This is a genomic window from Microcoleus sp. Pol12A5, from assembly GCF_036701435.1.
GTDB lineage: Bacteria > Cyanobacteriota > Cyanobacteriia > Cyanobacteriales > Microcoleaceae > Microcoleus.
Genome location: NZ_JAUBQU010000034.1, coordinates 1 through 57,134, shown reverse-complemented (window position 1 = coordinate 57,134; position 57,134 = coordinate 1). Strand labels below are relative to the sequence as shown.

Sequence of the window (57,134 nt, the reverse complement as noted above, 5' to 3'; positions counted from 1 at the left end):
AAGGGGTAAAGCAGGAACACCGACACAAACACGGCGATGGGGCCGGTGAATGCTAGGGCGTTGTAGGGACGGATGCCGACTAAACGGGCGATTTCAATCTGACGCAGGCAAAAGCCGATCAGTGCGAAGGCGCCGTGGAGGGCGACGAATGTCCACAGCCCGCCGAGTTGGAACCAGCGGGTGAAGTCCCACTGTGCTTCGGGGCCCCACAGGAACAGCAGGGAGTGTCCGAGGCTGTTGGCTGGGGTGGAGACTGCTACGGTGAGGAAGTTGGCTCCTTCGAGGTAGGAACTTGCCAAACCGTGGGTGTACCAGGATGTGACGAAGGTGGTGCCTGTTAACCAGCCACCGATGGCTAGGTAGGCGCAGGGGAATAGCAGGATGCCAGACCAGCCTACGAAGACGAAGCGATCGCGTTTGAGCCAGTCGTCGAGGACATCAAATATGCCTCTTTCGGTCTGGGCGCGTCCGACTGCGATTGTCATTTACGCAAATCTCCAAATGGATATAATTACAACGGATTTGTATCTAGTCATGAGTCTTCCACCGTTGCCTCTGCTTAGCAGAAAACGAGTGGGATTATGAACAGACTTTACTTTTCTTTACCGTATTGACGATTATAGAGGTAATTCTTTACAAGAGCAAGTTTTTATTAAAAAATTTCCGACTTGTGACCTTGGACTTCTCCGAAGTCCCCGAAAGCCTCGAAGTCCCCGAAGTCTTTGCCCTACATTGGGGAACTTCTACTATATAGGAGTCTCTGCGCTTTGCGTCAGAAGCCCGGTGGCTTGGGAGATATATCGGCCTCAACCTCTGATTTTTCTAAGAAACTGGGTTTCCGTGGGTAAGTCCTATATATATACTGAGGATAGAGCTCCAAACTTAGGTTTTTAAGACTATATGTTCAGCATTGACATCATTGTGAAGAATACGCCCGTCTCGCTGTCGGTGCAGCGGAAGTTGGAGGAGGACGCTGAGACTGTTTACCAGCAGGTGCTGGCGGCGATTCGCAACTCCCAACCGCAAATTTTGGAACTCACCTGCGAGAAAAATCCTGAGAAAAAGGTGGCTGTACTCAGCAGCGAGATTTCTGGGGTGGTGGTTTCTCAGAAATCGGGGGCGTCATCTACAGGCAGATCCCCTGGCTTTGTCTCGATGACAGCAGAATGAGGGCTGGGGGTGTTGGTGCCGATATGAGCCAGTCAGCCGTTTCTGTGCGGGATTTGGGTTTTTGCTGGCCGTCGGGCGATCGAGTGTTGCAAGGTTGCTCTCTGGATGTACCGAAGGGCGAGTTTTGGATGCTTTTGGGCACTAACGGCAGCGGCAAGTCTACGCTGTTGAGGCTGATGGCTGGGCTGCTGCACCCCCAGTCGGGGGAAATTGACCTCGGCGGGCGGGTGGGTTTTGTGTTCCAAAACCCGGATCACCAATTGGTGATGCCGACGGTTGGTGCGGATGTAGCTTTTGGTTTGGTGGAGGAAAAGCTTTCTAACGTTCAGGTGCGGGAGAGGGTGGCGGAGGCTTTGGAGGCTGTGAATTTGCTGGATTTGCAGCGGCGGCCGATTTATGCTTTGAGTGGCGGTCAGAAGCAGCGAATTGCTCTGGCTGGGGCGATCGCCCGTCACTGCGAAATTCTGCTGTTGGACGAACCGACGGCTTTGTTAGATCCTGATTCTCAGTTGGATTTGGTGGCGGCGGTGCAGCGGTTGGTGAAAAATCGCGGGATTACAGCTTTGTGGGTGACTCACCGTTTGGATGAGTTGAATTACTGCGATGGGGCTTTTTTGTTGGAAAAGGGCGAAGTGGTCGATCGGGGAGATCCGGCGCGTTTGAAGCAGAGGTTGATGCAAAGCCAAGATGTTTAGTCCTCAAGCAATTTGAGACTTAAGTCATTCTGCGAGGGAAATCACTCTGCAAGTCAAACGAAGTCGGCCTCCGCAGACTAAGAAATAAATAGAGTATTGAACAAGATTTGGGCTGCAGCCCAAATTAATCTCGCAATCCTCGATCGCGCAACCAAGCATCTGCCCAAATTGTATCGGTTTCTGACAGCGGTGGTATGACTTCCCAGTTGCGATAATCTATCTTCAGGTCGTAACTTGCTATGTCGTAAATTTGAGTGAATAATTCCTGCAAATTGATTATAGGTTCGGTATCGCCCGATCGCAGCGGTAAAGGAAAGGCAGGCAGCGGGTTTTGCAGGTTAAAAGCATACAAATCTGCTCTGGGACGGCGATTTCCCCGACACACCAAAACGCTATAGTGGCTTTCAATGTCATTGCCAATAACTGGCATTTTTTGACCGCGCCGCAATAAATCTATTTCAATTAAATGAGTGCGACTGAATAAAATTTCTTCTCGCTTTTCTTCGTACATTTGTCGCCCTTTGCCTCTGCGCTTATTAGTAGGCGATAGGATTTCAATAACTGTTATTAATTCTTTGGTTGCCCTTTCTCTAATTTCTAAATAGCCTTCCCGAACCTGGTAGGGCAGGGGAAGAGTTACTGTTATTGGTTGTGTGGGCGGTGCTGCAACTGCTAGGTTTGATGCTGGTGTTTCTGTTGCTATTTGCGACTGTATTATGTTTACATCGGGAATGCCAATTGATAAATCTTCATCAGCAGTTTCATACATTCTCACTTCCACCGACACTAAATACTTAGGACGCAGTTGGGGAGATAAAAACCTGGCAATTTCAATAATTAGCCAGTGGTGTAGGGCGGGCCAGAGTTCGGGATGCTCTAAATACGGGTCCATACCAGGAAAGGGAGATGGCATTGATGTGACTCCTTGACTCAAGTCTATTTATAGTTTAGCAACATTTTTTTGGGGAAATTAGGGTCGATCGCACTTCCTGCCAAATAGAATAATTCCTATTTGTGGAAGGGCGATCGCACTTGTTAACGGTTAAACTTCTATCGGCAATTGTGTTTCAATTGGAACGCTATTTTCATCTAAGACAGACACCGCATTTACGAAAACAATTGTATGCGGGACTGCGGGCATTAAGCGGCGCAGTGCATTTAGGTAAGATTCGGCATCGGGGCGGCGGACGAAACGGGCGACTGTTAACCGCTGACAGTTGGGGAGGTGGCGAATTAGATGCCAAGGTTGAAGTCGATCGCGATATGTCGATTGTTTTGGTATCATAGGAAAATCCTTCCCACTTTTGTGGGTGGTGAATGAAAGGCGATCGCTCTAGATTTCTCAGGTCCGAGGGCGATCGCTATTAATTGTATATTCATTAAATTACGAGTAGTCGTAATTGTCAAGGGCGGAATGGGACGAATTAGACTGCGAGTTCGAGAACTTGCTCAAGAGAAGGGTTGGACTCTTAGGGAAGTCTCCAACAGAACGGGTATTCCATACACTACGATCGCCACCTATGCCAGTTCTCCAGGTATGGCAACTGTTGACTACACAGCTTTGGACAAGATGGCTCGTGCCTTCGATATTGCGATCGAAGATTTAGTCGAGATTTTGGAACAGTAAACTGATTGTGCGTAAACGAGGGCTCTTGCGTTAGCACTTTTTACACGATACTTGCGTATATTGGAATTTTCCGGCTGTAGACTAAAGTCAGGAGTTGTTCAGTCTGCCGGAGTTATATCAATGCCAATTAATCGTCTGTCTGACATAGAAGAAAACTTTGAATTGCTGCAAGAGCAATTAGTGGGCAAGCAGAAGGCTCTAAATTTAGCACCGCAAGAAGAAAAGATCCGAATTAAACAGCAAATCCGACAGCTACGCAAGGAGATTAGGGAGCAGGAAGAGGAGGATTGGCAGGTTGTCGCTCAGCAAACGCAAACGGTGGAAATTCCCGAACATGAGGCTGAGATTATTGTTGCCGAGATTGTCGAAGAAGTTGGACAAATTGAAGTGCAGGGACAGTATTCAGATGAAGGGCTTCAGATTTTGCAGGAGATTCGGGACAAGGTAAACCAACCGGGAGCGACAGCGGCGGCGAAACTTAAAGTCGTAATCTCAAGCATTCCGCCGTTTGTGGGAATTTCCTACGAGGCAGAATTGGATACAGAGAATTTTTTCCAGCAGCATTGCCCAACGTTTCGGAAAACGTTTCGGAAATTGATTAAGGTATTAGCAAAAAAGCCCTAGACCTGGAGAGAAAAACACTTAATCCAGGTTTCACAAGTTTTTACCAACTATACGATATTCCCTCCGAACTCGGTTCAAAAAACTTTGTCGGACGGGATGAGGAGATGCAGCAATTGCACGGATTGTTGCAGGATGGGAGCCGCGTTGCGATTGCCGCTGCGTCGGGAATGGGCGGCATCGGCAAGACAGAATTGGCATGGCAGTATGCAACATTTCACCGCGAACACAACACCTATCCAGCAGGGATTTGGTGGCTGTTTGTGCGGGAAATAGATTTAGCGCCGCAGGTGTTGCAGAAAGCGCTGCGAATGGGAATTCAGCCGCCGGATACTCTCGACAATCTGGAGGAACGGTTGCAATTTTGCTACGAAGAGTGGGCAAAAAAAACCTCTGGCAATGCTCTGCTGGTATTGGATGATGTCAACGATTACCGGGCGGTGCAGCGGTTGCTGCCTAGAAATCCCCGCTTTAAGGTGTTGCTGACTGCGCGAGAGCGACTGGAAGAAAAAACCTTGCAGCGATTGGATTTAAAGAAGCTCAGACCCTTGGATGCTTTTAAGTTACTGTATGAAGTTAGTCAGGCAGAGACTCGCATTGTTCAGGAACAGATTGTTGCTGAGAAATTGTGTGCTTGGTTGGAGTATTTGCCCTTGGGGATTGAACTGGTGGCAACCTTTCTCAAGGTAGAGCCAGATGTGTCGGTAGCAGAGTTATTGACACAGTTGCAGCAAAAGCTGTTGCAGGATGAGGTGCTGACTCCTGTAGCGGCGGCTTTTGAGTTAAGTTGGGTGCAGTTAAATGCTGCCGAACAGCAGTTGGCGGTATTGCTGAGTGTGTTTGCTTTGGCTCCCATGCCTTGGCAGTTGGTCGAGTCAGTGGTCGTAGTTTGTAGAGTAGAAGCGCCAAAGCAAAACTGGCTGAAGAAATTGTTGGTGGTGTGGGGAAAGGTGCAAGCACCCCAGCAGTGGTATTTGCTACTGGACGATCGGGTTTTGAGCCAGAGTCGGCGGCGTTTAGTGGAATTGAGTTTGCTGGGGCGGGTGGAGCAAAAGCAGTATCAACTTCATGCTTTGATTCGGGAATTTTTTGCGGCAAAATTGCCGGGACGCGCTGATGCTGAGAATTTGCGGAGAAGCTTTGCGGTGGTGCTGACAGCGGTGGCGAAGACGATTCCGCAGACTGTGACGCTGGAGGTGCAGGAACGGGTGAAGGAGGCGCTGCCCCATTTGGAGGTGGTGGCGGAGCAATGGTCGCATTTGCTGGAAAATAGCACTGATGCTACGTGGTCTTCCACAGGCTTAGCGCGGGTTGCTCAGGGACAGAGTTTGTGGGCAGAAGCGGAGAAGCGGTTGACAGCTTGCCTCCAGATGACTGAGCAACGCTGCGGAGCCGACCATCCCTCTACGGCAATGAGTTTGAACAATCTGGCAGGGCTGTACGAGTTGACGGGACGCTACGCGGAGGCGGAACCCTTGTTCGTGCGATCGCTCTTAATCATTGAGCAACAGCTCGGAGCCGACCATCCCTCTACGGCAATGAGTTTGAACAATCTGGCAGAGCTGTACAAGTCAACGGGACGCTACGCGGAGGCGGAACCTTTGTTTGTGCGATCGCTCTCAATCAGGGAGCAACAGCTCGGAGCCGACCATCCCGATACCGCAAGTAGTTTGAACAATCTGGCAGGGCTGTACCAGTCAATGCGACGCTACGCGGAGGCGGAACCTTTGTCCGCGCGATCGCTCTCAATCAGGGAGCAACAGCTCGGAGCCGACCATCCCGATACGGCAATGAGTTTGAACAATCTGGCAGTGCTGTATAAGTCAATGGGACGCTACGCGGAGGCGGAACCCTTGTATGTGCGATCGCTTTCAATCTGCGAGCAACAGCTCGGAGCCGACCATCCCCATACGGCTCAGAGTTTGAACAATCTGGCAGCGCTGTACGACGAGTCAATGGGATGCTACGCGGAGGCGGAACCCTTGTATGTGCGATCGCTCTCAATCAGGGAGCAACAGCTCGGAGCCGACCATCCCCATACGGCTGAGAGTTTGAACAATCTGGCACGGCTGTACGACGAGTCAACGGGACGCTACGCGGAGGCGGAACCGCTTTACCTCAGAGCATTAGAAATTTTTTGGAACCGATTGGGAGAAAATCATCCCAACACCCAAACTGCTAGGAGAAATTTCATTGCTTGTCTCCAGAAGGCGATATCAACGGGTCAAGATTCACAACTGTCCCAGCATCCAACAACGCAAGCAATGCTTAAGCGACTTCGGGAGACGGAGTAGCTGTTGCTGCTAGAGCGATTGTTGCCAATTTCCTACAAAACTTACGCATGGGGCCCAGAAACCGGGTTTTTTCCAGAATACTTCGTTACAGGGCAAAGACTCGATATAAAACCCGGTTTCTTTGTCGGAGTGCATGAGTCTCGATCGCATTAACAAGAGGTAAATTGCGATTTTTCGTTGGGTGGGGGCGGGTTTTTGAGATTGTCTATCTGTGTCACAAAGGGTTGGAAAAACCCGCACCTACAGGTCGATCGAGGATGTGCGACATCTCAGATTTTACGGTTGATTCCCCTACTTCATCTCATATCCAAACAAATTAGGATCGACTTCTCCCAAATTCAAATCAGCCAAACCATACTCAGCCCAACGCCTTTCTACCATCGCCGCCACATCCGGATCGGACTCCAAAACTTCCCCCCACTCGTGATCCGTTTCCGGCGGCATCTTCGTAGTAGCATCAATCCCCATTCTGCCTCCCAAACCAATCTTTTCACTGGCAAAATCTAACGTATCAAAGGGCGTATTCGGCAGAATAAATACATCCCGAACCGGATCGACTTTAGAACTAATTGCCCACACTACTTGACGCGGGTCGCGAATGTTGATACTTTTATCGACAACAATCACAAACTTAGTGTAAGTAAACTGCGGTAAAGCACTCCAAAATGCTAAAGCAGCCCGGCGCGCTTGACCGGGATATGCTTTATCAATCGAGATAATTGCCGCCTTATAACTCAGCGCTTCCATCGGTAAGAAGAAATCGACAATTTCCGATACTTGCTGCCGCAAAATAGGCGTATAAATACGGTTAAGCGCGATCGCCATCATTGCTTCTTCTTTCGGCGGCCGCCCGCTAAATGTCGTCAGATAAATCGGGTCTTTGCGGTGCGTCATGCAGTTGAATCGAACCAGCGGCGAATCTTCCACGCCGCCGTAATAACCCATGTGATCCCCGAAGGGCCCGTCGGGCAGAACTTCCCCCGGCGTAATCGTTCCTTCTAACACGATTTCCGAGTCCGCCGGTACTTCTAAATCTACGGTTTTGCACTTGGCCAACTGCACGCCGGAACCGCCGTAAAGTCCCGCAAATAACCATTCCGATAAATCTACAGGAATTGGGGTTGCTGCGGCGAGAATAATCAGGGGATCGACTCCAAGGGCGATCGCAATTTCCAATTTTTTACCAGCCTGCGCCGCTTTCCGCAAGTGTCGCGCGCCCCCCCGCACCGATAACCAATGTACAGTCATCGTATTTTTTGACTGCAACTGCAACCGATAAACCCCCACATTCGGCGTACCCGTTTCGCAATCTTTGGTAATTACCAAACCTAAGGTGATAATTTTGCCCGCATCTCCCGGATAAGGGCGAATCATCGGGATTTTGTTCAAATCCAGCCCTTCTCCCTCAATTACCACTTGCTGACAAGCTGGGAAAAAGTCGCGGCCGGGTTTGGCTTTCACTACGTCAAACAGCACTTTGCCGAATTCTATCGCTTGGGAAATCTTTTTCGGCGGTTTTGGCTGTTGCAGCATTCCCAGTTTTTTGCCGAGCTCTTCTAGTTCGATCGGCTTTTCCATGTTCATCGCCCAGCAAACGCGCTGTTCCGTACCCAACAGGTTGATTGCGACGGGGAAATCTGCCCCTTTGACGTTTTCAAACAGCAGTCCGGGGCCGCCTTTTTGCAGCATTTGATTGGAAATTTCGGCAATTTCGAGGTCGGAATCGACTAAGGCGCTAATCCGGCGCAGTTGTCCCCGTTCTTCGAGCAGTTTTAGGAATCCCCGCAAGTCTCTTGCCATTGTTGTTAAAGAAATGTTAAGTGTCCCTACTATTATGCGGCGATCGGGGGATGGAGTGCGGGGTGGGGGCAATCGGGCGATCGCTAAATAAATTTCTTTTATTATCGTTACGCTAGGACTTGGTATTTATACGGTCGATAACAAATTGACTTTAACTAATTTTTATTTGCAATACTCTTAACCATAATTTAAACAAAGCTTATTCTATTGTTATTTAATCTACTATTAATCAAAATTTAAAAAAAGCTTATTATAAGCTATCCCTTTCTTGGCGGATTTCAGTCTATCCTATGGAGGAGATTTGCAAAGCCTGCTATTAAAGGAGAGGAGGAGTATGAATTTTTTCACTGCACGTTGGCGACGTGGTTTTATAGTGGTACTAGCAGTAGCAGCATTCTCGCTGACTTTGATTAGTTCTGCTGTAGCTGCTGTCACACTAAACGGTTCGGGAGCCACTTTCCCCAAACCTCTTTACGATCGCTACTTCTCTCAGATGAGAAGTGCAAATCAAATTACTGTAAATTACGAAGGAACTGGCAGCGGTGCTGGTATCAAAGCATTAATTTCAGGCACTGTTGATTTCGCAGGCAGCGACGCGCTGATGACGGCAGCGCAAATAGCCGAAGTAAAGCGCGGTGTCATGGCGGTTCCGACTGCTGGCGGCGCTGTTGCAGTTGTCTACAACTTACCCGGAGTGACCAATCTGAGGCTAAATAATGATGCGATGAAAGGCATATTTGAAGGTAAAATTACCCGCTGGAACGATCCTAAAATAGCGGGAATTTCAGGACAAGCTAAAAACTTGCCAAATACTGCGATTCGAGTAGCTGTACGGGCAGACAGCAGCGGTACAACCTTTATTTTTGCTAACCACTTGCAGGCGATCGGCAGCAGCGTCAAAGCAGCCGCTCAGCCGAGTTGGCCTGGAAGCCCTGTCAGCGGTCAAGGAAACCCCGGCGTAGCTGCTTTGGTGAAGAATACAGCGGGTGCGATCGGCTACGTTCAAGATACTTATGCTCGGCAAAACAATCTCCAAACAGCATTTCTTCAAAATAAAGCTGGTAGGTTTGTAGATCCTAGTTTGGCTGAAGCAGAGAAAGCTTTAGCAGGGGAAACATTCCCCGCAGACTTCCGTTTAGTAGAAGGAAATCCTAACGACGGTTATCCGATTGTTGGCTTGACTTGGCTGTTAATTTACAAACAGTATCCTGCTGCGAAAGCAGAGGCTATTAAAAAGATGGTTAATTGGGTGATGACTACAGGTCAAGGTATCAACAAACAGCTAGAGTATACTACAATTCCTTCAGCTACAGCTCAAAAGGTGGTTCAAACAGTTAATCAGAGTGTGGTTGCCAGAGGTTAATTTGGGCGATTGCACGGGGTTATGAGTTGATGAGTTAAATGCAGGACTCAAAACTCATAAATTATCAGGTTGATGTGCGCTAGATTTACTGTGTAAGGTGCGCTGTGCGCACCCTACAAACCAGGTGCGCTGCCATTAGAATTACTTGTTTTCCAGCAAATATTTCACTTTTTACGCAATAATAATTCCGGTATGACCAATCTTTCAAAAAAACTGAAAAAACAGACTCGGCAACCGGCAGAAATAAACACAGAAGTAGATTTGACAGATACTACTGGTGAAGGTTTATGGATGGAGTCAGGATTTACATTATTTGTATGGGGTTTTGCCCTAGCGACAGCGGGTACGTTGTTTTGGATGAGTGCGGTAATTTTTAAAGATGCTTGGCCTGCTATTAGCAAATTTGGACTCTCCTTCTTGTGGAATCCCAAGTGGGATATCGGCGAGTTGCAGTTTGGGGCTTTGCCGTTTATTTACGGTACTGTAATTAGTTCTGCGATCGGCATAATCATCGCACTTCCTTTAGGGCTGTCAGTAGCTATAGTTACTAGCGAGAACTTCTTACCCGTCTGGGTGCGATCGCCCTTAGGATTCATGGTTGAATTAATATCGGCTATTCCCAGCGTAATAGTTGGCCTTTGGGGAATCTTTGTTTTGATTCCCTTTTTGTTGCCTTTGCAGCAGTCATTATTCGATAATTTCAGTTGGTTTCCCCTGTTCAGCAGCGAACCTTTAGGCCCCGGAATGCTGCCCGCTGGAATCCTTTTATCGATTATGATTCTGCCCACCGTAGCCGCCATCAGCCGCGATGTATTGATGTCAGTTCCAGTCGATTTGCGAAGTGCTTCGATGTCCCTTGGTGCCACCCGCTGGGAAACAATATTTAAGCTGTTACTACCAGCAGCTAGTTCAGGAATTATAGGTGCTACAATCTTGGCATTAGGACGCGCTTTAGGGGAAACAATGGCCGTAACAATGGTGATTGGCAACTCGATTCAAATAAACAAATCCCTGCTAGCTCCCAGCTACTCAATTCCTGCGGTTTTGGCAAGTCAATTTCGAGAAGCTCTCGAACCGCTGCACATCGGCGCTTTGATGTATTTAGCCCTAATTCTATTTGTCATCACTCTGTTGGTAAATGCGATCGCAGTATTGTTAGTTCAGCTAATTGGCGTCAAAGGATCTAAGAATTAACACGCTCGAAATTAATTGAGTAACAAGCCTTTTTATGTATTCTTTCCCACGCTCAAGACGGAGAAAGAGAAAAGTATAACATCCTGAGAACAAGCTTGATAAATCGCCGAATCGATCTAAAATCTAACATCTAAAATTCCATGACTCAAGCCCAAAAATTAGACGGTATTCTGGATGCAGAAATTAACAACCCCCTGTCGCTAAGCCGAACTCTTTTCAGCCGAGCAATGACACTTATCGCCTTCGCTCTGACAGCTCTAGCCCTGCTCCCTTTGTTCGCTATTTTGTACAAAATATTGGGGGAAGGACTTACACATTTGAGCTGGGAAGTGCTAGTATCTTTGCCCGCACCCGTCGGAGTTGAAGACCAGCCGAACGGCTTTGCCAATGCGATTATCGGCACTGCTTTAATGGTGGGAATTGCGACCTTAATCAGCGTGCCTATCGGCGTAATGACTGGAATATTTTTGTCTGAGTTTGGTAGAGAAAACAAAGCGATGGCTAATAGTATTCGCTTTATCACCGTCATTCTCAGCAGCGTTCCCTCGATCGTAGTTGGCGTCTTTTCCTACGCCCTAATTGTCGTTACCACCAAAGCATTTTCATCATTAGCAGGCGGTTTTGCCCTCGGCACCATCATGCTTCCAGTTGTTGCTCTGACAACAGAACAAGCATTAAAATTAGTGCCTACTTCTTACCGCCTCGCTTCTGCTGGTTTGGGAGGCGGACGCTTTCAAACTATGTTTCGCATTATCATACCTTCAGCACTTCCCACAATTACCACAGGTATTTTACTAGCTGCTTCGCGGGCAGCCGGTGAAACCGCCCCGCTGATTGTAACGGCTTTGTCGAGTCAATTTTGGCCTCCTTTAGTTGATAAATTGGGCGAGATAATGCAGTCCCCGATAGGTGCAGAAACTATGTCAAAACTAAAAGAAGTTCCCGAAACAATGCTGACTCCGACTCCTTCTATGTCGGTATTAATATATAGCTACGCCAGCTCTCCTTACAAGGAGCAGAACGAATTGGCGTGGACTGCTGCCTCGGTCCTTTTGGGCATGGTTTTGATCGCTAGCGTCGCATCCCGTACAGTAACTCGGAAACGCTTGCAAAACCGATAACTCAATAACTAAAGTGCATCTCTCAGTCAAATATTAACAATATAACCAGCCAAATAATGAAACCTAAAGCTAATTTGAACTCCGAAAACTATACAGCTCAATTCCTAGATGATGCCACCCCGGAAATAGACCCCAATGCAATCCCAGCACTGCGGATTCAGGACTTGAGCTTTTATTACGGAACTCATAAAGTCTTAGAAAATTTATCGATGAATATCCCTCACCCGCAAATTACGGCGATTATTGGTCCTTCAGGTTGCGGCAAATCTACCTTTCTCAAAGCTCTCAACCGGATTGGTGAATTGGAGGGAAAAGTTCAAATTAAAGGAAGAGTAGAGTTTTTTGGACAGGATATTTACAGCCCAAAAGTAAACATTAATAGTTTGCGCCGCCAAATTGGGATGGTGTTTCAAAGACCAAATCCTTTTCCGCTGAGCATATACGATAATATTGCTTACGGGGTGAGAATTTTTGGTCGCAAAAGCAAAGCAGAATTAGATGAAATTGTAGAATCTGCACTTAAAAGTGCGGCGCTTTGGAATGAAGTTAAAGACGATTTGAAGAAATCCGCTCAGGGGATTTCGGGGGGACAGCAGCAGCGGCTTTGTATTGCTCGCGCTTTGGCAGTAAAGCCAAAAATTTTGCTAATGGATGAACCTTGTTCTGCTCTAGATCCGATTTCAACGATGAAGATTGAGGAATTATTTCAGACTCTGCGCCAGCAGTTAACTGTTGTGATTGTGACGCACAATATGCAGCAGGCAGCTCGTGTTTCTGATTACACTGCATTTTTTAATACTGATGAAAGTCGCATCGGCCGGCTGGTGGAATTTGGACCGACAAGTAAGATTTTTACTTCTGCCGGCAATTCGAGTACGAGAGATTACATTCAAGGCCGTTTCGGTTAATACTTACATCTTGAACCTCTTTCAGAACAGGCAAGATGCCTGTTCCACAACAGACTAGACAAATATTTTTGTGGAGCAGGCATCTTGCCTGCTATAGTTAGGGCAACCGCCAAGTTTCTAAAGGTTCCAGTGGACGTTATTAATTGCTGAAACCATTGGGGGGAATTTCTTTCTTCACATCGATTTGTGGCTATATGTCTTTACCTCTTCTGAAGCGAGAGTTAGGTGTTTTCGGCGCAACTCTCATGGGCCTGGGATCAATCCTCGGTACCGGAGTATTTGTGAGTATCGGCATTGCTGCGAAAGTTGCTGGGCCGGGAGTGATTTTGGCTGTAGGTATTGCGGCTTTAGTTGCTGTTTGCAATGGCCTTAGCAGCGCTCAATTAGCGGCCAATCATCCTGTTAGCGGCGGTACTTATGAGTATGGCTACAAATATCTCAATCCTTGGCTGGGTTTTACTGCCGGGTGGATGTTTCTGTTGGCGAAAACGGCTTCTGCGGCTACTGCGGCTTTAGGTTTTGCGGGGTATTTTTTAAATGCAGTTGGTGTAGCCGATCGCACTTACCTGATCCTAACAGCTTTAGTCGCCCTCGCCATTCTCACTTTAATTGTATTGACGGGAATTAGGCGATCGAATATTGCCAATACTGCCATAGTCTCAGTTACACTTTTATCCTTAGCGGTGTTTGTTGCTGTCGGTTTGCCAGAGGTAAGGTGGGAAATGGCCACCGTACAGAATAATAGCTCGATCGGCTCCATCCTCCAAGCCACCGCCCTGATGTTTGTCGCTTATAGCGGTTACGCCCGCATCACCACAATGAGCGAGGAAGTGCGGGAACCGAGGGAAACCATTCCCAAAGCCATAATTTTCACTTTGGTGCTGACAATGCTGCTTTACATCGGGGTAGCAGTAGTTGTCGCGGGCGCGGGGGGAGCCAATAAATTGTCTTTACAACCAGGTGGTACGGTTGCACCCCTGGAAGTCATCGCCCGCAGTTTCCCAATTCCAGGAGTTTCTCAACTGCTAGCCGTCGGCGCAATTACCGCTATGTTGGGAGTTTTGTTGAACTTAATTTTAGGGCTGTCGCGCATCTGGCTGGCTATGGGGCGGCGGTTGGATATGCCGAGAGTCTTGGCGCGGCTGAATCCTTCGGGGACAACTCCCTACGTGGCTGTGGTGGTTGTCGAAGTTACGATCGCACTTTTAATCCTCGTCGGCGATGTCAAAACCACTTGGTCATTTAGCGCTTTTAGCGTTTTGATTTACTACGCTATCACCAACCTCGCCGCGCTGCAACTTTCCCCCGCCGAAAGGCTTTATCCGCAGTGGTTGGCTTGGGTGGGTTTGGGGAATTGTCTGTTTCTGGCTTTCTGGGTGGAGAGGCAAATTTGGCTGACAGGATTGGCATTAATTGCCGCCGGTTTAATTTGGCGGGCGATCGTCCGACTCCCGGCCAGAAACTAGAATTGTGATAAATTGAAACAGCATCCCGCATTGTAGAGGGCCATGCCCGATCGAACCCCCTTGCTGGCGACTCAAGAATCTCTCGCATTCAGCGCCATCAGTCGCTATATAGCTCAAACCCTAATTACCATTCAGGAACAGCATCCCGAATGGATAACTGAAAAATACAGGAAAACCCCCTGGGCCAAACCTGATTTTCAGTCAGTTTTGATTGGAAAATTGACAAAAAGTTTCACAGTAGCCAGCGATACAGATTCCCTGCTGCTGACTGCGAAAAAATACCTACAAATTTTGTTGGTTCCAGAATTCGTTAATTCACCTCAATTCAGCAAATTATCGGTCAAAATTCAGCAGCTAGCCCAATCTCAAACAGCAACGCCTAAATCACAAAACTCAGTTTCGTCACAGCCTCCCACTCCCACCACCCATCAAACAAATTCGCTCCCAATCGGCATTGCTATCTTGCTGCTAGATGTCGAAAACTTGCAACTCACCGTCGAAACCGAAAAATTCCTAGAGGGAATTTGCCACTATCCAATCCAAATCAAAGTTGCCTTTGCCAACTGGCGCAGCATGGGCAAAAAAGATGCCGAATTTCACCAGCGCGGCTATCAACTAATTCACGTCCCGCCCGGCAAAGACAGCGCCGACTTAAAAATGGCTACAGTCGGCGCATCGATTTTCGTACATTATCCCACAGCCAAAGAGATTTTTGTCTGTTCGTCCGATCGCGCCCTCACTCACCTCAGCAATACACTGCAAGCCCACGGACTAACAGTATTTCAAGTCCGCAAACAAATAGATAAAATCATAGTTTTAAACAGCAAAACCGGACAAATGGAAACCCATTCGCTTGTAACCATACCGGAAATTACACCTTTAGAACAATTAGTTATTCAACTAAAAGAATTAATCAAAAAAGAGCAAAAGCGCACCTCAACTCAGTGGATCAAAGTTTCTACTGTTTCAGCTTTATTTAGGGAAAATTACGGCTTAGTCCTCAATCAAGTTGTTGTCAATCATTTGCTAGGTACTAAAACCAGGGATATCTTTCTCAAATATCCTACCGATTTTGTACTCCACAAACCATCAGAAACTTCTCAAACTTATGTCACTCTTTTTGAAGTAAGATTATCTCCCCCACCGCCCATACTTAGCCAAGAAATTACCAACAACCACCAGATAGCACCTGCGACTTTGACAGATATTAATTCTCTGGAAGACTTGGAAAGAGCTCTTGTCAAAATAGTTGGTGACTTAACAGACAACTCTCCTGACAATTCTGTATTTCTCTCCAATGTAGGCAGCGAATTTCACCGACAATACGGCAAACAAATTACCCAAATAATTAAAGATTTTAATCTCGGTAGAAAATTTACTAAGTTTTTGCAATCCTGCGCTTCTCTCCAGCTAAAAAAAGCCGAAAAAGGCTGGCAAGTTTCCCTCCATTAATTAAAAATTAAAATATATCAACCTCCCCATTACTAGCAACTTGAGTTATCATACAATCGGGACGTAAAGAAATGTAAAGGGATATGCAGGACAAAGTAGTGGTTGTGGTGGGTGCAACTGGCGGCATCGGTTCAGCGGTAGCCCGCAAACTCGCTGATGCGGGTGCGAGGCTAGTGCTCGCCGCCAGAGACAGCAGTAAATTAGACGCTTTAGCTAGCGAACTTTCGACAGCAGAGGTACTGTGCGTACCAACAGATATCACCGATTTACCGCAAGTCGAGACGCTGATGCACAAAGCTGAGGGGAATTTCGGACAAATTGATGCCCTCGTAAACGCCGCCGGTGCCGGAATTCTCAAGCAGTGGAACAAGTTAGAACCGGCTGATTTAGATGCAATGCTTGACTTGAACTTAAAAGGCAGTTTTTACACGTCTCAAGCAGCGGCGAATGTGATGAAAGAGCGCAAATCCGGCCACATTTGCAATGTCATCGGGATTTTGGGCAAGCATTCGATGGCGATGGGAACGGCTTATTGCGCTTCAAAGTTTGGGGTAGTTGGTTTCAGCAAGTGCATGGCAGATGAGCTGCGGCGCTACGGTATTAAGTTTACGCTATTCTATTTTGGCGGGGTGGATTCTCCGTTTTGGGATAATGTGAGTTTGAAGGTAGACAGGTCAAAAATGCTGACTACCGACACTGCAGCCAATGCGATTATGTTTGCTCTTTCGGCTGACCCGCAAGCTGTGCCGATGGAGATTAATATTCAGCCAGAAAGTCATTTGTTCTTTTAGCGATTGAGGAGTGATTTTAAGGCAGAAGGCAGCGGAAGCTGAAGGAAAGAAAAATTATGATATTTTTAGGTTTGAGAACTTGTACAGCACTTAATTATGTAGGTGCAGGGGTTCGCGCACCTTACCCATATTAGTAGTGCGTCAAACCATTTTTTTGCCTTAGTCCTATCGGCGATGGTCTAGCGCTCAAAGCTAAGTTATCGCAGACACGGTTTTTTTTTAAGTGCCGGCTTATTTCTGCCTTCAGAGGGAGCTAAGAGATTCAATCTTTAGGTTATTATTAAGTGGGCGCGCAATAAAAAGTATGAAAAATATCCATTACTCAGTCTCTCCCTTGCAATTTCGCCTTGAAAATCAGCAGATTTTCCATTTTTCAGTTTCCATTTTCAATTATTGATTATGGAGTTCGATCGCATTCAATTTTACGTTGAAAACGCTAAAGTATCCCGCGACTGGTTTGTCAGCCAGTTAGGCTTTCAATCAACAGCAGGTTATGCCAACAGCCACACTCACACTGAAGTTGTCAGCAGTGGCAATGTATGTTTTGTTTTATCTTCACCCCTGACACCCGCTAGTCCGGCTGCTAGTTGGTTGAAGTTTCATCCTCCAGGGATTGCCGATGTGGGTTTTCGGGTAAACAATATTGAATTAGCGGTAGCTAGAGCGGCTGCTAAAGGCGCTAAAATCCTGGAACCGATTCAAGAAGACCTAAATGCAGGAGGCTATTTTAAGCGGGCAAAAATCGCGGGTTGGGGAGATTTAAGCCATACGCTCGTGGAGCGAATTGGTAGCCATTCACTGCTATCGGCTTCGGATAAGCTGCAGTTGTTTACCCGGATTGACCACGTAGTGTTAAATGTTGAATCTGGGGATTTATCAAGTGCTGTTAGTTGGTATCAAAAAATATTAGGTTTTCAACCGCAACAAAATTTTGATATTCAGACTGAGAAATCGGCTTTGCGGAGCCAAGTTATGGTACACACTGAAGGTGGGGTGCAATTCCCGATTAATGAACCGGCATCAGCTAATTCTCAAATTCAAGAGTTTTTGAGCGCAAATCGGGGGCCGGGAATTCAGCACATGGCTTTGCAAACTAATAATATTGTGGGTGTTGTTGCCGATTTGCGATCGTGCGGTTTGCCTTTTCTGCCGGTTCCTCCAACATACTACTCCCAATTGCAGCAGCGGCAAAACTATTTGCCTGCTGATTGGCAAGAAATTGCAGCTTGTCAAGTTTTAGCCGATTGGCAAGAAGATACTCCCGCCGCGATGCTGCTGCAAATCTTTACCCAGCCAATTTTTGCAGAACCGACTTTCTTTTTCGAGATTATTGAACGCCGAGTTAGTTTAGTGAACGGCAAACAGGTGCAAGCTGGAGGTTTTGGGGCGGGGAATTTTCGAGCTTTGTTTGAGGCAATTGAACGCGAACAAATGAATAGGGGAAGTTTGATAGATGATTGACAAAACTTCCAGTTTTTAAGTCATACAGACTTGTTAATCAGCCATGCGATATCTTTCCACCCGTAGGCAATTTCTTTAAGTGCAACTCCGGCTCTACTTGTTTGCTGTTCGTCTACTTTTTCACCTCCTAAAAATTCATAAAATTTATAGGCTGAATTGTCTCCTAGTACCCAAACCAGCATCGAGTTCAAACTTAATTCTGCCAATTTTGTTGCAACTGTTCTCACGAGTTGCCGTCCAATTCCTTGACGCTGATATTCCTCCAAAATATAGATGGCAAATAATTCTCCTTTATATACATATTTGCCCGTCCGCTCGTCACCAGCTGCCGCAAAACCCACAATTTGTCCGGAGTCATTCTCAGCAACGCAGACAAATACCCCAGTATTTTTGACGTTTGCCAGGATTTCTTGCCAGCGGCTTTCTGCTTTTTCATAGGACAGTTGCGCGAAGTAATCTGTGGGTACAATTTTTCGGTAAGCTGTCCGCCAAGTATCTAGATTAACCCGTGCGATTGCAGGTGCGTCAGCGATTTTAGCTTCTCTCACAATCATCAGAAAATACTCCTTTCGGGCCCTGAAATTCTCTTTTCAACTCTAGGCAAACTATACGATCGCGCCCTTCTAGTTTAGCTCGATACAGGGCTCGATCGGCCTGTCCAATTAACTCCTCGATCGATAAACCAGCAGCAGGTACCGTAGTAGCGATACCCATACTAAGAGTTATTAACTTACTTACCTGGGAAGCAGCATGAAAAATTGCAGCAGCTTTCAAATCGCTGCGAATTGATTCAGCTACCCGCATTGCTCCTTGCATATCAGTTCGCGACAAAATTACCGCAAATTCTTCGCCGCCGTAGCGGGCGGCTAAATCTCCTGCCCGTTGAGCGTTGCTAGCTAAAATCTGGGCCACTTGTGTTAAACATTCGTCACCTCCTTGATGCCCGTAACGATCGTTGTAAAGTTTGAAAAAATCGATATCGCACAAAATTAAAGACAGCGACTCTTGTTCTCGCTCCATCCACTGCCATTCTAACTCTAATTTTTTGTCAAAACAGCGGCGGTTGGGAATTTGAGTCAATCCGTCCACAGAAGCGAGCCGCTGCAATTCCCTGTTAGCTCCTTCTAATTCTAATTTTGCTTGTTCTAAAGCTAAATTTTGCCGAGCTAATTCTTCACTTTGGCGTTTTTCTTCTTCGTACAAAAATCTGATTGAAGCTTGAGCTTCTTGCAATTCTTGCTCCGCATATTTGCGCTTGACAAATTCCCCTAATTGAGAACCTACAACAGCTATTATCTGAAGTAAATCTTTATCCGGCGGCAGTTCTTCCCGGCAAAAAAAAGTCATTACTCCTACAACTTGACCCCTAGCGTGAATGGGAAAACCGAATCCCGATCGCAGTCCGGCTTCCTCGGCCAAGCGCGATCGCACGAAATTGCGATCGCCCACAATATCAGTAATCCACTGCGGAGAACCGCTACTGGAAACCGCTCCCGGTAAACCCTCACCCGCAGCAAAAGTAATCTGCTGGTGGTTTTCGGCAAACTCGCTAACTTCCTCCGCCGCCTGCCAAACAACCACCCGCCGCCAACCAGGAGTTTCTTCGATCGGACAGCAAAGTGGCAGGCACAAAAGCGGCTGTTTTTCGCGTTTTATTTCCGCACCAAATCTAGTTTCTTTCTCCCCCTCTATGGGCGTCCAAAGTTCGCCAATATCCCAGCCAAAACTTTGGCAAATAGCTTGCAAAATTCTCGGAGTTGCGCTATCTAGAGAAGTTGATTCTGACAGAATATGAGTAACAGCATACTGTGCTTCTTGACAATTTTTTATGCGCTGTTGCTTGGTAATATCTTTGCCGATATAAACAAAATTTTGTATAACCTCGCTATCTCCATACTTGCTTCCTGTGCTTGTCTCGAAAGTAGAGCATGAAAACGCCACAATCACCTTTAAACCTATTTTCGTTTTGCAAGCTACTTTTACTTGAGGCCAATATTCGCTTTTAAGTGCAGGAGGTAGCTGGCTGACTTTGCGTAACAATTCCTCCTCCGCGGTAATCATGGATATGGATTGGCCGATTAATTCCGATTCGGTATATCCAAATAATTGCTGTGCAGCTTGATTCACTTTTTTAATTTTTCCCGACTTTGCTGTTACTAACAAAACATCGCCTAGGGAATTAATAATTTTGTCAATATAATCGCCAGCCGCAGCTAAGTAATCGACTTTAATACTGTTTTCGTTGGCAGCCTGAACCATTCTTTGCTGAGCTGCAATGCTGTCGGTAACATCTTCGCATAAAATAATCAATCTGTCAGCATTGGCTTCTCCATGATAACCAAAGATGTACAAATCTAGATATAAATAAGAGCCGTCTTTGAGAACTCTGGTAATTGATTTTAACTGAAAGTCTTGCTCTCGTTGTTCAATAATACCTTCAAGGATTTCTTCAATTCCAATCAGTTCGGGAAAACTATCGCGCACGTCTTTTCCTTCGCCTACTTCCTCATGAATGTCGGCAAACTCTTGCAGTTTCAAAGATATTTCTTGAATCTTAAGTTCTCGATCGACTGTGAGGTATTCAATCCTGCGTAAGGATAACAGCTTATAAAGAAGAATATTAATACTTCTTGGGCTGCTCTCTACAGTTAATATTGGAAGCATCTCGTTATTGTAGAGCATCAATCTCAAAAATTAGCAGGTAAAGTTAGTTGTTTTTTGGCTGCTATTTCTCATATAAATTTTTATACTGGCAGATGTCACCATCTGGTACCGCTGGCTAATTTATGCAAACAGTACACTTTGGATTCTCCAAGCAGTTTTTTGCTTATTTTAAAAATGAGGCAAAATATTAATTTTGCCAATTTTTTTTTGAGAAAGCGCAGTCACAATCATCCTCTATTGAGGTTGAGATTTATGAACAATACGTAGCGGTTTGCACTATTTGTGCGGCATATTTTAATTTTAAATTCCGCGATATGGCTGACAACCGCTAAAGTTAAGAAGTAGCACAGTTTAATTCAAATGTTTCCTTTAATTAGCACCATTCCTATAGACCTTACCTCCCCTGGGTATTTGTGTCAATTTTTGTAAAGAAAGTGTTACTTTAAGTGATATAGTATCGAAGAATTTGTATAAAAGCTTAAAAATACTCTGCTAAATGCTGAGACTTATTACCGACTTTGACGGCCCGATCATGGACGTGTCCGATCGCTACTACCGAGTTTACCAGTATTGTCTCGCCGAGACTAAGCGTTCGGACCAACCAGTGCGCGAACTCCCCAAAGCCGAGTTTTGGGACATGAAGCGCGCGCGGGTTCCCGAAACCGAAATTGGCATCCTCTCAGGATTAGATGCAGATCAAGCCCGCGATTTTGCTCAGAAACGCCGTCAAACAGTCCACACCCTACCCTACATGGTTTACGATCGACCAGCGCCCGGCGCTCTGGAAACCCTCCAAAAGGTGCAGCGCGCTGGAGTAGACTTAGCGGTGATGACCATGCGCCGCGTTAGGGAACTAGATGAAGCCTTCAACCGCTGCAATTTAGGGCAATTTTTCCCAGAAAACCGCCGCTATTGCCTCCCCAACGATTACGTTAAAACCGGGGATGTCAAAGATAAGCCGCTGTTGATGGCAAAAGCTCTCGCCGAACTGCCGCCGACTTCTGACACTTGGATGGTTGGCGATACGGAGGCGGATATTATCGCAGCAAAAACGCACGGTGTCAAGGTAATTGGTGTTTTGTGCGGAATTCGCGATCGTACCCAACTAGAAATGCACCAACCGGATTTAATTGCCAACAATTTGAGCGAAGCAGTCGAGATTATTTTAGGTCGCAAAAATTAGTCATTAGTCATTAGTCATTAGTTATTAGTTATTAATTGTTAGCTGAGGTTATTTGTCGGAGGTCTTGATCCCACAGTTATTAGTGGTTGGCGGCTGACTAATAACTGCTGACTAATAACTGCTGACTAATGACTGCTGACTATCGCAGAAAACCGCTGACCAGCCACAGAATTAAAAACGTAAACAAAGCGATAAATTTCTCTGTTGTTATAAATGCCGGACTGACCAAAGAACCCAAAAAGCCTCCCAGCAACAAGCCTATAACCAAGCCAGCCACAGTCAGCAGCACAGCCCGACCAAATTTTTGTTCCTTGCGATTAACAAAATAAAGACAAGAGCCGACCCCAAGAGCCAGAGTCAACTGTAGTAAACCATCATTAGCCGCCGGATAAATACTCAGTCCGCCTAACCCCACATATACCCCAGCCGGCCACAAAATGTCCGATTTACTAGGAGTATCGATTAGCCGCTGCAACCAAGCTGGGCTGCCACTAGGAGGAGAGGGAGTAAAGCTTGGAGGTGGCGGAGTCAGCCGTTCGGGAAAGCGGATGCGTTCGGGTACTTTAATTTTACCTTCCTGTCGCTGCCGCAGGCGATCCATGAGGATCGCGTCGTAAGCTGCTTCGATCAATTCCAAACGTTTCTTGTCACCGCTGTACTGCTCACCTAGGCGCGTGCGGGCCTCTTGCACTTCATCAAAGGAAGCATCTTCATCGACTTCAAGCAGTTGATAGGGAGTTGGCTCACTCATGGTAATAACCCGCTGAAGACTCTCGTTATAGAGCAATCTTAACAAGAGAGGAAAGCGGGGCGGGGGCTTGGGCCGCTTTCCCAAAAGTTTTGCTGCTAGTTTTTGGTGGTTTAAAACAGGAACCAGCAAACCTTACGAAAATAGAAACTAGAAGGCATTTGGCATTCGTAAATAAAAAATAATGAATCCAAAGATTTTTATTTTTATCTTGGCCGTCTAAAATTTTACCTTCTGCCAAATGCCCTCAGAAGGGACTTTTCCCGCAGGCACTCACAATTCCCGACCACTGGACTTTTTTAAGTCGATCGCGGCGGTAGGAAAAAAAGCGAGCCGAGTCAGAATAAGTACAGAAAGGAGCGATCGCCACTTGAGAAAGATCGATTCCCAACTGCTGCAATTGCAGAGCATTGCAGAGGCGAACATCCAAGCGTACTTTTCCCGGTTCTGGATCCGCTAATACAGGCGTTTCCGGGAGTTGGTGCAAAAACTCTAGAATGCCGTCGGCTGTCGCACTAACGGCACTCTTAGGAGCAATGGTGGCTCCCAGTTCCGCTGCTACTTCCACAGATACCTGGTAAACCTCTCCAGCGATCGCCGGCCCCATAGCAATTTTCAGATTTTCTAGTTGACTGCCTTGTGCCACAAGTTGAGCGATCGCCTCTGGTAATATCTTAGCAGCAGTCCCGCGCCAACCCGCGTGAACTGCTGCAACGAGTCCCGTGCGATCGTCAGCAATCAGCACCGGCACGCAGTCAGCCGAGCAAACCCACAGCGCCTCCAATTCTCGATCGGCAACCAAGCCATCAGCCTCAGCATAGCTTGGGGCAGCGGTTTCCGGGGCCGGAGCCACAACCGGGGACAAATCACTCGTTTTGATTACCGCATTGCCGTGTACCTGTTGGAGTCGGTAAACTTTAGCTCCCGGTTCGAGAACTGCCGTCAGATCGATCGGCCCCAGGGGCGAGAAATCGCGCGTAAAAAAGCCGTGAGACCAGCGAGAAAGCAAGCTGCAAGTCAGATAAGGCAAGCCTTCAGAACTCTGCCAGTCCCAACTGATACCGTCAGGTCCTCCGGCACATTCAGACTCAGGAAAATTTGTCAAGCGATCGCCAGCTACAGTCATGAAACCTATCCTTACCCAAGCGCATCATTTAGCTTGTATTCTAAACAATCAAAAATTTTGTCCGCGAAGTTTAAAAGCCGGGCTAGCTTTTAGGAAAAAATCGCGCTCGGTCTGCGGTTTGAGGACGACCGACAGCGCACAAATTTTGCAAAACCCCAGAAATATAGGCAACTAATTAACATAGACGAACGCCAAAGCGCTATCATCAGTGTGGCCGTCACAGACTTCTAGGCAAGTGCCATCGGGATCAAAAAAACCGGATATCGATCGCGAGTGAATGCGTAAGGCATTTGAGCTTGTTCTATGTGCAAAAAAAATTGCCTCAAGCCCGGTAAAATCAGTTAGGCCTGTATATAAAGACAAGGATTGCCATACATTCGATCCTGACTTCGAGATCCTTGTGCCCCCTGTTGAGTTGGGAAAAAAAATCGTGAAACCAGTTCCAGACAAGCAAATAACAGCCCCTTTGAACACCAAACAGCAAAAAAAGAACCCTACAGGCACCCGAACTCGATCGCGCCTTTTGTCCGATCGCTCACTGCTGGTGGGACTGGGTTGCCTTGCCAGTCTGGGACTGCTCAGCAAAGGCCTAGTTTGGGCTCAAGCCGAAACTCCGCCAGCAGAACAAGCCGTCCCCGGCGCAGCAGACCTCCAGCCATTATTTGAAGCTCCTCTCCCGCCCCCGGAACCCGAATACAGCCAAGAGTCGCCCGAACCATACCCTGAACCGCAGGCAGAAGTTCCGCCGTCCGAGCCTTTCGATGCCGCACCGCCCAGTGAGCCGGAGTACGCCAGCGAACCACCTCCCACCCAATATTATCTGCCAGAACCCGCGCTGATTCCCCTGCCAGAAGCGACGGCCCAGGAGCCGCCTTTTGAAGCGCCAGTTAACCCAGCCCACGCTGAAATCGACCAAACAGACTACAGTGTTGGTGCTACCAACGAGTACGAAGCTCCAACCAGAATAGAGTTTGCAGAACGATCGACTGGCTGCGAAGGAGGTGGCGATTTGTGCGCGCCTCCTCCTGTTTCCGAGCCGGTGACGGCAGATGCAGGAGAACCAAGCTACAGCAGGGAAACTCCGAGCGCAGGCAACGGCTATATTGCAGCCCCTCCTCCTCGAAATCTGCCAGAAAGCCTTCCGGCCGATGTTCGGGAAACTGTGGCAGGAAATAGTAGCGGAAATCCTGTCAGTAAAATCGGTCAAGCCGTTCAACAAATAGGCAGCCAGGTTTGGGGGAGTTCCAACCCGCCGGAATCTGCTTACGCACCCCCGCGCTACTCGGCTAACCCTGGATACTCCGCAGACGCAGCATATTCCGCAGACACTGGATACTCTGCTAACATCGGCTACTCGGCTAACCCTGGATACTCCGCAGACGCTGGGTATTATGCCGGATCTGCATCTTACGGCGGCGGCCCTCCAGCGCCCAGCATGGGACTCGGGCCGGTTCAAGTCGGTGCCGTTAGTGTCAGCAGCGGCAGCAATACCGGTTTTGCTTACTACAATCTCACGCCGCGTCCCGCAGGCCTCCCCGGAAATGGCAACACCAGCTTGCTGTTTCCGCTATCTATTGCTTCGGCAATTACTTCGCCCTTTGGGTGGCGGACTCATCCGGTTATGGGCTACGGCAGGTTTCACACCGGAACTGACTTGGGAGCCCCGATGGGAACGCCCGTACTGGCGGCCTATGCGGGTCAAGTGGCGATCGCCGATTGGTTGGGCGGCTACGGTTTGACAGTGGTTCTCAACCACAGCAAAAAGTCTCAGGAAACTCTCTACGGCCACCTTTCGGAACTGTTTGTGAAACCGGGAGAGTGGGTGAAACAGGGAGAGACTATCGGCCGCGTCGGCAGTACGGGAATGTCTACAGGGCCTCACCTCCACTTCGAGGTTCGGCAAATGACTGACCAGGGTTGGGTGGCGATCGATCCGGGTTCTCAGCTAGAATTCGCTCTGGCAAAAATGATCGGCAGTTTGGAAACCGCCAAAGTACCGCAAATGCCGAAAATGGTGGAAATACAAACCGCTAGCGGACTCAAGGATTTGGAAAACGATCTGCCCCAGCTTCCACCTCTGCCGCTGGGAATGGACATCGAAGTTCACAATCTCCAGCCGCCATTCCCCGAACTTTTAAAAGCTGACATTTCTAAGCCCAAAGATACTGAAGCAGTCAAACCCAAACCTCAGAAGCAAGCTAACAGGTAAAAATTAGGGATTGCCTAAATTAATTTTCTTGTGGAACGGTCGAAAAGCCCAGCCCACAAGAAAATTTATGTTTGGTGCAACGAACAGGCGAACTCGTTGCTTTTCCTCGTTACCAGGCTCTTTCGGGTAAGGAGGAAAAACTGATAAAAAATGGTAACTTGGAGCTTATGCTAATAGCGCAGCATTTGTGGGAATTAATTTTATTTCTGATTATTCTAGTCGGGCCGATTCCCTTAAGCTTGTCTCTGGCCTTTGAGAATCAGAAAGAAAACAATAACTATTCATTTCCCCATTTTCTCCTTGTACTCCTGACGGGATGGAGTATTGCACAAGTTTGTATCGGCTTGATTTTAGGAAGTGCCGATCGCCTAAATATTGCTGCGGTGATTATAGCAGAAATTTTGATGGGTGCGATCGGCTTCATCCTGATTTATACAAAAAATCACAAAACTTTTACCTTCTCCGAGTGGCCGATTCCCCAGCTCAAGCAACCTCTGGCAAAATCCGAACGCCTAATTATTTTTGCCACCGCTATTGCAGGATTTTTGCTGTTACAAATTCTCGCAACCAAACCCACAACCAATTATGATTCATTGTGGTTTCACCTACCTGCGATCGCCAGATGGTATCAAACCCATTCATTTACCTTATTAGATGCGGCCGGAAATTGGATTTTTGAACAAGAACAAGCCCGAGTATATCCTTACAATTGGCACGTTTTATCTGCTTTGTGTGTACTCCCATTCCGAGAAGATTTTCTCGCAGCTTTTCCCCTGCTAATTGCGTGGGTACTTGAGGGAATTGCCGTTTATCTATTAAGCGTAAAATTTGGAGCAACCCGAATTCACGGTATGGCAGCAGCATCTTTAGTATTGACAGTACCGATGGTGCTCAACCAAGTTAACACTATTCACCCAGACTTACCGCTAGCTGCAATATTTACAGTAGGTTTGTATCTTGGTTTATCCTATCACAGCAGCCGATCGCACTCGGAACTCTCCCTATTTTTGGCAGCCACAGGAATGCTAGCCGGAATAAAAATCACTGGAATAGTCTATGCAGCATCACTTTTAGGAGGATTAGCAATATTAGAAATTAAAAGATTCGCGGTTAATAAAAAATCTACACCTGCTAATTTTAGGATTCGCCACTTTCTCAAACCAGTCTTGCTGTGCGGCGTAGCTTGTTGCTTGCTTTTAGGAGGTTTTTGGTATGCGAGAAACTTGCTGCAAATCAATTATCCTGTCAGCGAAGTCGGGGATATTAAAATTCCTTTAGAGCCTGTTCCCTTACCGCCTTCCGTACCTGGGCCAACACCTCCGGTACAGCAGCCGCCCGCTTCGCCACTTCTAAAGATTTGGCAAAGCACTTTAGCAGCTCAATTTAATCCCAGCAATTTTTCCCACTGGCAAACTGTCGGCTTACAAATTATCATTAGATTGCAACTGCCCTTTCTGGCGATCGCACTTCAGGTATTGGCAGCACCTCTTGCATTTATTCAGGGTAAAAGTAGAATAATTAATCAAAATAATATTATTTTAATTATACTTCTCGCCAGCACAGCAGTTCTGTATTTAATTACACCTTACACCTCCGGGACTGTCGGAGAGTCGATCGGTAAACTCAGCCCTATACTCGGTTTTAACCTCAGATACGGATTTCCCTTTTTAAGCGTACTCGCCATCGCCGCAGCAGCTACAGCAACTCTCTTGAAAACTCAAAACCAAGTTGTTCTGGCAGTGGTTTGGATTAGCGGTTTTTGCGGAATTATTAGCAACAAAATTTTTGATTATATTAAAAATGCTTCTTTCACCGGAGATAGTATTATTTGGGGGAGTTTGTTGATTGATAATTTTAAGTCTAATCCAGTAGAAGCTATTAATAGTATCTGGAAAATATTAGCTCCGAGTTGGCAAGATATATTGCTAGATCCGATATTTTATATTGTGTCACTGACTCTGGCTGCGAGCTTGTTGAAAATAAATCCAAGCTTCGGATGGCTGAATCAACTATTTCCAAGTCGCAAAAAATCAATTTATATAGTAATAATTGCTGTGTGCATAGGATTGATAGTAATTGGTCATTGGAGGGAGAAGCGAGATTTTGCACGCACCGAACTGTATCGCGGTATTTACGAATATATTGATAAAAATACACTACCAGATGAAAGAATAGGCTTCTTTTTAAGTTCGCGCAGCTACCTGTTTTACGGGAGAAATTTGGACAGACAAGTTTTATATGTACCATTTAGAGCCGATCGACTTTCGGCATGGATTGACAACCTGCGGCAAAATAAAATTAGGACTGTGGGATTCGGGCCCCTGACTGAGACAAACGCAGCTACCAGAAAAGCTTTATCTTGGCTGACAAGTGCTCAGGGCCCGCTGCAACCAGTTTTCGGTAAAGATTTTAATACTGAGTCGGTGCTATATCGCTTGAAAAATTAAAAGTTATTAGTTACCATGAACCAAGCTAAAACTCTATTTTCAATTATTGTTCCGACCTACAATCGCCCCGATAAATTAGCGGCGTGTATTCAGTCTTTTGTTGAAATTGAATATCCGCGCGATAAATTTCAAGTTATCGTGGTCAACGATAGCACCGAAATCTCTGTAGAAAATACAATTTTGCCTTTTAAAAATCAGCTAAATATCACACTTCTGACACAACCAAACTCCGGCCCTGCAACGGCGCGAAATACTGGCTCTTTTGCAGCCGAAGGCACATTTTTAGTGTTTACAGACGATGACTGTACTGTGGGGGTAGATTGGCTGCAAAATCTGGAAAAGCGATTTGTGGAAACACCAGATTGCTTAATCGGAGGTCGAACAGTAAACGCGCTGCCGGATAACATCTATTCTACTGCCAGCCAGCAACTGATCGATTACCTTTACAGTTACTATAATGCTATTGGCGATCGCGCGCAATTTTTCACTTCTAACAATTTTGCCCTTCCCGCTGAGGCTTTCCAAAAAATCGGTGGCTTTGACACGACTTTTTCTCTAGCGGCTGGAGAAGACCGCGAATTTTGCGATCGGTGGTTGCATTCGGGCAATGCCGCCATTTACGCTCCCGAAGTTATAGTCTATCACTCCCATGCACTAACTCTTCGCAAATTTTGGAAACAGCAATTCAATTATGGTAGAGGTGCTTTTTTGTTTCAGCAAATTATCTCGAAACGCGGGGCTAATGGGAAACTACAACATCGATCATTTTATCTGAATTTGCTAACTTATCCATTTTTCCACGCACCGGGCTTTAAAAAGCTATTAATTGCTGCATTGTTTTTAGTTTCTCAGGCAGGAATTGCTGCGGGATTGTTTTGGGAGAAAAACAATTTTGTTGAGGAATAGATTTTTATTAATGAACAGCAGAGAGCGCAGAGAGCGCAGAGAGCGCAGAGAGAGTTAGTGGAGTGCGTCTGCTTTGAACAGTCAATTATTGATATAATTCATTCGCTCCTGATGTCTTCTACAACTCAAAAACAGGCTCACCTGCCTGTTCCACAAAGAGTGAGTTTTCTTGTGAGTTGGGCAGGATAACCCGGGCGTAAAAGGCTTATTGAGGATGTTGTAATATCTCAGATATTAGCAAGGTGCGCGGTGCGTACCCACAGGTTAGATAAATCCGTGTTCTGCTAAGAATTCTGGTGTAATTGTTCCAAAACTGTTGATTGTGGGGGTTTCTTCCCACGGTTCGGGATGGGATTTTGAGCCGCTGCGGAGAAATTTGGCGACATATTTACCCAGAATATCTGCTTCTAAATTAACTAAACTTCCTGGTTGCAAATAGCTGAGGTTTGTCTCACCAAAACTGTGGGGAATGACAGCAACTTCAAACCAATTGCCGTCAGCATCGCAATCTGCCACGGTTAAGCTGATGCCGTTGACGGCGATACTGCCCTTGGAAACGATGTAAGGTGCGATTTGACGTTGCCATCCCGAATTTGCTGCCGGTGGGGCAGTAAACCGCATCTCCCAAGCGTTGGCGGTTTGGGTTGAGGTTGCTAAAGTGCCGATCGCATCTACGTGCCCGGTTACAAAATGTCCCCCCAATTTGCTACCGGCGCGCAGGGAGGTTTCTAAGTTGACCCAAGCATCGGGGAATGCTCCCAAAGTAGTACGGCGCAGGGTTTCCGGGGAAGCGACGGCGACAAAACCTTGGGGCAGAACTTCCACCACGGTCAAACAGACTCCATCCACGGCTACGCTGTCCCCAATGGCTAAATCTTGTAAAATCTGGTAGGAGTTGTTTGATGTGCAGGAAATTTGGAAATAATCGTTGCCTAGCGACTTCAGCTTTCCGAGAGATTGAATTAGTCCTGTAAACATAAGTATTTTTCCGTAGTCGATCGCTTACTTACATCAAATCACAGGGACAAACCAGAGACAGGAGGTTTTGCCGTCTCCCTGTCCCCCGGAGTCAATCTAAAATCTAAAATCGACAGTCCCCGATCAGTTGCTGATTCAGGCGAAGATCAAGTCATACTGGATTTAGGTGATCTTTATGTCCAAGTTCTCTACTGCCTTACAGTTTCTTAATTCTATGAGGCCGATCGAATGATTGAAATGAAAGTCGCTGGAATTGCCTTAGATGCAGCCACGCGCAGTCCTATTGTCCTATTGAGAGATGCTACTGAGCGACGGGCTTTGCCTATTTATATCGGTCAGGAGCAAGCAAAGGCTATTATTAGCGCGATCGAAGGCCACAAGCCTCCTCGGCCCTTAACTCACGATCTGATGGTCAATTTTTTAGAGGCATGGAGTCTTACCTTGGAGCGCATAGTTATTCACTCGCTGCAAGATAACACCTTCTATGCCGTCCTGATCGTCCGTCAGGGAGAAGTTAAAAAAGAGATCGATGCCCGACCTAGCGACGCGATCGCCTTAGCCCTGCGAACGAACTGCCCCATCTGGGTGATGGAAGAAGTCGTCGCCGATGCTTCGATACCTGTCGATCGAGATGCTGATGAGGCCGAACGCCGGGCCTTCCGGGAATTTATCTCAAACCTCCGTCCAGAGGATTTGATTAAGAGAAGCGGCTTGGGCCCGGGCGAAACTTCCTAAACTTTATGCGCTATCGACGGTTTGGCAAAACGGAGTTGCACCTGTCGGTATTTTCCTTGGGAACCATGCGCTATTTGGCTTCTGAGGAAACTGCCTGTCAGACTGTACAACAGGCGTTGTCTCAGGGAATCAATCACCTGGAAACGGCTGCAGGTTACGGTTGCAGTGAGGAATATCTTGGCGCGGCCCTTTCGGCTGGTTTGTCGGTCGATCGATCGCGCCTTCACGTCACTACAAAAATTTCCCCAACGGAGGATGCAGCAGCTATGGAACGCTGCATCGACGCATCCCTCAAACGCCTGAATTTAGACTATATCGATTGTCTGGCAATTCACGGTTTGAATACTTGGGAACATTTGGCGATTGTGCGATCGACCACAGGCTGCATGGAAGCTGTACGCAAAGCCCTGGCCGATCGCCGAATTCGGCACGTCGGCTTTTCGACTCACGGGCCTCTGGATCTGATTTTGGATGCAATAAATACAGATTTGTTTGAATTTGTCAACCTGCATTACTACTATTTTTTTCAGCGCAACGCCCCGGCAATTGAACTCGCCAAAGACAAAGATATGGGCGTTTTCATCATTTCCCCAGCCGATAAAGGAGGGCAACTCTACACGCCCCCGGAAACTCTCGCACAATTGTGCTCGCCTTTCTCGCCCTTAGAGTTAAATTATCGGTTTTTACTTAGCGATACTAGGATTGGGACTTTGAGTGTGGGGGCGGCAAATGCGACAGAATTAGAGCAACCCCTGCAATATTGCGATCGCGACTTTCCCCTCACCAACGTCGAAATCGCTGCGTTCGATCGGCTAGAATCGGCTATTGCAGACACTTTGAAAACCGACAAATGCAGCCAGTGCTATGCCTGTTTGCCTTGCCCGGAAAACATCAACATTCCCGAAGTATTGCGACTCCGCAATCTCGCCGTCGGGTGCGACATGACTGACTTTGGCAAATACCGCTACGCCATGTTTGAAAATGCCGGACACTGGTTTCCCGGCAGCAAAGGCAACCGCTGCACCGATTGCGGCGAATGTTTACCTCGGTGTCCCGAAGAGTTAGACATCCCAACCTTGCTCAAAGATACTCACCAGCGACTTGGGGGCAAAGCAGGCAGGCGGTTGTGGGATTGAAAAAAAGGTGATGAAGGCAAAAGGCGATCGAGCTTATCTAAAGTTTTGCAATAATTAGGCTAAACTTTGGTTTAAGTAAATTTACGATACAGTCGCTCGAAAAATTACTTAGTCTGGCGACTGTCTGGTGGAGCATCCCGATTTTGCAAAAAGCGTTTTCACAGAAGTGCGATCGTCCTGCACAGCCAAGCCTACATCTAAGCGCGAACACTCCTGTGGAAGGACCCATTTGGATTCTCGCAACACACTTTAAATAGATGCGACAGTATATGTAAAAACAACTCAATAAAAAAATCTGATTTAACAGCGAGAAACTGATTTTTTGGAAAATACCCCTGTCATTTTCTTACTCTGTTATACCTGACGATAGCGAAGAATTTTATGAAGATTGATTAACCGAACTCTATCTAAAATCTTAACTCTAAAATTGATTGTTTTCCAAATTAATTTATCGCCTGTTATCTACTACCGATTCATCTACTACTATGGCTCCAACTCAGTTAAAGGGCAGCAAGCCAAATTGTTCGCAGCCAACTAAAGTTGCCACTTCCGAAAGAAGAGTGAAAGCAGCTTTCAAGCCGTGCACCTATAACTTATCTGTTACCAGAAAACAGCTAATTGGACTGCTGGCGTTACAAACAATCTTGCCAGTCGGACTAACGGGAGCAGCACTTTGGCTAACATCGGCAGTTGGAAACAACGAACTGCAAAATCAAGCTAAATCAGAACTGAGCCTTAGTAAAATTAACTACAATTTCAAACTAGATCGCGCCGCCGACCGTTTGCAAAACTCCTCTGACAGCAAAACGATCGCCCAAACAGCCTTAGCTTACAACAGCGGAAAAAAAATATCAGATTTGCAAAAATCTGTCAAGCAAATTCTAGAAAATCAAGTCAAGACAGGGGAAATAGACAGCGCGGTCTTAGTTGGAAAAAACAGACAGATAGTTGTTAGCGTGAACCCCAACCAGAAGGAAAAAAGTTTTAACCTGCCAAAAATAGTCGATCGAGCATTTGGTGCAAAAAAACCCATTACAGCTACCGAAATCATTGCCAAATCCGAAGTTCAGGAACAATTGGGATCTTTGTCGCCCGGAAAGGTCGATCGCCCTGTGCTCGTCCGCTACGCAGCAATTCCCGTAAAAGATCCCAAAAATCAGACAGTGATTGCTGCTTTAGTCTTAAGAAAAATTATCAGCCAAACGTCGGCAGTCGCTAACAGCGAAACCCTCAATTTACAGGGTGGCGGATATCACGCTATCTACATACCCCTGGCTGACGGCAAATTTGTCTTGGCAGGTTCGCAAGCAGTTACAAAAAACCAACAGTTGCCAGACTTAAATTCAATAGACAAATCTCTCCTAAAATCTGCACTCGCCGCCGACGGCAAATTAGTCGCCGGAAACGTACACACAGGCAGTCAAACTCATGCAGTAGCTGCCAAGTCCCTCGGCAATTTAGCCGGAAAACCCGCAGCAATTTTAGTGCGATTCATCCCCACAACCTCGATCGAAACCTGGTGGGGCAACAACTGGCTGCTGGCACTGTCTGCTGCTGCCGTTGTCCCCTTCGCTTTGGCAGTTGCTGTCACCCGCCGGATTGCCAAACCCGGTAACTCGGATTTATCAACAGCAGAGGGGAATTGGGCCTTTAACTCCTCTGCCGAACCGCAGCAGCGAGCCCGGAATTTGGATTTAATTTATGACAATTTAAATTTAGGCGAATTTCCAGATTTATTCCCTAAAAAATCGAGTTTAAACGGTAAATTAGCGGTCGATTTTCGATATAAAAAAAATCCGGGCGCTCTCCCGATCGCAAATCCCCAGACCCCGCTCGCTTTCCAACCCCTAGAATTGGCAGAAAACTCCGTCTCAAATCAGTCGCGGCACGTAAATACAGAACTAGAAAAAAGTGCGATCGCCTTAAATCTAGTCCAGGAAGCTTGGCAAGACTTAAATCGCCTCAACTTGGAATTGCAGCCAGAAATACTGGATCGCCAAAACACTCAAAAAGCCCTGCGAAAGAGCGAAGCACTGCTGCAAGCGATTTTAGACAACTCAACAGCAGTAATTTACATCAAGGATGTTGAGGGAAAATACCTGCTCACCAACCGCCATTTTGACAATTTGTTCGACATCGCCAAAGAGCAAATAACAGGCAAAACCGATGGCGATATTTTTCCCCAAGACAAAGCAGCAGCCTTGCGAGAAAATGACCTGAAAGTTCTCGAATCCTCCTCGCCCCTGACCCTCGAAGAAATCATCCCTCAAGACGACGGCCCGCACACTTATATTTCTCTGAAATTTCCCCTCTGCAACTCCGAAGGTAAAGCTTATGCAGTCGGTACAATTTCTACAGATGTGAGCGATCGCAAACTGGCCGAACTCACCCTAGAAAAGGCCAAAGCAGAACTAGAAAGAGAAGTCGAACAGCGCACCCTATTCCTCCAACAAACCAACGAACTTTTGCAGTTTGAACTCGCCGCCAAAGTCCGGGGGGCGATCGCTGTCAGACAAATGAGTGCTCAGGTAGCCCGACACGCCAGAACAGTTGACGGGATTCTCGGCGCTTCTCTTGACCTAATTTTTCTAGTGGATCGATCGGGAAAATACACCTATGTCAGTCGCACCGCCGCTCAAGCTGCCGGCATGAACCCCAGAGAAATGATTGGCAAAACCTGGCAGGAATTAGGCTGGTCGCCAACAATTATGCAGCGAGTTCACCAAGAATGCCACGGCATATTTGCCACAGCCGAGCCCAAGAAAGGCGAAGTAATTGTCCCCACCGCAAGCTGGGGAACCCGCGACTACGAGTACATTCTCAGCCCGGTTTGTGCGACAGACGGCAGCGTCGAAGCGGTGGTGGCGACACTGCGAGATATCACCGAACGCAAAGACGCTGAGGAAGCGTGGCAGTTGGCCAAAGAAGCCGCAGAACTCGCCAACCGCGCCAAGAGTGCTTTTCTGGCAAACATGAGCCACGAGTTGCGAACTCCCCTGAATGCGATTATCGGCTACAGCGATATGCTGGTGGAAGATGCCGAAGAGTTAGGCAACTTACAGGTTGTCTCGGATTTAGACAAAATTCGCACTGCTGGCAAACACTTGCTGCGGCTAATTGACGACATTCTCGACATCTCCAAAATTGAAGCTGACAAGATGGAGATTTACCTCGAAAGCTTCGATGTTGGAGGCTTAATCGATGAGGTGTTAACAACTATCAAACCGCTCATGGATAAAAACGGCAATACTTTGCAAGTATTGACTTCTGACAATATCGGCGCGATGCACGGCGATTTGATGAAAGTGCGGCAGGTAATGCTGAATTTGCTCAGCAATGCTGCTAAATTTTCTGCGAATGGGACGATCGTGCTTACTGTCGAAAGAATTACCAGTGAAGAATTAAAAAATAAATATCAACCGAGAGTTGCTCAACTGTTAATTTTGGATGCAGAATTTTTAATTTTCCGAGTGACGGATACGGGCATCGGCATGACAAAAGAGCAGCAAGAGCGACTGTTTCAACCTTTTACTCAAGCCGACAATTCAACTACTCGCAAGTACGGCGGTACTGGTTTGGGACTGACTATCAGTCAGCGTTTTTGTCAGATGATGGGCGGCGATATTGAAGTTACTAGCGATTTAGATTGCGGTTCTACTTTTACTGTTTGTCTGCCTGCTTCATTGTTTAGGCGATCGGAATTTTAACATGACTTCAGGGGCGGGCTTTACCAATAATAAAAGCAAAAACAAACAATCTTATAAACCCGCAGCCACACAACACAAAATTGCCATGTACATCTTTTGCATATAATAAAATGTAAGGTTGATGTAGATTATATCCTATGCGGGGACGGGTTTTCTAGATGGCGATTTTCCTATATGAATGATTGGTAAAACCTGCACCTATAGAAAATATATAAAAAAGCAAACAATAATTATGAAATACGATGCTGATACCCGCAAGAATTGCATTTTGACAAAAAGTTTATTTTTGTTCCTGATTGCCGGTTCTGCGTGCTTCGGAGCCTTGCTGTGGCGACAATCTGCCGCATATTCCCAGCAGCCGAGCTGCCCGACTGGCAACGCTGCTAATTTGCCGTCGCCCCCGCTTTCGCAAACCGAAAAAAGTGTGCCGAGTCTGTGGTTAGCTCAAAAACTCTATGGCGGGAAATTGCTCGATCGCTGGTTTGTAGATCCAGGCAATACTTGGGTAATTATCATAGTTAACCGCCAACTTTGGAGTTTGCTCGATTATATGGAACGCTATCAGTTTGTCAACCGCTTTGGCACTGTTGCCAGCGAATACGGTTACAATGTGCGAGTTTGCAACCGTCAAGGCACGGCTTTGGCAGTTTATTCGTGCAAGGGCGATCGGCGCTTCTGTCGGATTGATTTAGAATCTCTCTCAAATCCAGGTATTCGAGGAAGGGTGAAAGGATTTTAGTAGGGTGCACCAGCAGCGAGTAATTTGATGAATAATGGATAAATCAAAAGCTGACGCACCCTACATTTTAACTTCTCACTACTTGCCTAGTTTCTTGCCAGAGCGATCGATATTGGGCAATCCCCGCATCCCCAAACGGCAGCATAAAGTCGCTAGCAGCAAGAATCTTAGCATCCGGCAACAACACAGAATTAGTGCGAACAGCTTCCGGCAAATCCTCCGGTTTCATGCCGACAATTATCGGCGAACTAGCCTTAGCCAGCAAAGATAATTGAGGAGCAACCCGAGGCTGCAAGCAAAAATCAATCCATTTTTCCACTAAAGAAACTGGATTGCCTGATGCTGGTTGTACCCACAAATCTGTCCAAAGTGCAGTTCCCGAAACTGGAATTACTAAAGCAATATCCTTTTGAGTTTGCAGCAGTGGGAGCAAGTCTCCAGATGAACCTACTGCCAACCAAGTATCGCCTAAAATTAATGGTTGCAGGTAAGCGTCAGAACTATAAAATTTAACTTGTTTGTGCAGATTTGCGAGTTCTTTTTTAAGATTTGGGACTCGATCTAATTGCTGCGTATTGTAAGATTTTCCGACTTTTTTTAATGTTAAACCGATAACTTCTCTGGCACTGTCCGGCAGAGAAATTCGATCGCGCAATTCCTCTCGCCACAAATCTTTCCAATCTGTCGGAGTCCAGCCCAAAGCCTTAAATTTGTCGGTTCGATAGGCAATTACCGTACTTCCCCAGCGGTAAGGTGCAGCCCACACTTTACCTTCAGGATCTAATTTACCCTCATCGTTGCGCCTGACGAGTTTTTGCCATCTTTCTGGCAATTGTGGCCAATTAGCAAACTTAGCAGGATCGATCGGCTTAATCAATTTTTGCGTAATTGCCAAAGTCAGCCAGTAATCTCCCAACATCACCAAGTTAGCTTGATTTTTTGATTGGGGAACCCGTTTCCACTCCTGCAACAGGGCGAATAATTCTTTTAATTGTCCTTCTTGCGTTACCTGCAAAAGCGGAGACGGTTGTACATCGCGGCTAAATTTGCTTACCAGTTGGGCCGGAATACCGTTTTTGAGCGATCGAATTTTGAGAATCGGCTTCGAGTCGCACCCTGCCGCCAATTGACTTAAAGTTAGGGTGGCGGCCCCCAATAGCAAAGACCTTCGTTTCACCTGTGAATCCGCTTTTCTAAATATTGACCGATCGTTTTGTGTTCTACAGCCCGGGAAATAATTGTTTGTCGAGTCCGGTAGTTGGCGCCGATTTGTCTTATTTCTTCCTCAAACACAGAGCCATTGTACTCGGTTCTGCTGCCAAAAGAGTCTGTTTTGCTCTTGCCCTGATTTTACCTTCTAGCTTGTCGATCGACCTTCCGATGCCGAAAATTCTGTCAACTTAACGGCTAATTTCTCTGTTCCAAGTTCCTTTGAGCCAGTTGTGTTCGCCAGCGGGGTCGATCGACTGTATCTGTGTTACATTTTTTAATATAACGAAATAAAGAGAGCGCTGCCATTTGCAGTTGGATGACGCTTTTTACACAACCGAAGTGAAAAATCCTTTTTAAGTCGGCGACAGCTTAATAACTAAAAAAACTAAAAATCCATTCATCTGAATCCTGAAAGCACTGGCGAGAGCGAAGTCAATCTAATAGGACGCTCTGCAATCCCACTCTCAGAAACCAGACGTTTTAACTCTGATTGAAGGCTTGAACGAAGTATAGGGGTTAACCAACTCGGTTCCTGTGTCCAAGACTATGTAAAACCTAAAATCTACAATCTACAATCGACTCACGAATGGCGATCGATTATCTTCAAGCTGGCTCCCTAAATCTACCGTCAGGATTGGGAACACAACAATTACGTCAAAAATTAAATAATTTAGTGATAAATCCAAGTTATGTAAAGATTTACCTAAAATATAAAGATATAAGTTACGAGCCAAAGGATGATTGTATGGAAGCGCTCCGCCAGCAAGTTACAGTATTGAGCCAACAAGTCGAGGCCCTCTACAAACTCATAGAAAACCTTAATGAAAAGCTCTTGGCGTCTGCCACGGAGACGAAGCTGACCCAGCAACAGAGAAACGATCGCTCTGGAACGGTAGGAAATGACAAAACCTCGTCCTATCCAAGCTACAGCAGTCTCGACGGCCTCCTCGAACACAAGGACATACTGTTAGATGACAGCTATTTCGACAAGAATTCTCAAAGCTTAGAAAAAGAGCTGAGTGCAGAGATTCAAATCCAGCGCTTAACTGCTCAGCTAACAGCAGCTTACAATCGAATTGCAGCCTTGGAAGAACAATTGCTCTCCAAAAGAATGCACTCGCAACATCTAGGCGGGCCTAATTAAATATTGCTAGCAGGGATCGGGTACTAATCAAAAAAAATACAAGTTGCGTTGCTTTATGCTCGTCTACTTATAGATTCATTGCATAGAGTTTTTTATCTCCCGAAAGTAGCAGGGGGGATACTGCATCAAAGCCAGATATTGTGTAGAAAACTATGTAAATCTGAGAGCATAAATGCTACAGAAAATGATATAATTATTCAGCCAAAAGGAAGCTGGGTGAGCAGCACAACCATGTTCGCAGCTAGAGTTCCGCATCTGAATTTTTAATGTTTAATTCCTAAGATTCGTGGACGCCCAGAAAACTAAAAATCCGGTTTGCGAGTGTATTCGTCCCTGCAAAACCCCAATATTTTCAGTAAAAACCAGGTTTTTTGCCTCCAGGACTCTCTAATGTTTAATTTCACACCGCGAGGCTAAAGCTTCAACAGCTTGGAGGAGTTGAGGAGGAGTCCAATTTGCAGTCAGGCCACTGGCGATCGCACAGGCTCCCGCACCGACACCTTCTTTAACATAGCCGCGATCGTAAGCTTGCAGTTGCCCGTAGCGAGATCCAGCAAAACTTAGCTGCGCGGCCAACAGAGGCACACCGCCGATATCTTTAGCGAGTCCTAAAGTGTCTCCTGTAGGGTCTTCTGCCACCCAGCGCGTAGTCCCTACCGCGACTTGTTCGGGACTCCATAGCAGAGCATATTCACGGGCTAAAGCTTGCATCAAAGCGTACACTGCCAGCATTTGCGTGCCCCCGGCCAGAAGCACCCCGCAAGTCCGACTCGCGGCGATCGCCATTGCCGCCACCACTATTTGCATCGGATCGCCCACCGCTGCTACCAATTCCAGGGGAGTGCTGTTTTTTCCGTTAATTTCCCACTCAGCATTATTGAGTCCCGCTGTCACCGCAGCCAATTTTTGAGCGTGATTGCAGCGAGGATGAGAACTGTTAACTTTGCCCGCCGCTGCAATACCCAAACCCATTAACACGCCCAAAGCAGTAGTCGTTCCCCCAACTACGCACTCTCCTAAAATTAAATAGCTGCCATTAGTTTGAGCAGCCAATTTAGCTCCCCAAATTAATCCTTGTTCGAGCAAATGTTTGACAGTTTCGAGTTCTAAAGCATTTCCAGAAATCACACACTTTGCCGGAGTGCCGCCCAAATCAATTGCAGGTACGGGAGGTGGGAGGGGCAAACCAGAATTAAATAGGTAAAGGGGAAGTTCCAAAGCTTCGACTACAGCGCGAGATATCAGTACCGGCGATGCACCCGCTTCTAGGGGCGGCAAAGGATATTGGGGCGAGGGTTGGGGGCCGTTATACAAAAATTCTGCATCGGCTAAACAAGTAAATTGTCGATCGTGCGGAGTTGCTCCTGCTGCTGAAATCCCCGGAATTAAGCCAGTAGCGGTAAATCCTAACACGCAGGCAAATATCGGTTTTCGTCCCCCATAGCGATCGAGCCACCGCTGGGCCTGTTCAATTTCTGTATAAATACCAATCATAGTTAGTCATTAGTTATTAGTCATCATTTATCCGTCAACAGTCAACAGTCAACAGTCAACAATTCCCAATAACTACTCTTCATAATCAATCAAAACTTGCACCCAGCTTGGCGGCCGCGGAATTGGATTTCCCAAACGATCTAATAGCAGCAAAGCTACTAAATGCACTACAAATAAATAGACAATATTGTTAACCAAAATCATCCCGGCGGCGATCGCCCCAATTGTGTTCAAACTCGGTACATTAAGCCAGCCCAGCTTCACAAACACCCATTCCACCATCTCTGTTACCTGGGCGGTTACGTAAACCCATAGATCTTGACCCACCAACGCTGACAGCAGCCAAAACCGAAAAAAGAAGCCGACAGTACCAATTAGCGCGCCCACACTAATAGAGAGCGACCAACTCGCTTTGCGCCTCCAAAGTCCTCCCAGCGCAACTCCCATAATTCCAAAAGGCATCACGTATAAAATGCTCCGCGTCGGGCCCATCAGTACCGATAGCAGCAAACCCGATACCAAAGATGCCATCCAAGCTGCTCGGTTGCCCCAACGCAAGTAAACTAGGGCGATGGGTATGGGGAAAAAAACCCGCAGCAAAGGCCCTAGCGGAAAGTAATAATTTACCAGCCAAATTAAGCTAGCGGTACTTGCCAAAAAAGCCGTTTCTACCAGCCTTAAAGGCGCTTCCCCAGAGGTGCGCTTCTCCCGATCGGGATTGGTGCGATCGCCAGCCATTGCTGAAATATCGGCGGTTTGTGGCTCGTTATTTGTATTGGGTGAACTACCCGAATTAGAGGCAGCATCTGCTGACAAAAAATCACTCATCCGATTTTAGATTTTAGATTTTAGATTTTACGGGACTTGCGCTCAATACGGCTGATTCCCGATGTTAGATTTTAGATTTTAGATTTTAGATTTTACGGGACTTGCGCCCGATACGGCTGATTCCCGGTTTCAGTGTTTGGATGCCTCGCCACCAAATTTAATATTGCTCGCAGAAACCCGGTTTAGGTAGGAACGCAAGTCTTATGTTAGATGGATTTTCTCAGCCAAAATTTTCAGCAGGATTATTTATTTTTCGATTTTGACTTCCTGGATTACCAAAACCGAACAAGATGCGTGGTGAACTACATAATTACTGACGCTGCCGAGGAAAGCTTCTGCGAACCCCGTGCGGCCGCGCCTCCCCAACACTATTAAATCTGCGCCCCAATTTTCGGCGGATTCACAGATACAATGCCCCGGATCTCCGTCCATTTTGCAGTCAAATTCCACCTGCAATCCTTTTTTTGCTGCGGCGTCGCAGTAATTTTTTAGCAAACCCGAAGCGTGTTTTACATCGCTTTCCAACCGCAAACGTTGAGCTTGATAAGCTTGATCCATTAACTCGACATTCATTCCCAAATCTACTGGAATTGGTACTGCCGTCTGACCCACCGTGCTCACAGTAACGCAGTTAAATAGCATTACCTGGGCGCTATCGCTCAGAGCTAATTCTAAAGCTTGAGTGAAGACGCGGTGGCCCAGTTCAGAATCATCTAAGGCGGCGAAAATTTTCTTAAAACTCACAGCTTTACCTCCTGCGTGAAATCATTAATATCAGTTAGTTAACAGAGAGTGCTTTTGAATTAGAAGCAATAAAAGCAAACTCTGATACTTCTAGACTAACAGACGCTCTAAGGCGTGCAGGTCGGGAATGCACAAAACGTCACGTTCGCGCTGAATAGTTCCTTTTTTTTCCAGCTTGCTCAGCACTCGCGTTACTGTTTCGCGAGCCAGCCCGCTGAGGCTGCTTAATTCTCTGTGTGGCAGGTTCGGTATTTCTGTACCTCCTGTTTCCAAGATTTTTTTGCCTTGCCCCTCGGCCAAAAATAAGAGAATATCTGCTACTCGCGAGGTACTGTCGGACTCTCGCAAACGCAGGCGGCGGTTGACTTGTCGCAGGCGCCTGGCCATTAGTTGAGCTAGCCGAATACCTGCTAGCGGCTCGGTATGAATAAGCTGCACAAAATCCTGAGATGGCATATTACCGATCAGTGTCGGGGCTAGGGTGATCACATCTGTCGAGCGCGGTGCTTCTTCGATCGCGGCCATTTCCCCGAATAATTCTCCTTTCCCTAAAATATTCAGTGTTACTTCTTTTCCGTCTAGGTTGTAGGTGCGAATTTTCACCCAACCATCCAATATAAAATACACTGATGTTCCCCAGTCATTTTCGAGTAAAATCACTTGATTTGACGGATGACTGCGGGTAACGATGTGGACAGTTGCTCTCTCGATTACAGAATCGGGTAATCCTGCAAAAAAAGGAGTAGAAACTATCAATTGATTTATATTAGAATTCGGATCTCGGGTGTTAAAGCGGTCTTCCATGAGGCCATCATTTTAATTTATGCGCTTGAGCTGCGCTGGGCAGTTACAAATAGCTTGCAGCCGAGTCATTGGATTTGAGATTCAAGATTTGAGAAACAAGGATCTAAAATCAAGGATCTAAAATCGGAAATTTTACCTCTAAAGTTTTGCGGTCAAAGGCTCAATATGGGAATTAATAGCCTCAAGCTCTGATTGGGAACTAGAAACTAAAAAATATACCATAATTTTTTAGATATATACCACTGAGCAAATTTTATTAACAAAATTTTAGCAATGTGGCAAACCACTGAGCCGATCGAATTACCTTTGAAAGCACTTCGCGAAGACAAGCTTAACACTGCTGAGAGATTTGTTGTCACTAGGCCCTGCTGTCGAGAAGGTAGAATCCACGAGTACAAGCCTGCAAGCAAGGTAGAGAGCTACCAAATCCGAGCAACTACCTAGAACCTGGCAAATGTCAGCACGATCGGCAAAATCCACAGCCATTGCGAGCCTAAAGACTGGCGCTCTTGGCGAGCTAAACCCACCCACTTCCCAGCAAACTTTTCTGCTACCCCAAAATTATTGTACCATTAGTATCTAGCCATGAATATAGATAAAAGGCTATGATAAAAGGTTACTCAAACCCAGTCTACGGGTACAATCCCCAATCTCGGTATCCCAAAGCCCAAATTGTTTGAGGTTTTTTCCAAGTCGGTGAAAAATGAACAGACACTGGCGCGCCACCATGCTAATGAAACTCGCGGTGACAGTGTGCGGCCCGCCGTTCAAGCAGGTGAAGGCAAAAGTTCGTCGGGCTCGCAGCTATTCCGAGCAGGAATCAGCCTTCGGGCAGGGAAACTCGGCCCTGAGTCGCAGAATTTGAAAGCACTTGGAATTGATAGAAGCGGGCATTTGGTGCGGAAGTACCGACTAACCTATCATAGGCAATAGAAGCGCTCCGAAGGCAAAAGGTTAATTAACAGTTGTCAGAAAATATTAGTAAATTATTGACGGACTCGCATTCAGATTATTCTATCTATTGGCATCGCTGCCGCCTGACTTCAGTCTTTTGTCGGTAAAGTTTCTCCCAAGCCGCATTCCCAGAGGTTCCGCCCTTGAATTCTCAGAAGTACAAAATTCAAGCACTGATTGCTGAGATAGACGAGGTACTCAGCAAGCCCGCACCCCGCTTGCCTTGGACGGGTTCGATAGATACTGTCCACCAGCGCCAACTTTTAGAGCGAGTGCGCGCTTATCTGGTTTCCTCAGACTCAAAGCTAACAGTCCCAAAGGCCCCCGCCCGCCCAAATGTGCCCCCGCAACCAGTTCCAGTGCCCAAAGTGCCTCTGCCCGCCTCTCGCCCCTCAGCTGCAGAGCAAATCATGCTTGCCGTAACCGGAGAAATCAGCCATCTGCGTTCAAGCCTGACAGGGCCGCTCCAAGAAGACATAGAAGCTTTGCGGCAAGAGCAGCAAGCTCTAATTCAAGAAATCAAACAGCTAGAAGCAAAACGGCAGCAGCAACAATCCCTAGCTCAACAACAAGCCAACCAACAGCAAATCATTGCTGAATTCTTGCAGGTACTAACTGCCCGCTTGGAAGAAACCTTGACTAGCAATTTCTCCCAAATTCTAAGTTCGCTAGAAAATCAGTTATTGCAAAGCAGCGCAGCACCATACTCTTTGGGCAGTGCGCCTGATGAACAGTCGGCTATTGATGTCACACTGAACCGACAAACCTCAGAAGAACACCCGCTGCTGACGCCGGCTCAGAGATTGGAGCAAATGCAACTGTTCCAATCTCGTGCTGACAGTCTGCTGATGAGTCTCGATTCTAGGATGGCTATCGTGTTCGAGGCTTTGCAAGCAAATCTGCAAAGCTATCAAGCTTCCTTGAGACAAGAACTCGAAAATATGTACGGTTTGAGCCAGCAGAGCGAGGCGATGTTCGCAGCTTTGGTCAACCATTTGGCTTCACAGTTGGGGCGAGAAGCATCTTCCTACGTTCAACAGCCGATCGATTTAGCAAATAATCTCGAAACCGTCACCCCAACCGCAGCCGATCGATCTCCTATCGCTCCCGCCCTTTCAAATACTCCAGAGACTCTGGCGGGAGAATCGGTGCAGGAAATTCGGACCGGCGAATTCGGAGACCAAGACAGATTTCCCTATGCCGGTACAGAAATTTCTCCGCAATTCAGAAAGTTGAGGCGCGACCGCGACCGCATTCAATCCCCAAGTTTGCTCCCGGATGGGGAAGATAATGTGTTGGGTGATACACCCGAAATATCTCGAAATGCAACTCGGTTTACTGGCGGTGAATTGGATAACAGGGTAACAGAAACAGACGAAGAAGTTGATGACTTGTATGCAAGCTTGTTCGCTGGAGAAGCGGTTCCTGAAGTAGAATTACAAATAGAAACTTTTCCGGTAGAAAATAATGTAATTGAGACAAAAAGAGAACGCTTAGAATATCAAGCAGCGACGGATAATGAAAATGCAGAATCGATAAAATTGACTGAAGATTTGTTTGTAAATCTACTGGATGAAAGCGAATCTCTGGAAGAGATTTTAGTAGAGGAAAATTCAGAATTTGTAATGCGGAATTCTGTAGAGCGTCTAACTTTAGATAGTGCAGATTTATTTCAACCGCAAGAGGCAACAGTACCTCCAGTTTCAGAAGCATCACCCTCAACTGCTGAGGTGCAAATTGACGCGGACGATCGAGAAAATATAGAAACGGGTCAAAACATCAGCGAGCAGTTCGGCGCTACAGTGCCTCAATCAACAGCTTCGCCGTTGACAACGCCTGTAGAAATTAGCCCTCGCCGACCCAGTGCCACGCCCGCTGTACCAAGTGTCGGTGACTCGCAAACTGGCGAGTTCGACTCATCCTCGCAGCGGCTAGATGATGGGTACATCCAAGCTTCGCCGGACGAGGATTTGCTGCCGGTGGAGACATTAGAAGATGACCTCGATCGAGATCTAAATCTGGACAACAATACTCTCGAACTTTTGGAGGCAGACCTCTACAATCTGGAGGGATTGGAAAATACTAGCTCCCGGCGATCGAATTTCTCAGCCGCTAACAGCTTGGATTTATCGGCGAGTTCTCCCGATGACATTGCAAAAAATCCCTTTGCCGAGGCCGCAGATGAAGAACTCGGAACGCTGGAGGATTTGTTCTCCGATGTGTTGGAACTTTCATCTGATGATGAACCCTTTGTTTTGGAAAACGAACTTGAGGATGATTTGTTTGCGGAGGAAGACGAGTCGAATTTGACGCTAGACGAGATTTTGGCTAGTTTGACCGAGACCGATCGCCCTTCGACTGATTCTTCCCCTCCAGAAACTGCCGAAACTAACGAACTGCGATCGAGTCCTCCAGAAAGTCAAAAAAAAAAACTAATTTCGATAGAGAGTAAAGCAGGAGTTGTTGAGGGGAAAACCGATTTTAGCGAGTTTGCCGGGATACAGCAGCAAGACTCGGCTGGGTATTCTGCAGCAGATGCGATCGCCCCATCCCGAAAAGGCCGGAATTCTAGCTGGTATTTGGGCATTGATTTTGGTTCCAGCGGCCTGTCTGCAGCTTTGCTCGATCGCACCAGCGGCCAGTTGCACCCAATTTACTGGGAAGCGTCGCAGGTTGAGCCTTGGGCAGCAGACGCCAGCTTTCGGGTTCCCTCGGCTGCAGTGCTGGCGGAAACAGCCCCAGGAAGCCCAGGGTCAGAGGTGACAGTCAAGTCGGTGGGATTCCGACCTCAGCCTTTGGCTGCAGGAGAATTTTTACTGGAAAATTTTAAATTGCCTTTAAAGGTGGGCATTCCTTATCAGCGGAAGGCTGCTGGGATGTACGAACCGCTGTTGCAGTGGTTGCCCTTGCAGGCTTTTTCGATCGCCTTGCCGCTGCAAAGTGTGCGGGCACTGCTGGCTACTTTGAATCCGAGTTTGCGGGGAGAAAAATTTGACGGATCGGGGGAAGTTTTGGATTCTGCACCAAGGGAGATTTTTGCAGGATTGCCAGTTTCCAATTTAATCTCTAGGGCTTCGGGACTAACGCCAGAAACTCTCGATGCGGCGCTTTTAGACTTGCAGGGTGTCATTTTGGGGACTCCAGCGGGCTGGTCGGATGTTTATATGTTTAATCTGCGGGAGGCGGTTTTGGGCGCGTCTTTGGTGGCTTCGGGTTCGCAAATTTTTGTGGTGGAAGATGCGATCGCCACTTTGCTGGCTGCTGTAACTCCTGTGAACAATGGCATGGAAGTCGAGTCGTCAGCCGTGGATTCTGCTAATGACTCAGAAGAAGCTGCACCGCTGAGTGTGAATGCTTCATCTTTTAGCGGGGGAACTTTGATTTTGAATGCGGGGGCGGCGACGGTGGAATTAGCTTTAGTTGAGTTGCCGTCGAATCTTCAAGATTTAACTCGTGCTGATTTTACTTGCCAGAGTTTTAGTTTTGCTGGCGATGCTTTCGATCAGGATATTATCTGTCAGTTGTTGGCTAAAAATGAAACTTGGGGAATGTCGATCGATTTGCCACGTCCTGGCCACCCTGATTTGCCGAGTCGCTATCAATTGCAGCAGCGGTTACAAGGTTCTGCTTTTGGCCTGCAATTGTTAGAAGCAGCAAGGCAAATAAAAGTTATTTTGCAACATCAAAAAAGTTTTGCTTTGGATATTGACCAGCAGCATTGGGATGTGAAGCGCAAAGATTTGGAAAGTCTGGTTTTAGTGCCTTTTGTGCAGCAGTTAAACCGCGAATTGAATGCTTTGCTCAGCCGCGCGGGAATGTCGCCGGCGGGGATTAATCAGGCGATTTGTGCGGGTGGTATGGGTGCTTGGCCTGCGATCGCCCGCTGGTTGCGGCAGAAGCTGCCGAATGCGATCGTAGTTCAAGACCACGAATTGCAGTTCGATCGAGATATTTTTGAGATTCACAATTCTGCATTAAATTCTGTATCTCAAAGTACCAATTTTTCTAAAAAATTTGGTCGAGTTGCCTGCGGGTTGGCGAGTTTGGCTCTATATCCTCACATTTTGGATGTGTCGCAGCAGCAGTACAGCGACTTTTTTCTGCTGTGGGAATTAATGCAGGTTTTGGGTGAGGAAACTTTGAGCTTTCAGGAAATTTTGCAGTTGTTGGAACGTCAGGGCGTGAATACCCGCACCTGCGAACCCCGGATTTTGCGGATTTTGGAAGGAAATTTGCCGGCGGGACTTGTGCCTGCGGAGGAAGATTTCATGCTGTTGGCCGAGGAGTCTAGACAAAATCCTGATTGGGAAGCAATTTTGGCTGAGCCGCTGTTCTTTGAAGATGTCTCGCGGGGTTATCGTTTAAATCTCGAACACGCCTCTGTTGTCCGCGAATATTTAGGCAAACTCGCCTCTAGCAGCCAGCAAAAATTGTTAGAGCCGCTAACACTTGCTTGGGATGTTGGCACCGATATTTATCGCTAAACGGCAACAAACCCGGTTTCTCAGTAGAATCCTCCCTGTCTTTTGGGAAGAGTCCTAGTCGAAACCAGGTTTTTTTTGCGTCCAGGAGTAACTTTTTTCTGTAAATTTACGTAACTTTATATAAACTTTATACGTTCTTATAAAAAACACATAGAAACTTTATACATTTTTAAAGATTGTGCAAACCTCAGCATTTCAGGCTCTGCAGATTTGGGATGGCTAATAAGATGGAGGTAAGAGATCGTTAAAGTTGAGACAAATCATATGAAATTTCCGATGGGTGCCTCGTGGAAATCATCATTATCAGAAATGCTGTCCTTATTTTTTCAAGAATTTACTTACAGAGTCTGTGTATCAAAAAAACAGCATCACCGATCCGTAACTAGCAAGGTAAAACGGTTAATCGATATTTTGGGCTCGCTGCTGGGACTGGCAATTGCTGCTGCGGTGGCGGTGCCGGTGGCAGTGGCGATGCTATTGGACAATCCGGGTCCGCTGCTTTACAGTCAAGTCCGCTGCGGCTTCAAAGGGCGGCTTTTCAGAATGTGGAAATTTCGATCGATGGTTGTCGGTGCAGAAAACCTCAAACATTTAGTTAGGAACCAAGCCAATGGTCACATTTTTAAGAATGAAAATGACCCGCGAATTACCCGCGTCGGCCGCTTCTTGCGGTGCACGAGTTTGGACGAGTTGCCTCAATTCTGGAACGTGTTAGTCGGTGACATGAGTTTGGTGGGAACTAGGCCGCCAACTCCTGATGAAGTTGCTGCCTATGACGATTTTCACTGGCAACGTTTAAATGTCAAACCCGGTATGACTGGGGAGTGGCAAGTCAACGGACGGTCTGGAGTTAAAGACTTTGACGAGATTGTACTCATGGATCTCGACTATCAGCGCAAGTGGTCTGTTGTTTACGACATCACTCTGATTTGCCAAACAATTTGGGTTGTCTTCAGTAAAAACGGTGCGTGTTAATAGACTTGCTGTTTCGGGGTGTTTTTGGATTTTAAATTTTAGGCCAAACCGGGGATGAAATAGTTGGAAACTGATTAAATATATGTTAATAGAATTAGCGCTTGGTGATGCTTACGGTGCGGGTTTTGAATTTGTTGACCAGCAGACGATCGAAATGTACAACAATCTCAACGGCTACATCAAGCATCCCCGTCACGATATCCAGCCTGGATGTTACACGGACGATACGCAGATGAGTTTAGCCGTCGCAGAAGCTATCGTCAGCCGAGAACCTTGGACACCGGAACTTTTAGCCAGCAAATTTGTTGCAGCTTTTCACCGCGATCGGCGATTTGGTTATGCTGGTAAATTTTACAATTTTTTGCTACAAGTTCAAGACGGAAAAGAATTCTTAAAAAAAATTCACTCCGCTAGCGATAAAAGCGGATCTGCGATGCGAGCAGGTCCTATTGGCATTTTTCCTACTATTGAAAAAGTCATCGAAAATGCTACCGTTCAAGCTGCAATTACTCACAACACTCCTGATGGCATTAATGCAGCTATAGCAGCAGCCTTGATGTCCCATTACTTTATTTATCAGCTAGGTTTAAAGAAGAATTTGGGAAACTTTCTAGAAAAGCACGTAGCTGGTGAGTGGTCGATACCTTGGCAAGGAGAAGTCAGCGTTAAAGGTTTGGTCTGTGTTAAAGCAGCTATTACTGCGGTCATGCGAAACGATAGTATGAGCAAACTTCTCCAAGATTGCATTGCCTTTTCGGGAGATGTCGATACAGTAGCAACTATTGCTTTAGCTGCTGGTTCCTGTAGCAGTGAAATTGCCCAAGACCTGCCAGAAAATTTGGTACAAGGATTAGAAAATCAATCTTACGGCAGAGATTATATCATAGAACTGGATCGACAGTTAATGAATTGCGCGATCGACTTCTGACTTCTTCCTGAGATAGGTTACATTCGTTAAATACCTTACACTGTTTCGTTGGCTAAATTCTTTATATGAAGATTAAGATCAACTGTCACAAATAGCGTTAAATTTTATGTAGGTAGTTGCGCTTGAGGGTTCTTTCCTAAACTAAGAGCGCTAAAGCCCAACTACATACCTTTGTTTAATTTTCCAGTTTGCCTTAGTCCTATCTATTATGAATTTGCCTAATCTGATTACTTTTTCTCGCTTGCTGGGAGTACCTTTCCTGCTCTACGGTTTGTACGACCCAAGCGCTCAAAGCCGCTGGATTTGCACCGCGATTTTTGTGGTAGCTGCGGCTACTGATTGGCTGGACGGCTATTTGGCTAGGAAGCTGAATCAAATTACCGATTTGGGTAAGTTTCTCGATCCTTTGGTGGATAAATTATTGATTCTCGCGCCGCTTTTAGTGTTGATTGAGTTGGGTAGAGTCCCGGCTTGGGGAGTGTTTTTGATTTTGGGAAGAGAGTTGACAATTGCGGGGTGGCGTGTTAATAAAACTACGATTTCGGGAGCTAATATTTGGGGGAAGTTGAAGACGGTGAGTCAGATTGTGGCGATCGCACTTTTAATTGCTCCTCTGTCTGAAGCGTGGAATTTTCCCGCAGTAATTGCTTTTTGGGTTTCTGTGGCTTTAACTTTGATTTCTGGCGCTATTTATCTGTGGCCGGAAAAGAATGCTGAGCTTGACAAAGCCTAGTTCGTCGTTATTCCTTATTCTGTTGAATATAAAATCTAAAATCCAATGAACTTAGGGATTCGGGCTAAATTATTGGCTAGCTTTGGAGCTTTGATAGCCTTACTCGCAGGTGTGGGGTTTGTTGGTTGGCGAAACACAGTTGAACTAGCCGAAGATGCGGAGAAATTGTACACATATCAAGTTAAGGGGACAGTTGCTTTAGCCAACGCCGAGTCGGCTTTGTGGAAGCTTCGTTACGGCTTCCCCCAGTTTATAGTTCAACCAGAAAAGCGATCGGAAATTTTGGCGCAAGAGCCACAGTTATACAAAATAATTGACGATAGCCTGCGAGAATATGCTAAAGGTGAACTCACAGCGGAAGAGCAAGCAGCTTTCAAAAAAGTGCAAGATATTTATCAAAGGTATGTTGCAGCTAGACCTAAGTGGTTTGAGTTGCAGCAAGCAGGCAAAGTTAAGGAAGCAGCAGAGTATCGCGCAGCTACGACAACTCCCTTCGGTGCCGAAACAGTTAATAACTTTTCAGCACTAATCGACCTTCAGCGAAAAGTCGGCGCAACAAAACACGATCAAATTGAAGCGAAGATTGGGCATTTGACCGTCCTGCTACTGCTTACTCTCATCTTCGCTTTGTTGTCCGCAGCATCCCTGACTGCGATCGTCAGCAGTGAGATTGTTAACCCAATAGTACAATCTGTGAGGAAGATTGTCTCTTCTTCAACGCAAATCGCCGCCGCCGTGGCTCAGCAGGAACACACTGTGTCTCAACAAGCTAATGCTGTGAATCAAACGACTGCGACGATGAATGAGTTAGGTGTTGCTTCGGGACTTTCAGCCAAGCAAGCAGAAGCATCAGCAGTCTCGGCTCATCAAGCGCTAACACTAGCTGATTCCGGTAATAAATCCGTAGAAAATACCATGAAGGGGATAGTAACTATTCAAGAAAAAGTAGGAGCGATCACCAAACAGATTACCTATTTGAGCGACAATGCTGTTAAAATTGGTGGAATTTCTGACCTAGTAGCCGATATCGCTAACCAAACCAATATGCTGGCTCTCAATGCCACAGTCGAAGCAGTCCGTGCTGGCGAAAATGGTAAGGGTTTTGCTGTAGTTGCGACAGAAATTCGCCGACTAGCTGAGGAAAGCAAAAAATCAGCCGAGAAAATTAATACTCTGGTGACAGAAATTAAAGTGGCGATCGACCATACGGTGATAGTAACGAATGAAGGAGCAAAAACAGCGGAGCAAGGTATTAAACAAGCTCAAGGGACAACAGAAATTTTTGCGGGTGTAGCAGATGCGATCGACACAGTATTTTTGAACAACAAACAGATTTCTCTGAATGCTAACCAACAGGCGGTCGCAATTAAACAAGTGCTTGAGGCGATGAACAATGTTAATTTAGGAGCAACAGAAACTGGGAGTAGTCTTGCTCAAGTTAAACTCAGTACGCAACTCCTCAACGAAACCGCAGAAGAACTTAAAAAGCTATCTTAGCATCAGGAATAATGCGCTTCGGCTGCGCGAGCAGTCAAGTCTCGGTTCCTGAGCGAAGTAGAAGGTCAGGGTAAAAAGAAATAAGAGGGGGTACGAGGGTACCGCCCTACAACAACAGGTTTCTGCGAGATTGTTTCGATTTAATAATGACTCCCAGATTTCCGGTAGTGCACCGCTGTAACCCCGTCATTTTTCAGCAAATGACCGTTTTCAACCGCCGCATAAACTACCCAGTGATCGCCACATTCCATCCGACTTATCACTTCGCATTCCAGATAAGCTAGAGCATCAGTCAAAACTGGACAGCCGTTGCTAGCTTCCATTGTTTCGACTCCCGCAAATCTGTCTTCTCCCGGAGCAAAGTTTTTCATGAAATACTTCCGCAACTGTCGCCCTTCGGCTAAGATATTCAGCACAAACTTATCTCCGGCGTACATCAAAGCTTCGATCGATCGATCTTTTGCCACCGCAATCGTCACACCGGGCGGATTAAACGTTGCTTGCGACACCCAGGAAGCAAGCATCGCACTGCTAACCTCCCCCCGCTTCGCCGAGAGTACGCACAGCGAACCAACCAATCTCCCTACTGCTTGTTCAGTGCGATCGCTCCCTGCTGCTAACTGCGGTTTCGGTGCCCGCAATTTTTGCGATCGAATCAAAGCTTGAGCAAAATCTGTTCCCGCTTCTTTGCACTCGTGAATCGTCGCCGCCGTCGGCTTGAATTTGGCTCGAATCGGCTCAAATCCAATTCGATAGCCAGCATCTTTCAGCTTGTTTTCCACTAAATCGATCGCCTCTCCACTCCAGCCAAAAGAACCGAAAACCCCCGCTAATTTGCTCTTAGTTGCGGTAGATAAAACAATTCCCAAAGCTGTTTGAATTTGCGTCGGAGCGTGTCCTGCTAGGGTGGGAGTTCCGATGATAAATCCCGCGCATTTTTCGATCGCCTCTTTAATTTCTCCCGGTTCGGCAAATTCGCAGTTGATACTTTCCACCGCAACGCCGGCTTTAGTAATTCCTTTGGCGATCGCCTGCGCTAAAGTAGCCGTATTTCCGTAAGCCGAAGCATAAATCAAAGCAACTGTCAAGTCTTTTGAATTTTGTTGCTGGCTCCATTCCCGATACAAATTGCTCAGTTCATTAAGGCCGTAACGGACGATCGGGCCGTGACCGGGAGCATAAAATGCTGTTGGTAAATCGGCTAATTTATCCATTGCGGCCAGCACTTGTTTTGCCTGAGATGCGTGCAGGGAATCGTAATAATAGCGCCGATCTTCGCTGTAAACGCTCCACCCTTCATCGAATACTTGGTCGCCGCAAACGTGAGCTCCAAATAGTTTGTCTGTGAACACAACTCGAGTTTGCGGATCGTAGGTGCAAAGTTCATCAGGCCAGCGAGGAGTCGGAGTCGCGATGAATTTTAAGGCGTGACCTTTTCCTAAGTTGAGAGTTTCTTCTCCCCGAACGATCAGAATGTTTAATTCTTGGTCGGGAAAAGCGGCTCGTAAACTAATTGCGGCGGGATTGGTGCAAACCAAAGCTACTTGAGGAGCTAATTCTAACAGAGCTTTAATTGTGACTGACCTGTTAGCATTGAAATGCCCCAAAATTATGTAATCCAGCTTGGTCAAGTCCACCCGTTTCTGCAAAAATTCCAGGTAATTTTGAGTAAAAGATTCCCCGGGCGGGTCGAACAAAGCTGTTTTGTCAGCTTGAATAATATAGCTATTGGCTGTCGTACCCTTTTGCAGCGAATACTCGACTTCAAATTTGAGTCGATCCCAAGTGCGCGATCGCACAATAAAAGTATCGAGTGCGATCGGGATAAACTGCACGTCGCGGGGTTTGGTATCAGAAGCCAGTCTTGGAGTCAAAGTGTTAGTCATTAATTGCACCTATGAGAAACTGAACTACAGAACTTCTTTTGATTTCGTGCCAAAACTTGGTATCTATAATGTCAAACCTTGCACCTCTACCCTGTAAATTGGTATCCAGGTCAGTCAGAAATTCCCTGGTTTTCAAATCATCCCCAATTTGGATAAAGCTGACTCCAATTTCTTCATCTTTCTCTATTTTATTTGCCGCACTTACAAGAATTTCAGCGACTGCAGCGGTATTTTCTGGTTTTTGATCTAGGACTGCAACAATTATTGCTCCTTTCTTCCCTTTGCCATCTGTTTTGTTGGCGAAATAATCGCTAAAACTTGCTTTAAGAGCTTCTTCCAAATTAATTGCAGTCGGCTTTGCTGAATCCGGTTCCGTATTTTGTCGCTGCAAAATTTCAGCTAACCGGGCAACATTGGAATTTTTATACTTCCACATAGGAGTAGAAGCTTCGTAAAGAGTGATGCCGTCGGTGTCAAATTCCTGACATTTTTTTGCTAAGTCTATCAGAGATGCCTGTGCTTCTACCCATTCCTCGTACCAAGGATGTTGGGCGTCTCGGCTGGCATCGCTTCTGGCAATAATAATTGTGTAATCTCGGTCTTCTAAAAGATTGGCAGGCATTGGCAATTCCCCTAGTTAAAATGCAGTCAAAATGACAACGGTTTGCCCGGTAAGGTGCTTAGATTGCACCCTACTTTGAGAGCCTGGTAAGGTGCTGAGGTTGCACCTTACTTTGAGAGTCGCTGCGTAAAATAAATCACGTTTCTTCCCTGAGAAAGAGTCCGTTAAATCCGTTCAACCCCCCGTACACCGATCGTTGCCGAACTTGCTTCCTAATAGTGATTTCCGACCTTGCGGTGGTGAACGGCAGGCAGTGCATCGGGATTGGAGACGCGGCCGCTATCGACGATCGCATATACGATATGATGATCCGAAAGTTCCATCCGGCTGACAACTTCGCACTCCATGTAAGCCAAAGCCTCTGTCAAAATCGGAGAACCGTTGGTTGCAGGTTGAGTTTTAACTCCGGCAAATCGATCGGCACCAGGAGCAAAACGCTTTAAAAAGTGCCTCATCAAAGTTTGATAATTGCCTTCTTCCAGCACGTTGAGAACAAATTTATCTCCCGCGTGCATCATCGATTCAATCGCCCGATCCTTCGCAACTGCTATTGTTAAACCCAGCGGTTTAAAGCTAGCTTGAGTTACCCAAGAAGCTAGCATCGCACCGCTAACCTCGCCTTTTTGAGCGGTAATGATGTACAGTCCGCCGCTGATTCGTCCCAAAGCTTTATCGAGGTCGCTGTCGAGGGATTTCATCTGTTTGACTGCTTTGTCCCGCGTCAGCCACTGTCCTAAGTCAGTGCCGGCTTCGTCGCAAAGTTGATAACTCGCTTCAGTCGGTGATTCTTTAATTAAAATGTTGGGAAATGCTTCTTTTAAACCCAACTCTTTGAACTTGTTTCTCAGCGGGTAAATAGATACGTCATCGCCACCGCCGGATTCGCACAAACCGAAAGATTGTTTGTTGTTAGCAGCAACTAAAACTGTGTTGATGGCAGCTTCGGCATTCGCAGCAGCAGTACCGCTACTCGGCGGCGAACAAATTACGATACCGGCAGCATTACCGACAAGTTCCGCAACTTCTTGCAAGTCGGCGATTCTCAAATCCATCATTTCCACGGCGACACCGGTTTTGGTGATACCGTGGGCGATCGCTTGGCTGAGTCGATCGCTAAATCCGTAGTCGGAGGTGTAAAATACCGCTACAGTAGTTTCTGCCTTAGCTTGTGCTTGGCTCCACTTTTTGTAGCGTCCCGTAAGTTCCACAACATTGTGCCGCAGCAAGGGCCCGTGACCGGTCGCAACTGTACCGATTTCTCCCAACTCTGCCATCCGCTTCATCGCAGCGAGTACCGATCGAGCGTTGGGAGCCATCAAACACTCATAATAAAAGTGGTAATCTTCCTCAACTGCTGCTAAATCGTCATCGAAGGTGCTGTCGGAACAGTAGTGCATCCCGAAAGCATCGCAGGTAAACAGCACTTGAGTTTTGCTGTCGTAGCTGAAAATAGTATCAGGCCAGTGCAAGTTCGGGGCCGATACAAATTCGATAATGTGGCCGTTTCCTAAATCTAGTTTGTCCCCATTTTTGACTACCAATCTTTCAAATGGTTGGTGTACAAGATTTTCTAAAAATTGAATTGCTACTTTCGCCCCCACTACAATCGCTTGGGGTGCCAGCGCCAACACGTCTTTGACTAAACCGCTGTGGTCTGGTTCGGTGTGGCTGATAATTAGATAGTCAATCTCTTTGGGGTCAATTTCGCCCGTCAGAGTTTCCATGTACTGCTGGCGAAACTTCTCGTGCGAGGTATCGACGAGGGCGGTTTTGTCACCGCGAATGATGAATGAGTTGTAAGTTGTACCGTTTTTGAGTCCGAATTCGATGTCAAAGCGGTCTCTATCCCAGTCCAGGCATCGAATTGCCGTTGTGTCAGGGGCAATTTCGACTTTTTCCACCGTCAATCTGCGTTGGACTCGTTCAGTCAGCGCTACCATCAGTGCCTCCTTGTCTTTTACCCATTACCTTATTCTTTTCATTCTGACACGTTTCTTTTGTAAATATTTATAAAATTTCTTATGAGGCTGTTAAGTATCCCAAAATTTATGGCGTAAGGCAGTTCGGCAACAAAGCACTGTACGGGATGTAACGGATTTGAGGAAGAAGGAAAATTCAATAAAATCAATTTTGGGTCTACAAACAGTTGACAATAAACTTGTCTCTGTGGTAATAAAACTGAGTTCAAGTGGTTCGGCGATATTAAAGTCAGCGACACTCTCACGAGCGCCGCCGCTCTCCAAAACCGTGCGTGAAAATTTCTCTTCACACGGCTCCTCAGTGACTCG

Annotated in this window: 47 protein-coding genes and 1 pseudogene; 29 read left to right on the top strand and 19 right to left on the bottom strand. The window is 46.6% G+C overall.

What is annotated here, in order from left to right; all coding sequences use genetic code 11:
• Positions 1 to 485, bottom strand: a pseudogene (locus QUA45_RS12065) (photosystem II D2 protein (photosystem q(a) protein)); the annotation flags it as partial.
• Between the two features lie 415 nt (positions 486 to 900).
• Here QUA45_RS12065 and QUA45_RS12060 point away from each other — a divergent pair.
• Together QUA45_RS12060 and QUA45_RS12055 are read left to right on the top strand one after the other, a co-directional pair.
• Positions 901 to 1,170, top strand: coding sequence for a hypothetical protein (locus QUA45_RS12060; protein ID WP_190663726.1), 270 nt, complete (start codon positions 901 to 903; stop codon positions 1,168 to 1,170).
• Positions 1,171 to 1,193: 23 nt separating this feature from the next.
• On the top strand, positions 1,194 to 1,865 hold the full coding sequence (locus QUA45_RS12055) for an ABC transporter ATP-binding protein (protein ID WP_333099399.1): 672 nt from the start codon (positions 1,194 to 1,196) through the stop codon (positions 1,863 to 1,865).
• A gap of 124 nt (positions 1,866 to 1,989) precedes the next feature.
• Here the strand turns inward: QUA45_RS12055 and QUA45_RS12050 are convergent, their stop codons facing one another.
• A complete protein-coding gene (locus tag QUA45_RS12050) occupies positions 1,990 to 2,778 on the bottom strand; it encodes a DUF4058 family protein (RefSeq protein WP_333099400.1) in 789 nt (262 codons plus the stop codon).
• Positions 2,779 to 2,907: 129 nt separating this feature from the next.
• Positions 2,908 to 3,150 carry a hypothetical protein gene (locus QUA45_RS12045; protein ID WP_333099401.1) on the bottom strand — a complete coding sequence of 81 codons (243 nt, stop codon included), beginning with the start codon at positions 3,148 to 3,150 and terminating at the stop codon, positions 2,908 to 2,910.
• 129 nt (positions 3,151 to 3,279) lie between these two features.
• Between QUA45_RS12045 and QUA45_RS12040 the strand changes: the two genes are divergently transcribed.
• From QUA45_RS12040 to QUA45_RS12030, 3 genes are all read left to right on the top strand, one after another.
• Entirely contained in the window at positions 3,280 to 3,492 is a 213-nt protein-coding gene (locus QUA45_RS12040) for a helix-turn-helix domain-containing protein (protein WP_172192515.1), read from the top strand.
• Between the two features lie 120 nt (positions 3,493 to 3,612).
• Positions 3,613 to 4,116, top strand: a complete 504-nt coding sequence (locus QUA45_RS12035) for a hypothetical protein (protein WP_333099403.1) — start codon at positions 3,613 to 3,615, stop codon at positions 4,114 to 4,116.
• Positions 4,117 to 4,220: 104 nt separating this feature from the next.
• Positions 4,221 to 6,407, top strand: coding sequence for a tetratricopeptide repeat protein (locus QUA45_RS12030; protein ID WP_333220852.1), 2,187 nt, complete (start codon positions 4,221 to 4,223; stop codon positions 6,405 to 6,407).
• A 291-nt stretch (positions 6,408 to 6,698) separates the two neighbouring features.
• On the opposite strand, the gene QUA45_RS12025 is transcribed toward QUA45_RS12030, so the two are convergent.
• Positions 6,699 to 8,207 carry a UbiD family decarboxylase gene (locus QUA45_RS12025; protein ID WP_333220856.1) on the bottom strand — a complete coding sequence of 503 codons (1,509 nt, stop codon included), beginning with the start codon at positions 8,205 to 8,207 and terminating at the stop codon, positions 6,699 to 6,701.
• Between the two features lie 334 nt (positions 8,208 to 8,541).
• Between QUA45_RS12025 and pstS the strand changes: the two genes are divergently transcribed.
• The 8 genes from pstS (at position 8,542) to hppD (ending at position 17,963) form a co-directional block, all read left to right on the top strand.
• Positions 8,542 to 9,570 carry a phosphate ABC transporter substrate-binding protein PstS gene (gene pstS / locus QUA45_RS12020; protein WP_333220850.1) on the top strand — a complete coding sequence of 343 codons (1,029 nt, stop codon included), beginning with the start codon at positions 8,542 to 8,544 and terminating at the stop codon, positions 9,568 to 9,570.
• A gap of 192 nt (positions 9,571 to 9,762) precedes the next feature.
• Positions 9,763 to 10,764, top strand: a complete 1,002-nt coding sequence (gene pstC, locus QUA45_RS12015; RefSeq protein ID WP_333220849.1) for a phosphate ABC transporter permease subunit PstC — start codon at positions 9,763 to 9,765, stop codon at positions 10,762 to 10,764.
• Between the two features lie 140 nt (positions 10,765 to 10,904).
• Positions 10,905 to 11,885, top strand: coding sequence for a phosphate ABC transporter permease PstA (pstA, locus tag QUA45_RS12010; RefSeq protein ID WP_333220847.1), 981 nt, complete (start codon positions 10,905 to 10,907; stop codon positions 11,883 to 11,885).
• Between the two features lie 56 nt (positions 11,886 to 11,941).
• Positions 11,942 to 12,793 carry a phosphate ABC transporter ATP-binding protein PstB gene (gene pstB / locus QUA45_RS12005; RefSeq protein ID WP_333220845.1) on the top strand — a complete coding sequence of 284 codons (852 nt, stop codon included), beginning with the start codon at positions 11,942 to 11,944 and terminating at the stop codon, positions 12,791 to 12,793.
• A 194-nt stretch (positions 12,794 to 12,987) separates the two neighbouring features.
• Positions 12,988 to 14,259 carry an APC family permease gene (locus tag QUA45_RS12000; RefSeq protein WP_333220843.1) on the top strand — a complete coding sequence of 424 codons (1,272 nt, stop codon included), beginning with the start codon at positions 12,988 to 12,990 and terminating at the stop codon, positions 14,257 to 14,259.
• Positions 14,260 to 14,301: 42 nt separating this feature from the next.
• Positions 14,302 to 15,711 carry an NYN domain-containing protein gene (locus tag QUA45_RS11995; RefSeq protein ID WP_333099411.1) on the top strand — a complete coding sequence of 470 codons (1,410 nt, stop codon included), beginning with the start codon at positions 14,302 to 14,304 and terminating at the stop codon, positions 15,709 to 15,711.
• A gap of 83 nt (positions 15,712 to 15,794) precedes the next feature.
• Complete coding sequence (locus tag QUA45_RS11990; protein WP_333099413.1) at positions 15,795 to 16,502, top strand: SDR family oxidoreductase; 708 nt, start codon at positions 15,795 to 15,797, stop codon at positions 16,500 to 16,502.
• Positions 16,503 to 16,901: 399 nt separating this feature from the next.
• Entirely contained in the window at positions 16,902 to 17,963 is a 1,062-nt protein-coding gene (hppD, locus tag QUA45_RS11985; RefSeq protein WP_333099414.1) for a 4-hydroxyphenylpyruvate dioxygenase, read from the top strand.
• Positions 17,964 to 17,983: 20 nt separating this feature from the next.
• Here hppD and QUA45_RS11980 read toward each other — a convergent pair whose 3' ends face one another.
• On the bottom strand, positions 17,984 to 18,517 hold the full coding sequence (locus QUA45_RS11980) for a GNAT family N-acetyltransferase (protein ID WP_333220842.1): 534 nt from the start codon (positions 18,515 to 18,517) through the stop codon (positions 17,984 to 17,986).
• The gene (locus tag QUA45_RS11975) at positions 18,498 to 20,627 is read right to left on the bottom strand and encodes a diguanylate cyclase domain-containing protein (protein ID WP_333099417.1); all 2,130 of its coding nucleotides are present in this window, start codon (positions 20,625 to 20,627) and stop codon (positions 18,498 to 18,500) included. The genes QUA45_RS11980 and QUA45_RS11975 overlap by 20 nt, the downstream gene beginning before the upstream one ends.
• 496 nt (positions 20,628 to 21,123) lie before the next feature.
• On the opposite strand from QUA45_RS11975, the gene QUA45_RS11970 reads away from it, so the two are divergent.
• On the top strand, positions 21,124 to 21,810 hold the full coding sequence (locus tag QUA45_RS11970) for an HAD family hydrolase (RefSeq protein ID WP_333099418.1): 687 nt from the start codon (positions 21,124 to 21,126) through the stop codon (positions 21,808 to 21,810).
• 139 nt (positions 21,811 to 21,949) lie between these two features.
• Here QUA45_RS11970 and QUA45_RS11965 read toward each other — a convergent pair whose 3' ends face one another.
• The gene (locus QUA45_RS11965; protein ID WP_333067066.1) at positions 21,950 to 22,561 is read right to left on the bottom strand and encodes a CPP1-like family protein; all 612 of its coding nucleotides are present in this window, start codon (positions 22,559 to 22,561) and stop codon (positions 21,950 to 21,952) included.
• Between the two features lie 244 nt (positions 22,562 to 22,805).
• Complete coding sequence (gene pgeF, locus QUA45_RS11960) at positions 22,806 to 23,684, bottom strand: peptidoglycan editing factor PgeF (protein WP_333099420.1); 879 nt, start codon at positions 23,682 to 23,684, stop codon at positions 22,806 to 22,808.
• Positions 23,685 to 24,114: 430 nt separating this feature from the next.
• Between pgeF and QUA45_RS11955 the strand changes: the two genes are divergently transcribed.
• The 3 genes from QUA45_RS11955 to QUA45_RS11945 all read left to right on the top strand — a co-directional run bounded on the left by QUA45_RS11955 (position 24,115) and on the right by QUA45_RS11945 (position 29,246).
• The gene (locus QUA45_RS11955) at positions 24,115 to 25,893 is read left to right on the top strand and encodes a peptidoglycan DD-metalloendopeptidase family protein (protein ID WP_333220840.1); all 1,779 of its coding nucleotides are present in this window, start codon (positions 24,115 to 24,117) and stop codon (positions 25,891 to 25,893) included.
• Positions 25,894 to 25,967: 74 nt separating this feature from the next.
• Positions 25,968 to 28,340, top strand: a complete 2,373-nt coding sequence (locus QUA45_RS11950) for a hypothetical protein (protein ID WP_333220854.1) — start codon at positions 25,968 to 25,970, stop codon at positions 28,338 to 28,340.
• Between the two features lie 15 nt (positions 28,341 to 28,355).
• Positions 28,356 to 29,246 (top strand): glycosyltransferase, encoded by an 891-nt coding sequence (locus QUA45_RS11945; RefSeq protein ID WP_333220838.1) that lies wholly within the window; start codon positions 28,356 to 28,358, stop codon positions 29,244 to 29,246.
• Positions 29,247 to 29,510: 264 nt separating this feature from the next.
• Here the strand turns inward: QUA45_RS11945 and ribE are convergent, their stop codons facing one another.
• Positions 29,511 to 30,224 carry a riboflavin synthase gene (ribE, locus tag QUA45_RS11940; RefSeq protein WP_333220836.1) on the bottom strand — a complete coding sequence of 238 codons (714 nt, stop codon included), beginning with the start codon at positions 30,222 to 30,224 and terminating at the stop codon, positions 29,511 to 29,513.
• A 228-nt stretch (positions 30,225 to 30,452) separates the two neighbouring features.
• On the opposite strand from ribE, the gene QUA45_RS11935 reads away from it, so the two are divergent.
• The 4 genes from QUA45_RS11935 (at position 30,453) to QUA45_RS11920 (ending at position 36,541) form a co-directional block, all read left to right on the top strand.
• On the top strand, positions 30,453 to 30,959 hold the full coding sequence (locus QUA45_RS11935) for a bifunctional nuclease family protein (protein WP_015176672.1): 507 nt from the start codon (positions 30,453 to 30,455) through the stop codon (positions 30,957 to 30,959).
• A 5-nt stretch (positions 30,960 to 30,964) separates the two neighbouring features.
• Positions 30,965 to 32,095 carry an aldo/keto reductase gene (locus QUA45_RS11930; protein WP_333099425.1) on the top strand — a complete coding sequence of 377 codons (1,131 nt, stop codon included), beginning with the start codon at positions 30,965 to 30,967 and terminating at the stop codon, positions 32,093 to 32,095.
• A 431-nt stretch (positions 32,096 to 32,526) separates the two neighbouring features.
• Positions 32,527 to 35,802 carry a PAS domain-containing protein gene (locus tag QUA45_RS11925; protein WP_333220834.1) on the top strand — a complete coding sequence of 1,092 codons (3,276 nt, stop codon included), beginning with the start codon at positions 32,527 to 32,529 and terminating at the stop codon, positions 35,800 to 35,802.
• Between the two features lie 232 nt (positions 35,803 to 36,034).
• Positions 36,035 to 36,541, top strand: a complete 507-nt coding sequence (locus QUA45_RS11920; RefSeq protein WP_333099428.1) for a hypothetical protein — start codon at positions 36,035 to 36,037, stop codon at positions 36,539 to 36,541.
• Between the two features lie 67 nt (positions 36,542 to 36,608).
• Here QUA45_RS11920 and QUA45_RS11915 read toward each other — a convergent pair whose 3' ends face one another.
• Together QUA45_RS11915 and QUA45_RS11910 are read right to left on the bottom strand one after the other, a co-directional pair.
• Positions 36,609 to 37,718, bottom strand: coding sequence for an extracellular solute-binding protein (locus QUA45_RS11915; protein WP_333220832.1), 1,110 nt, complete (start codon positions 37,716 to 37,718; stop codon positions 36,609 to 36,611).
• Positions 37,715 to 37,834 (bottom strand): hypothetical protein, encoded by a 120-nt coding sequence (locus QUA45_RS11910; protein WP_333067056.1) that lies wholly within the window; start codon positions 37,832 to 37,834, stop codon positions 37,715 to 37,717. Before QUA45_RS11910 ends, QUA45_RS11915 begins: the two co-directional genes overlap by 4 nt.
• Here QUA45_RS11910 and QUA45_RS11905 point away from each other — a divergent pair.
• Positions 37,784 to 37,945 carry a hypothetical protein gene (locus tag QUA45_RS11905; protein ID WP_333149760.1) on the top strand — a complete coding sequence of 54 codons (162 nt, stop codon included), beginning with the start codon at positions 37,784 to 37,786 and terminating at the stop codon, positions 37,943 to 37,945. The two genes, QUA45_RS11910 and QUA45_RS11905, sit on opposite strands and share 51 nt — an antisense overlap.
• 553 nt (positions 37,946 to 38,498) lie before the next feature.
• Positions 38,499 to 38,897 carry a hypothetical protein gene (locus QUA45_RS11900; protein ID WP_333149703.1) on the top strand — a complete coding sequence of 133 codons (399 nt, stop codon included), beginning with the start codon at positions 38,499 to 38,501 and terminating at the stop codon, positions 38,895 to 38,897.
• Positions 38,898 to 39,284: 387 nt separating this feature from the next.
• On the opposite strand, the gene cobT is transcribed toward QUA45_RS11900, so the two are convergent.
• The 4 genes from cobT to QUA45_RS11880 form a co-directional block, all read right to left on the bottom strand.
• Positions 39,285 to 40,391 (bottom strand): nicotinate mononucleotide-dependent phosphoribosyltransferase CobT, encoded by a 1,107-nt coding sequence (gene cobT, locus QUA45_RS11895; protein WP_333149701.1) that lies wholly within the window; start codon positions 40,389 to 40,391, stop codon positions 39,285 to 39,287.
• Between the two features lie 72 nt (positions 40,392 to 40,463).
• On the bottom strand, positions 40,464 to 41,219 hold the full coding sequence (locus tag QUA45_RS11890; RefSeq protein WP_333099433.1) for a DUF2232 domain-containing protein: 756 nt from the start codon (positions 41,217 to 41,219) through the stop codon (positions 40,464 to 40,466).
• 246 nt (positions 41,220 to 41,465) lie between these two features.
• Positions 41,466 to 41,963, bottom strand: coding sequence for a universal stress protein (locus QUA45_RS11885; RefSeq protein ID WP_333099435.1), 498 nt, complete (start codon positions 41,961 to 41,963; stop codon positions 41,466 to 41,468).
• A 90-nt stretch (positions 41,964 to 42,053) separates the two neighbouring features.
• Positions 42,054 to 42,767 (bottom strand): Crp/Fnr family transcriptional regulator, encoded by a 714-nt coding sequence (locus QUA45_RS11880; protein ID WP_333099436.1) that lies wholly within the window; start codon positions 42,765 to 42,767, stop codon positions 42,054 to 42,056.
• 703 nt (positions 42,768 to 43,470) lie between these two features.
• Between QUA45_RS11880 and QUA45_RS11875 the strand changes: the two genes are divergently transcribed.
• From QUA45_RS11875 to QUA45_RS11850, 6 genes are all read left to right on the top strand, one after another.
• Positions 43,471 to 43,632 carry a hypothetical protein gene (locus QUA45_RS11875; RefSeq protein ID WP_333220830.1) on the top strand — a complete coding sequence of 54 codons (162 nt, stop codon included), beginning with the start codon at positions 43,471 to 43,473 and terminating at the stop codon, positions 43,630 to 43,632.
• Between the two features lie 232 nt (positions 43,633 to 43,864).
• On the top strand, positions 43,865 to 48,205 hold the full coding sequence (locus QUA45_RS11870) for a hypothetical protein (protein WP_333220828.1): 4,341 nt from the start codon (positions 43,865 to 43,867) through the stop codon (positions 48,203 to 48,205).
• Between the two features lie 309 nt (positions 48,206 to 48,514).
• Positions 48,515 to 49,180: a sugar transferase gene (locus QUA45_RS11865; RefSeq protein ID WP_333220826.1), complete on the top strand. Its 666-nt coding sequence runs from the start codon at positions 48,515 to 48,517 to the stop codon at positions 49,178 to 49,180.
• An 82-nt stretch (positions 49,181 to 49,262) separates the two neighbouring features.
• On the top strand, positions 49,263 to 50,108 hold the full coding sequence (locus QUA45_RS11860; protein WP_333099444.1) for an ADP-ribosylglycohydrolase family protein: 846 nt from the start codon (positions 49,263 to 49,265) through the stop codon (positions 50,106 to 50,108).
• A 208-nt stretch (positions 50,109 to 50,316) separates the two neighbouring features.
• Positions 50,317 to 50,841: a CDP-diacylglycerol--glycerol-3-phosphate 3-phosphatidyltransferase gene (gene pgsA / locus QUA45_RS11855; RefSeq protein ID WP_333099445.1), complete on the top strand. Its 525-nt coding sequence runs from the start codon at positions 50,317 to 50,319 to the stop codon at positions 50,839 to 50,841.
• 45 nt (positions 50,842 to 50,886) lie between these two features.
• The gene (locus tag QUA45_RS11850; RefSeq protein ID WP_333220824.1) at positions 50,887 to 52,338 is read left to right on the top strand and encodes a methyl-accepting chemotaxis protein; all 1,452 of its coding nucleotides are present in this window, start codon (positions 50,887 to 50,889) and stop codon (positions 52,336 to 52,338) included.
• A 140-nt stretch (positions 52,339 to 52,478) separates the two neighbouring features.
• On the opposite strand, the gene QUA45_RS11845 is transcribed toward QUA45_RS11850, so the two are convergent.
• The 4 genes from QUA45_RS11845 to QUA45_RS11830 form a co-directional block, all read right to left on the bottom strand.
• A complete protein-coding gene (locus QUA45_RS11845) occupies positions 52,479 to 54,224 on the bottom strand; it encodes a diflavin flavoprotein (RefSeq protein ID WP_333220822.1) in 1,746 nt (581 codons plus the stop codon).
• Entirely contained in the window at positions 54,217 to 54,846 is a 630-nt protein-coding gene (locus tag QUA45_RS11840; RefSeq protein WP_333220820.1) for a hypothetical protein, read from the bottom strand. The genes QUA45_RS11845 and QUA45_RS11840 overlap by 8 nt, the downstream gene beginning before the upstream one ends.
• Positions 54,847 to 55,058: 212 nt before the next feature.
• Entirely contained in the window at positions 55,059 to 56,786 is a 1,728-nt protein-coding gene (locus QUA45_RS11835) for a diflavin flavoprotein (RefSeq protein ID WP_333099450.1), read from the bottom strand.
• Between the two features lie 90 nt (positions 56,787 to 56,876).
• On the bottom strand, positions 56,877 to 57,134 hold a 258-nt coding region (locus tag QUA45_RS11830; RefSeq protein WP_333220818.1), incomplete at its 5' end, for a hypothetical protein.

What these genes read in the sequence shown, in the direction of transcription:
- hppD (WP_333099414.1), top strand. Translation starts at nt 16,902, where the DNA reads ATGGAGTTCGATCGCATTCAATTTTACGTTGAAAACGCTAAAGTATCC.
- QUA45_RS11970 (WP_333099418.1), top strand. Translation starts at nt 21,124, where the DNA reads ATGCTGAGACTTATTACCGACTTTGACGGCCCGATCATGGACGTGTCC.
- QUA45_RS11980 (WP_333220842.1), bottom strand. Translation starts at nt 18,517, where the DNA reads ATGATTGTGAGAGAAGCTAAAATCGCTGACGCACCTGCAATCGCACGG.
- QUA45_RS12035 (WP_333099403.1), top strand. Translation starts at nt 3,613, where the DNA reads ATGCCAATTAATCGTCTGTCTGACATAGAAGAAAACTTTGAATTGCTG.
- QUA45_RS11840 (WP_333220820.1), bottom strand. Translation starts at nt 54,846, where the DNA reads ATGCCTGCCAATCTTTTAGAAGACCGAGATTACACAATTATTATTGCC.
- pstC (WP_333220849.1), top strand. Translation starts at nt 9,763, where the DNA reads ATGACCAATCTTTCAAAAAAACTGAAAAAACAGACTCGGCAACCGGCA.
- QUA45_RS11900 (WP_333149703.1), top strand. Translation starts at nt 38,499, where the DNA reads ATGGAAGCGCTCCGCCAGCAAGTTACAGTATTGAGCCAACAAGTCGAG.
- QUA45_RS11835 (WP_333099450.1), bottom strand. Translation starts at nt 56,786, where the DNA reads ATGGTAGCGCTGACTGAACGAGTCCAACGCAGATTGACGGTGGAAAAA.
- QUA45_RS11880 (WP_333099436.1), bottom strand. Translation starts at nt 42,767, where the DNA reads ATGGAAGACCGCTTTAACACCCGAGATCCGAATTCTAATATAAATCAA.
- QUA45_RS11860 (WP_333099444.1), top strand. Translation starts at nt 49,263, where the DNA reads ATGTTAATAGAATTAGCGCTTGGTGATGCTTACGGTGCGGGTTTTGAA.
- QUA45_RS11945 (WP_333220838.1), top strand. Translation starts at nt 28,356, where the DNA reads ATGAACCAAGCTAAAACTCTATTTTCAATTATTGTTCCGACCTACAAT.
- pstS (WP_333220850.1), top strand. Translation starts at nt 8,542, where the DNA reads ATGAATTTTTTCACTGCACGTTGGCGACGTGGTTTTATAGTGGTACTA.
- pgeF (WP_333099420.1), bottom strand. Translation starts at nt 23,684, where the DNA reads ATGACTGTAGCTGGCGATCGCTTGACAAATTTTCCTGAGTCTGAATGT.
- QUA45_RS11865 (WP_333220826.1), top strand. Translation starts at nt 48,515, where the DNA reads ATGCTGTCCTTATTTTTTCAAGAATTTACTTACAGAGTCTGTGTATCA.
- QUA45_RS11995 (WP_333099411.1), top strand. Translation starts at nt 14,302, where the DNA reads ATGCCCGATCGAACCCCCTTGCTGGCGACTCAAGAATCTCTCGCATTC.
- QUA45_RS11990 (WP_333099413.1), top strand. Translation starts at nt 15,795, where the DNA reads ATGCAGGACAAAGTAGTGGTTGTGGTGGGTGCAACTGGCGGCATCGGT.
- QUA45_RS12050 (WP_333099400.1), bottom strand. Translation starts at nt 2,778, where the DNA reads ATGCCATCTCCCTTTCCTGGTATGGACCCGTATTTAGAGCATCCCGAA.
- QUA45_RS11965 (WP_333067066.1), bottom strand. Translation starts at nt 22,561, where the DNA reads ATGAGTGAGCCAACTCCCTATCAACTGCTTGAAGTCGATGAAGATGCT.
- QUA45_RS12000 (WP_333220843.1), top strand. Translation starts at nt 12,988, where the DNA reads ATGTCTTTACCTCTTCTGAAGCGAGAGTTAGGTGTTTTCGGCGCAACT.
- QUA45_RS11875 (WP_333220830.1), top strand. Translation starts at nt 43,471, where the DNA reads ATGAACAGACACTGGCGCGCCACCATGCTAATGAAACTCGCGGTGACA.
- pstB (WP_333220845.1), top strand. Translation starts at nt 11,942, where the DNA reads ATGAAACCTAAAGCTAATTTGAACTCCGAAAACTATACAGCTCAATTC.
- pstA (WP_333220847.1), top strand. Translation starts at nt 10,905, where the DNA reads ATGACTCAAGCCCAAAAATTAGACGGTATTCTGGATGCAGAAATTAAC.
- QUA45_RS11920 (WP_333099428.1), top strand. Translation starts at nt 36,035, where the DNA reads ATGAAATACGATGCTGATACCCGCAAGAATTGCATTTTGACAAAAAGT.
- ribE (WP_333220836.1), bottom strand. Translation starts at nt 30,224, where the DNA reads ATGTTTACAGGACTAATTCAATCTCTCGGAAAGCTGAAGTCGCTAGGC.
- QUA45_RS12040 (WP_172192515.1), top strand. Translation starts at nt 3,280, where the DNA reads ATGGGACGAATTAGACTGCGAGTTCGAGAACTTGCTCAAGAGAAGGGT.
- QUA45_RS12030 (WP_333220852.1), top strand. Translation starts at nt 4,221, where the DNA reads ATGCAGCAATTGCACGGATTGTTGCAGGATGGGAGCCGCGTTGCGATT.
- QUA45_RS11890 (WP_333099433.1), bottom strand. Translation starts at nt 41,219, where the DNA reads ATGAGTGATTTTTTGTCAGCAGATGCTGCCTCTAATTCGGGTAGTTCA.
- QUA45_RS12055 (WP_333099399.1), top strand. Translation starts at nt 1,194, where the DNA reads ATGAGCCAGTCAGCCGTTTCTGTGCGGGATTTGGGTTTTTGCTGGCCG.
- QUA45_RS11850 (WP_333220824.1), top strand. Translation starts at nt 50,887, where the DNA reads ATGAACTTAGGGATTCGGGCTAAATTATTGGCTAGCTTTGGAGCTTTG.
- QUA45_RS12045 (WP_333099401.1), bottom strand. Translation starts at nt 3,150, where the DNA reads ATGATACCAAAACAATCGACATATCGCGATCGACTTCAACCTTGGCAT.
- QUA45_RS12025 (WP_333220856.1), bottom strand. Translation starts at nt 8,207, where the DNA reads ATGGCAAGAGACTTGCGGGGATTCCTAAAACTGCTCGAAGAACGGGGA.
- cobT (WP_333149701.1), bottom strand. Translation starts at nt 40,391, where the DNA reads ATGATTGGTATTTATACAGAAATTGAACAGGCCCAGCGGTGGCTCGAT.
- QUA45_RS11845 (WP_333220822.1), bottom strand. Translation starts at nt 54,224, where the DNA reads ATGACTAACACTTTGACTCCAAGACTGGCTTCTGATACCAAACCCCGC.
- QUA45_RS11935 (WP_015176672.1), top strand. Translation starts at nt 30,453, where the DNA reads ATGATTGAAATGAAAGTCGCTGGAATTGCCTTAGATGCAGCCACGCGC.
- QUA45_RS12060 (WP_190663726.1), top strand. Translation starts at nt 901, where the DNA reads ATGTTCAGCATTGACATCATTGTGAAGAATACGCCCGTCTCGCTGTCG.
- QUA45_RS11975 (WP_333099417.1), bottom strand. Translation starts at nt 20,627, where the DNA reads ATGCTTCCAATATTAACTGTAGAGAGCAGCCCAAGAAGTATTAATATT.
- QUA45_RS11930 (WP_333099425.1), top strand. Translation starts at nt 30,965, where the DNA reads ATGCGCTATCGACGGTTTGGCAAAACGGAGTTGCACCTGTCGGTATTT.
- pgsA (WP_333099445.1), top strand. Translation starts at nt 50,317, where the DNA reads ATGAATTTGCCTAATCTGATTACTTTTTCTCGCTTGCTGGGAGTACCT.